48 protein-coding genes and 1 tRNA gene (1 of these 49 running past the window's edge) are annotated in these 57,671 nt (G+C 44.4%); 16 read left to right on the forward strand and 33 right to left on the reverse strand.

The genetic code is table 11. The annotated features are described in order from the left end of the window. Positions 1-393 precede the first annotated feature (393 nt). From G8O23_RS11505 to G8O23_RS11535, 7 genes are all read right to left on the reverse strand, one after another. Positions 394-636, reverse strand: a complete 243-nt coding sequence (locus G8O23_RS11505; protein WP_219932499.1) for a NifU family protein — start codon at positions 634-636, stop codon at positions 394-396. Between the two features lie 27 nt (positions 637-663). Further along, positions 664-1,770 carry an Mrp/NBP35 family ATP-binding protein gene (locus G8O23_RS11510; RefSeq protein ID WP_166364938.1) on the reverse strand — a complete coding sequence of 369 codons (1,107 nt, stop codon included), beginning with the start codon at positions 1,768-1,770 and terminating at the stop codon, positions 664-666. Between the two features lie 100 nt (positions 1,771-1,870). Then, a complete protein-coding gene (locus G8O23_RS11515) occupies positions 1,871-2,218 on the reverse strand; it encodes an MGMT family protein (protein WP_166364940.1) in 348 nt (115 codons plus the stop codon). Continuing rightward, positions 2,199-2,957 carry a tRNA (guanosine(46)-N7)-methyltransferase TrmB gene (gene trmB / locus G8O23_RS11520; protein WP_219932500.1) on the reverse strand — a complete coding sequence of 253 codons (759 nt, stop codon included), beginning with the start codon at positions 2,955-2,957 and terminating at the stop codon, positions 2,199-2,201. Before trmB ends, G8O23_RS11515 begins: the two co-directional genes overlap by 20 nt. Continuing rightward, complete coding sequence (locus G8O23_RS11525) at positions 2,938-3,414, reverse strand: gliding motility lipoprotein GldH (protein WP_166364942.1); 477 nt, start codon at positions 3,412-3,414, stop codon at positions 2,938-2,940. The genes trmB and G8O23_RS11525 overlap by 20 nt, the downstream gene beginning before the upstream one ends. Then, a complete protein-coding gene (locus G8O23_RS11530; RefSeq protein WP_166364944.1) occupies positions 3,407-4,558 on the reverse strand; it encodes a PSP1 domain-containing protein in 1,152 nt (383 codons plus the stop codon). Before G8O23_RS11530 ends, G8O23_RS11525 begins: the two co-directional genes overlap by 8 nt. A gap of 90 nt (positions 4,559-4,648) precedes the next feature. Beyond that, the gene (locus G8O23_RS11535; protein ID WP_166364946.1) at positions 4,649-5,797 is read right to left on the reverse strand and encodes a DNA polymerase III subunit; all 1,149 of its coding nucleotides are present in this window, start codon (positions 5,795-5,797) and stop codon (positions 4,649-4,651) included. Between the two features lie 174 nt (positions 5,798-5,971). Between G8O23_RS11535 and G8O23_RS11540 the strand changes: the two genes are divergently transcribed. Further along, entirely contained in the window at positions 5,972-7,162 is a 1,191-nt protein-coding gene (locus G8O23_RS11540; RefSeq protein WP_166364948.1) for a phosphoglycerate kinase, read from the forward strand. A 110-nt stretch (positions 7,163-7,272) separates the two neighbouring features. Beyond that, positions 7,273-8,256 carry a LuxE/PaaK family acyltransferase gene (locus G8O23_RS11545; protein WP_166364950.1) on the forward strand — a complete coding sequence of 328 codons (984 nt, stop codon included), beginning with the start codon at positions 7,273-7,275 and terminating at the stop codon, positions 8,254-8,256. Between the two features lie 98 nt (positions 8,257-8,354). Here the strand turns inward: G8O23_RS11545 and G8O23_RS11550 are convergent, their stop codons facing one another. Then, entirely contained in the window at positions 8,355-9,539 is a 1,185-nt protein-coding gene (locus G8O23_RS11550; RefSeq protein ID WP_166364952.1) for a C1 family peptidase, read from the reverse strand. A 351-nt stretch (positions 9,540-9,890) separates the two neighbouring features. Between G8O23_RS11550 and G8O23_RS11555 the strand changes: the two genes are divergently transcribed. After that, a complete protein-coding gene (locus tag G8O23_RS11555) occupies positions 9,891-11,264 on the forward strand; it encodes an OmpP1/FadL family transporter (RefSeq protein ID WP_166364954.1) in 1,374 nt (457 codons plus the stop codon). A 124-nt stretch (positions 11,265-11,388) separates the two neighbouring features. Here G8O23_RS11555 and G8O23_RS11560 read toward each other — a convergent pair whose 3' ends face one another. From G8O23_RS11560 to G8O23_RS11585, 6 genes are all read right to left on the reverse strand, one after another. After that, entirely contained in the window at positions 11,389-11,793 is a 405-nt protein-coding gene (locus G8O23_RS11560; RefSeq protein ID WP_166364956.1) for a DUF1987 domain-containing protein, read from the reverse strand. 208 nt (positions 11,794-12,001) lie between these two features. Continuing rightward, entirely contained in the window at positions 12,002-12,406 is a 405-nt protein-coding gene (locus G8O23_RS11565) for a DUF1987 domain-containing protein (RefSeq protein ID WP_166364958.1), read from the reverse strand. A 24-nt stretch (positions 12,407-12,430) separates the two neighbouring features. Then, complete coding sequence (locus tag G8O23_RS11570; RefSeq protein ID WP_166364960.1) at positions 12,431-12,934, reverse strand: SiaB family protein kinase; 504 nt, start codon at positions 12,932-12,934, stop codon at positions 12,431-12,433. 268 nt (positions 12,935-13,202) lie between these two features. Next, on the reverse strand, positions 13,203-15,353 hold the full coding sequence (locus G8O23_RS11575; protein ID WP_166364962.1) for a S46 family peptidase: 2,151 nt from the start codon (positions 15,351-15,353) through the stop codon (positions 13,203-13,205). A gap of 109 nt (positions 15,354-15,462) precedes the next feature. Beyond that, positions 15,463-16,065: a ribonuclease HII gene (locus G8O23_RS11580; protein ID WP_166364964.1), complete on the reverse strand. Its 603-nt coding sequence runs from the start codon at positions 16,063-16,065 to the stop codon at positions 15,463-15,465. Next, positions 16,058-17,203 carry a glycosyltransferase family 4 protein gene (locus G8O23_RS11585; RefSeq protein WP_166364966.1) on the reverse strand — a complete coding sequence of 382 codons (1,146 nt, stop codon included), beginning with the start codon at positions 17,201-17,203 and terminating at the stop codon, positions 16,058-16,060. The genes G8O23_RS11580 and G8O23_RS11585 overlap by 8 nt, the downstream gene beginning before the upstream one ends. Positions 17,204-17,332: 129 nt before the next feature. On the opposite strand from G8O23_RS11585, the gene G8O23_RS17635 reads away from it, so the two are divergent. The 7 genes from G8O23_RS17635 to lpxA all read left to right on the forward strand — a co-directional run bounded on the left by G8O23_RS17635 (position 17,333) and on the right by lpxA (position 24,560). After that, a complete protein-coding gene (locus G8O23_RS17635; RefSeq protein ID WP_166364968.1) occupies positions 17,333-18,775 on the forward strand; it encodes an MATE family efflux transporter in 1,443 nt (480 codons plus the stop codon). 134 nt (positions 18,776-18,909) lie between these two features. Further along, on the forward strand, positions 18,910-19,425 hold the full coding sequence (locus tag G8O23_RS11595) for a DUF1987 domain-containing protein (protein WP_166364970.1): 516 nt from the start codon (positions 18,910-18,912) through the stop codon (positions 19,423-19,425). Between the two features lie 33 nt (positions 19,426-19,458). Next, positions 19,459-19,839 carry a DUF1987 domain-containing protein gene (locus G8O23_RS11600; protein WP_166364972.1) on the forward strand — a complete coding sequence of 127 codons (381 nt, stop codon included), beginning with the start codon at positions 19,459-19,461 and terminating at the stop codon, positions 19,837-19,839. Between the two features lie 132 nt (positions 19,840-19,971). Next, positions 19,972-21,207 carry an HD domain-containing protein gene (locus tag G8O23_RS11605; RefSeq protein WP_166364974.1) on the forward strand — a complete coding sequence of 412 codons (1,236 nt, stop codon included), beginning with the start codon at positions 19,972-19,974 and terminating at the stop codon, positions 21,205-21,207. A gap of 58 nt (positions 21,208-21,265) precedes the next feature. Next, the gene (lpxD, locus tag G8O23_RS11610; RefSeq protein WP_166364976.1) at positions 21,266-22,309 is read left to right on the forward strand and encodes a UDP-3-O-(3-hydroxymyristoyl)glucosamine N-acyltransferase; all 1,044 of its coding nucleotides are present in this window, start codon (positions 21,266-21,268) and stop codon (positions 22,307-22,309) included. Positions 22,310-22,361: 52 nt separating this feature from the next. Then, positions 22,362-23,756 carry a bifunctional UDP-3-O-[3-hydroxymyristoyl] N-acetylglucosamine deacetylase/3-hydroxyacyl-ACP dehydratase gene (locus G8O23_RS11615; RefSeq protein WP_166364978.1) on the forward strand — a complete coding sequence of 465 codons (1,395 nt, stop codon included), beginning with the start codon at positions 22,362-22,364 and terminating at the stop codon, positions 23,754-23,756. Between the two features lie 3 nt (positions 23,757-23,759). Further along, a complete protein-coding gene (gene lpxA, locus G8O23_RS11620) occupies positions 23,760-24,560 on the forward strand; it encodes an acyl-ACP--UDP-N-acetylglucosamine O-acyltransferase (protein WP_166364980.1) in 801 nt (266 codons plus the stop codon). A gap of 54 nt (positions 24,561-24,614) precedes the next feature. On the opposite strand, the gene G8O23_RS11625 is transcribed toward lpxA, so the two are convergent. The 6 genes from G8O23_RS11625 to G8O23_RS11650 all read right to left on the reverse strand — a co-directional run bounded on the left by G8O23_RS11625 (position 24,615) and on the right by G8O23_RS11650 (position 30,705). Further along, entirely contained in the window at positions 24,615-25,631 is a 1,017-nt protein-coding gene (locus tag G8O23_RS11625) for a DUF4837 family protein (protein WP_166364982.1), read from the reverse strand. A gap of 68 nt (positions 25,632-25,699) precedes the next feature. Then, entirely contained in the window at positions 25,700-26,977 is a 1,278-nt protein-coding gene (locus tag G8O23_RS11630; protein ID WP_166364984.1) for a lytic transglycosylase domain-containing protein, read from the reverse strand. Between the two features lie 26 nt (positions 26,978-27,003). After that, on the reverse strand, positions 27,004-27,204 hold the full coding sequence (locus G8O23_RS11635; RefSeq protein WP_166364986.1) for a Sec-independent protein translocase subunit TatA/TatB: 201 nt from the start codon (positions 27,202-27,204) through the stop codon (positions 27,004-27,006). Positions 27,205-27,282: 78 nt separating this feature from the next. After that, positions 27,283-28,599 carry an RIP metalloprotease RseP gene (gene rseP, locus G8O23_RS11640; protein ID WP_166364988.1) on the reverse strand — a complete coding sequence of 439 codons (1,317 nt, stop codon included), beginning with the start codon at positions 28,597-28,599 and terminating at the stop codon, positions 27,283-27,285. Between the two features lie 62 nt (positions 28,600-28,661). Further along, positions 28,662-29,807, reverse strand: coding sequence for a 1-deoxy-D-xylulose-5-phosphate reductoisomerase (locus tag G8O23_RS11645; RefSeq protein ID WP_166364990.1), 1,146 nt, complete (start codon positions 29,805-29,807; stop codon positions 28,662-28,664). Between the two features lie 31 nt (positions 29,808-29,838). Next, entirely contained in the window at positions 29,839-30,705 is an 867-nt protein-coding gene (locus G8O23_RS11650) for a M23 family metallopeptidase (RefSeq protein WP_166364992.1), read from the reverse strand. A 308-nt stretch (positions 30,706-31,013) separates the two neighbouring features. On the opposite strand from G8O23_RS11650, the gene G8O23_RS11655 reads away from it, so the two are divergent. After that, positions 31,014-31,086 (forward strand) — tRNA-Met (locus G8O23_RS11655). Between the two features lie 203 nt (positions 31,087-31,289). On the opposite strand, the gene G8O23_RS11660 is transcribed toward G8O23_RS11655, so the two are convergent. The 8 genes from G8O23_RS11660 to ispG all read right to left on the reverse strand — a co-directional run bounded on the left by G8O23_RS11660 (position 31,290) and on the right by ispG (position 43,282). Continuing rightward, on the reverse strand, positions 31,290-31,484 hold the full coding sequence (locus G8O23_RS11660; RefSeq protein WP_166364994.1) for a hypothetical protein: 195 nt from the start codon (positions 31,482-31,484) through the stop codon (positions 31,290-31,292). Between the two features lie 109 nt (positions 31,485-31,593). After that, complete coding sequence (locus tag G8O23_RS11665) at positions 31,594-35,352, reverse strand: HsdR family type I site-specific deoxyribonuclease (protein WP_166364996.1); 3,759 nt, start codon at positions 35,350-35,352, stop codon at positions 31,594-31,596. 35 nt (positions 35,353-35,387) lie between these two features. Next, positions 35,388-36,269, reverse strand: coding sequence for a protein adenylyltransferase Fic (fic, locus tag G8O23_RS11670; protein WP_166364998.1), 882 nt, complete (start codon positions 36,267-36,269; stop codon positions 35,388-35,390). Next, positions 36,266-37,474 (reverse strand): restriction endonuclease subunit S, encoded by a 1,209-nt coding sequence (locus tag G8O23_RS11675; protein WP_166365000.1) that lies wholly within the window; start codon positions 37,472-37,474, stop codon positions 36,266-36,268. Before G8O23_RS11675 ends, fic begins: the two co-directional genes overlap by 4 nt. After that, positions 37,471-38,580, reverse strand: coding sequence for a nucleotidyl transferase AbiEii/AbiGii toxin family protein (locus G8O23_RS11680; protein ID WP_166365002.1), 1,110 nt, complete (start codon positions 38,578-38,580; stop codon positions 37,471-37,473). The genes G8O23_RS11675 and G8O23_RS11680 overlap by 4 nt, the downstream gene beginning before the upstream one ends. Beyond that, complete coding sequence (locus tag G8O23_RS11685; protein ID WP_166365004.1) at positions 38,573-39,340, reverse strand: DUF6577 family protein; 768 nt, start codon at positions 39,338-39,340, stop codon at positions 38,573-38,575. The genes G8O23_RS11680 and G8O23_RS11685 overlap by 8 nt, the downstream gene beginning before the upstream one ends. Before the next feature lie 97 nt (positions 39,341-39,437). Beyond that, on the reverse strand, positions 39,438-40,973 hold the full coding sequence (locus G8O23_RS11690) for a class I SAM-dependent DNA methyltransferase (RefSeq protein WP_166365006.1): 1,536 nt from the start codon (positions 40,971-40,973) through the stop codon (positions 39,438-39,440). A gap of 398 nt (positions 40,974-41,371) precedes the next feature. Then, positions 41,372-43,282, reverse strand: coding sequence for a (E)-4-hydroxy-3-methylbut-2-enyl-diphosphate synthase (ispG, locus tag G8O23_RS11695; RefSeq protein ID WP_166365008.1), 1,911 nt, complete (start codon positions 43,280-43,282; stop codon positions 41,372-41,374). A 158-nt stretch (positions 43,283-43,440) separates the two neighbouring features. On the opposite strand from ispG, the gene G8O23_RS11700 reads away from it, so the two are divergent. The 3 genes from G8O23_RS11700 (at position 43,441) to G8O23_RS11710 (ending at position 45,928) form a co-directional block, all read left to right on the forward strand. Further along, entirely contained in the window at positions 43,441-44,304 is an 864-nt protein-coding gene (locus G8O23_RS11700) for a universal stress protein (RefSeq protein ID WP_166365010.1), read from the forward strand. 268 nt (positions 44,305-44,572) lie between these two features. Next, the gene (locus tag G8O23_RS11705; protein WP_166365012.1) at positions 44,573-44,941 is read left to right on the forward strand and encodes a response regulator; all 369 of its coding nucleotides are present in this window, start codon (positions 44,573-44,575) and stop codon (positions 44,939-44,941) included. Between the two features lie 105 nt (positions 44,942-45,046). Beyond that, positions 45,047-45,928, forward strand: coding sequence for a mechanosensitive ion channel family protein (locus G8O23_RS11710; RefSeq protein ID WP_166365014.1), 882 nt, complete (start codon positions 45,047-45,049; stop codon positions 45,926-45,928). A gap of 25 nt (positions 45,929-45,953) precedes the next feature. Here the strand turns inward: G8O23_RS11710 and G8O23_RS11715 are convergent, their stop codons facing one another. From G8O23_RS11715 to G8O23_RS11735, 5 genes are all read right to left on the reverse strand, one after another. Then, positions 45,954-46,973, reverse strand: a complete 1,020-nt coding sequence (locus G8O23_RS11715) for a mechanosensitive ion channel family protein (RefSeq protein WP_219932501.1) — start codon at positions 46,971-46,973, stop codon at positions 45,954-45,956. A gap of 38 nt (positions 46,974-47,011) precedes the next feature. After that, on the reverse strand, positions 47,012-50,101 hold the full coding sequence (locus tag G8O23_RS11720; protein WP_166365016.1) for an ATP-binding protein: 3,090 nt from the start codon (positions 50,099-50,101) through the stop codon (positions 47,012-47,014). Positions 50,102-50,176: 75 nt separating this feature from the next. Beyond that, positions 50,177-52,099, reverse strand: a complete 1,923-nt coding sequence (locus G8O23_RS11725) for a DUF4914 family protein (RefSeq protein WP_166365018.1) — start codon at positions 52,097-52,099, stop codon at positions 50,177-50,179. Between the two features lie 42 nt (positions 52,100-52,141). After that, positions 52,142-53,287, reverse strand: a complete 1,146-nt coding sequence (lysA, locus tag G8O23_RS11730; protein WP_166365020.1) for a diaminopimelate decarboxylase — start codon at positions 53,285-53,287, stop codon at positions 52,142-52,144. After that, positions 53,268-54,620 carry an aspartate kinase gene (locus G8O23_RS11735; RefSeq protein WP_166365022.1) on the reverse strand — a complete coding sequence of 451 codons (1,353 nt, stop codon included), beginning with the start codon at positions 54,618-54,620 and terminating at the stop codon, positions 53,268-53,270. The genes lysA and G8O23_RS11735 overlap by 20 nt, the downstream gene beginning before the upstream one ends. Before the next feature lie 362 nt (positions 54,621-54,982). Between G8O23_RS11735 and G8O23_RS11740 the strand changes: the two genes are divergently transcribed. Together G8O23_RS11740 and G8O23_RS11745 are read left to right on the forward strand one after the other, a co-directional pair. After that, positions 54,983-56,794, forward strand: coding sequence for a hypothetical protein (locus G8O23_RS11740; protein ID WP_166365024.1), 1,812 nt, complete (start codon positions 54,983-54,985; stop codon positions 56,792-56,794). A gap of 137 nt (positions 56,795-56,931) precedes the next feature. Continuing rightward, positions 56,932-57,671: the 5' portion of a hypothetical protein gene (locus G8O23_RS11745; protein WP_166365026.1), read on the forward strand. The gene runs 286 nt beyond the window's last position; the window shows 740 of its 1,026 coding nt (coding positions 1-740); its start codon is at positions 56,932-56,934; its stop codon lies beyond the right edge, outside the window.

Consider the following 57,671-nt stretch of genomic DNA (forward strand, 5'->3'; position numbering starts at 1 on the left):
AAGGGGGTGAAGGCGGCGTAGCCGCCTTCACCCCCTCACCCCATACAGCGTAACAGCCTGTCATTTCGAGCGAAGCGAGAAATCTATTACATTATTTTCATTTTAAAAAAGACTTAGTCGGACACTAGTGAAATTTTTTAGTCTTTCTTTATCGATTTGTCATATTAACACCCATATAATCAATGCATAAACAGTGTCTTCTTCTAATGGCGGTCATTAGAAAAAGAATCGCTAATGACAACCGGAGCGAAGCGTAGCTCAGCGTTAGCTAAATTTGGGTTTAACCTATTGGGTATTGTTTTATGCTGTACTTTAAGCAATGTGAGGTGTGTTTTAACGAAAAAAGCTCTGCATAATACAGAGCTTTAAGGCAAAAGAAGTTTTTATGTAAAGTTACATATTTACCGCAACCACCTCCTTAATTTCGGGTACGTCGCGACGAATTGCCTGTTCAACACCATTTTTTAGCGTCATAAGGCTGTATGGGCAGCTACCGCAAGCGCCATGTAGTTCTACCTTAACGGTTAGGTCATCGGTAACTTCAACCAACGATATGTCACCTCCATCATTCTGTAGGAATGGACGTACAAGCTCAATTGCATCGCTAACCTTTTTGTTGATTTCCTCTTTACTCATTTTTGTTCGTGTTTAATTTAATCTACTTTATTTGTGTGTAATTTCAACTCTTTTTGTTGGGGGCATCTCGGCGTTTCGGCGAGTAACCTCTTCCATTACGCTTTGTGCCAACTTGCTAAAGGCATCGGAAAGTACGCCATCTTCAGTGGCTGCAGGAATACCATTGTCGCCACCCTCACGAATACTCTGTACAATGGGGATCTGTCCTAGGAGAGGCAAGCGCATTCTATCGGCAAGTTTTTTACAACCATCCTTACCAAAGATGTAGTAGCGGTTGTTGGGTAGCTCCTCGGGGGTAAACCACGCCATATTCTCAACTAGCCCTAGCACTGGAACATTTACCGATTTCCCGGTAAACATGCTAATTCCCTTTACTGCATCGGCAAGTGCCACATCCTGCGGGGTGCTAACAATAACAACCCCGGTGAGGGCAACTTCTTGAACCAGGGTAAGGTGTATGTCGCTGGTACCAGGCGGAGTGTCGATAAAAAGGTAGTCGAGTTCGCCCCAAGCTCCTTGATGTATTAGCTGACGCAAGGCGTTGGTTGCCATTGGGCCTCTCCACACCAGCGCATCGTTGGGGTTTACAAAGTAACCAACCGAAAGGTGCTTAACGCCATAGCTCTCTATGGGTCTAATTAGCTCCAAATCGCCCTCCTTAAAGCCCTCGGGCTTTGCGTCCTCCATGCCAAACATCTTGGGGATTGATGGGCCAAATATATCGGCATCAATAAGCCCAACAGAGGCACCTGTTTTGGCCATGGCAACGGCTAGGTTCACTGCAATGGTCGATTTCCCTACGCCCCCTTTTCCCGATGTAACGGCAATAATGTTTTTCACCCTGCTCACCGAGGCTTGCGCTTTATATGGCGATTCTTTGGGCTGTGCCGCAGGTGCTTTTATATCGATGCTAACGGAAGCATCGGTAAAGGCAGCTGAGAGCATTTTACTGCAAGCTTTTTTTACCGAAGAGGCAAATGGGTCATTGCTCTTGAGCAGGCTTAGGGTAAACGCGATGCTTTTTTCTGAGGATGATAAGTTGGTAACCATTCCTAGGCTAACGATATCCTGCCCAAGTTCTGGGTGCTTAATTTGTTTTAGTATATCTAATATGGATTGTTCTGAAACGCTCATGCTGTTTTTAATTAATTTAAATAAACCGCAAAGTTAGGCATTCTGTATTACCAAACAAAGAAATGGCTAAAAGGTTTCAGTATCAAGTAATAATCGCGGGTTACAGCGAAAGTGCTACCTGAGGATCCCAGAAAATCTTTTCAAAATCTTTAACCCGGTTGTCTTCAATCACAACACCTTCGCTTTCAAGCAGCTCCTGCATGGTGTTGCTGCCCGGGAAATGGATTTTACCCGTTAGCAAGCCTTGCCGGTTCACCACCCTGTGTGCAGGAACCCAGCTGGGCAGGGTTTTGGTTGAATTTAACGCCCAGCCAACCATACGCGACGATTGGGTCGAACCCAAGTATCGGGCAATTGCACCGTAGCTAGTTACCCTGCCATATGGAATAAGGCGTGTTACTTCGTAAACCTGCTCAAAAAAGTTTGGGCTACTCGAGTTCTGGTTCATGGAGCTGCGCTTGGGTGTTTAGCTCAAATCGGAGGTAGGTTATGGGTTTTCCTTGCTCAAGGAACATGCTTTCGTAAAATGTTCTAATTGAAAGGATAGAGTCCACTATATTCGAGTTGTATAGGTCGTTGGTGCAAAAATGCACCTTAAGGTTATTCTGCTCAACCAGCGCCTTAGTATATTCGTGCAGCCCTTGGCTATCGGTCTTTAGATGGATAATTGCGTTGGGCTTGGCGAACTGCTGGTAGTAGGTAAGGAACCTGCTCGACGATAGCCGCTTTCTGGCCTTGGCAGGGCGGGGTTGTGGGTCGGGGAAAGTTATCCAAATCTCGCTTACCTCATCCTTGTCGAAAAACGAAACGATATTCTCAATCCTAGTCCGCACAAACGCAACGTTTTCCATTTGCTTCTCGGTGGCATCTTTGGCACCTGTCCAAAGGCGAGCCCCCTTAATATCTACCCCAATAAAGTTTTTGTTGGGGTACATCTTGGCTAGGTTCACGGTGTATTCACCCTTGCCACAGCCCAACTCCAAAACAATGGGGTTGTCGTTTTTAAAGAAGCTAGTGTTCCACTTTCCCTTAATGGGGTGATCTTTTCTCCAAACATCATCAAACGAGGGTTGGAATAAGTTCTCGAACGTCTCGTTTTCGGCAAATTTTTTAAGCTTGTTCTTTCCCACGGTAAATAGCGAAATGTTATAAATGGAGGTTTTTGCTTTACAGCTTTGTTTTCTCAATACGGATACCTACTGATGCTATGCCCTTTAGCTGGTTAGTTCTCATTCCCTGTTGGATTGAAAACTCATAGGTTCCGGCTTCGGGAAAACGGATATACCGCTTGTAGGGTATTTGGTTGTCGCGAAGCGCGCCAAACCCTTTGCCAAGCCATCGTCCTCTTTGGTCGGCTAGCACGCACTCCATAGTATCGCGAAGCATTGCACCGTTTGGCGATGATGTTTGTATGAAGAGGTACAGATTGCTATTGGGGTAGCTTGTTGTGTTGCGTAGGTTGATGTATACGTTATGTACCGAAGTGGTATCGGTAATATTTACCCTAAAGGTGGCAATGCTGTCGGCGCTCCAGGTCTCCTTGGGGATATCTACATTACTGTTATATACCGACCTCTCGGAGCAAGAGGGAAAAACGAATATGGCCCAAATGCTAACAGCTGCAGCAAAAACGATTCTATTCATTGCCGGGTCTCCTTCGTATTTTATTTCGTCTTTTCTTGGCTGGCTTGCGTTTCTTCTTTTCGTCGAAACGGGTAAGGCTATCCTGCTCTATTACGCTTCCGTAACCAAACTGAATCTTTTCGTCAGCGGGTTCGATAAACTCAACAAGCTTTAGTGGCTTAACCCCTTTCGCGTTGAGTGTAATAATCTCTTTTACTCTCTCAACTGGTACTGAGGTCATGTTGAGGGCGGAGTGGGGGTCGCTGCTATACCACATTACTCTTTTAAAGATATCGGTTTTCTGGTGGTAGTATAGCGCATCTTTTGTTTCGAGAACTATGTTGGTTTTTGGAAAGTCCTTACGTGCGTCGATGTAGCTCTCCAGCTCATAGTTGAGGCAGCACTTCAGCTTGCCGCATTGCCCTGCTAGCTTTTGGGGGTTAAGCGATATTTCCTGAACGCGAGCCGAGTTGGTTGTAACCGATACAAAGTTGTTTATCCATGACGAGCAGCAAAGTTCTCTGCCGCAAGAGCCTATGCCCCCTATACGTCCCGCTTCCTGGCGAGCACCAATTTGGCGCATCTCGATACGAATTTGGAACTCTTCGGCTAGGATCTTGATAAGTTCCCTAAAATCGACCCGCTCGTCGGCAATGTAGTAAAAAACGGCCTTTGTCTTGTCGCCCTGATACTCCACATCGCCAATCTTCATGTTAAGGTTTAGGTCGTTAACAATCTGGCGGGTTCTAATCATTGTGTTGTATTCCAGCGAGATGGCCTCAAGCCACTTCTCAATATCGGCGGGTTTTGCCTTTCGGTAAACCTTCTTTAGCTCGGTATCGTTGGGTTTTACACCAGCCTTGGCCATTTGTTTGTTTACTAGCCAACCGGTAAGGGTTACTGTTCCAATATCATGGCCTGGCGATGCCTCCACTGCCACTACTTCACCCTTCCGGAGAGGTAAATTATTTGCATTTCGGTAGAATGCCTTACGGGTGTTCTTAAACTGAACCTCTATTACATCGGTATCTATTGGTGGTGTGGGTACATCGTTAAACCAATCGTATGTGCTAAGCTTGGCGCATCCACTGTTTTGGCAAACGGAGTTTTCACTTCCCTCGTTTTCTGTAAGTATTACGCCGCGTGAGCAAATGCTCTTTTCCATAATCTTTAGTTATTTAGCTTGCTGCAAAGGTAACTATTTTGATGGTTTTTTCCGATTTCAACCTATTTGCGAAGGGAAATCGGGATAATGCTACTTTTTGTTTATCAGCTTCACCAGCTTCATGGTCAAATCTGTGAACACAATTTGCGCGTTGCCATACCGCATAATATGCTCAATGGCTCTGTTTAGCTCATTGTAAATGGGCACCACGTTGCTGCCATTAATGTATGGCGAAAAGTTTGAACTAAACTTTTCCTCCTCACCAGCAATATAGGCAATATCGTTAAGTCCCAGGTTCATCATAAAACTTTCTCTAATCATTCTTAGCGAGTAGCTAATAAGCTCCTTCTGGCTCTCTCGGCTCAATCGGGCTACCTTATCAACCCAGTCAAGAAGGGCCAGTACGTTGTTGGAGTAGCATGATCTTAACAGTTCTTTCAGTAGTTCGAAGTGAGGATTCGCCTCATCGGAGTGGGCTAGGGAGAGCGCCACCCTGAAATTTCCGTTGGCTACTCGGCTTACATCCTGTGCTCTGTGAGCAGGAACTTGGCATTTATTCACCAGTGCAGTGGCTATATCTTCGCGGGCAATGGGTGGTACTTTTACTATCTGCGTACGTGAGCGGATGGTTCCAATTATATTTTCGGGGTTCTCTGATACCAACAGGAAAACAGTTTTGGCTGGCGGTTCTTCAATTAGCTTAAGGAGCTTGTTGGCTGCGTATTGGTTCATACGCTCAGGCAACCAAATAATCATGGTTTTGTATTCGGACTCAAAGCTCTTTAGGCTAATCTTTTTGATAACCTCCGACCCCTCGCCTGTGCTTATGATACCCACCTTGTTCTCTAGCCCAAGCAGTGAGTACCATTCCGACTCGCTAATGTAAGGCGATTGGAGGATGGTTTCGCGCCACAGCTGGATATTGGCATCGCTACCCCTTCCACCTGATGTTTCGTCATCGCTGTCATCAGATTTTTTCTTCTCGTTTACGGGAAACACAAAGTGGAGATCGGGGTGTATAAGCTTATGAAACTTATAGCATGATGGGCATACACCACACGAATCATCATCTCTCTTGTCGGTGCAAGCAATGTACTGTGCATATGCAATGGCTAAGGCTAGCTTGCCAGTTCCCTCTTGCCCCACAAGAAGTTGAGCATGCGGAACCCTATCGTCTTTTACACTCTTAATGAGTTTTTGTATAATTGCCTGTTGACCAACTATATCCTTAAATTGCATTGCTTCAAATTTTATTGTTGAGTAAGGTTTTCAAAGGTAGTAAAAAGTAAATAATTGAAAAGCTGGGAAAGTTCCTTTTACCCCAAACGATTGCGAAGAAATATCGGTTCATCAAACCCTTCACACGGCAGATTTTCATATCTTTGCTACTGAAAAAACCAATCTTTTAAAGCCATGATAAACTTTGATACTTACAGCTTTGCTGGTAAAAGGGCTATTGTTAGGGTCGATTTTAATGTGCCCCTCGATAAAGCATTTAATGTAACTGACGATAACCGAATAAGGGCCGCACTACCCACAATTAAAAAGATATTGAGCGATGGAGGTTCAGCTATCCTAATGTCGCACCTGGGAAGGCCCAAGGATGGCCCCGAGGAAAAATTCTCGCTTAAGCATATTTTACCCACGCTTAGCAAGCATCTTGGTGTTGAGGTTAAATTTGCCCCCGACTGCATAGGTGCCGAAGCCGTTCAACTATCAAGTGCGCTAAAGCCCGGGGAGGTGTTGCTGCTTGAAAACCTCAGGTTTTACAAAGAGGAGGAGAAGGGCGACGAGGGGTTTGCTCAAAAGCTGGCCAACCTAGCCGATGTTTATGTAAACGATGCTTTTGGTACAGCCCATAGAGCTCACGCATCTACCACAATAATTGCTAAATTCTTTCCACAGAATAAGATGTTCGGATACCTTATCCAAAGCGAACTCAACGGCTTGGAGAAAGTTTTACACAAGCCCCAGAAACCCTATACTGCCGTATTGGGCGGTGCAAAGGTTAGCACCAAGATCACCATTATAGAGAACCTTATGGACAAGGTGGACAACTTGATAATTGGTGGAGGAATGATGTTTACCTTTATCAAGGCGCAGGGTGGCAAAATTGGGTCATCGATGGTTGAGGATGATAAGCTTGATATGGCCTTGGACATTATGGCAAAAGCCAAGCAGAAAGGCGTAAACATACTTCTACCCGTAGACACTGTAATTGCCGATTCGTTTAGCAATGAGGCTAACTCCAAAGTGGTTAGGGTTGACGATATTCCCGAGGGATGGCTTGGGTTAGATATTGCTCAGGACTCTGTTGAGCAATTCTCCAAGGTTATTGAAAACTCCAAAACCATTCTGTGGAATGGCCCAATGGGGGTTTTTGAAATGCCAAAGTTTGCCGAGGGAACCAAACAGGTGGCTAAAGCAATGGCTAGAGCAACGGCTAATGGTGCTTTTAGTTTGGTAGGTGGCGGCGATTCGGTTGCAGCCATAAACTCTTTAGGCTTAGCCGATGAGGTTAGCTATGTGTCAACCGGTGGGGGAGCACTTTTAGAGTATCTGGAGAATGGCGACTTGCCAGGCATAAAGGCCGTGAGGGAGTAGTTCACACATATAGTATTTAACGGCTAGCCTCCCTAGCCGTTTTTTTTATCTCTAAGCATAGCAATAACGTGTTATATTCAATGGGTTCAAATAATCCATATCTTTGCAGCATGAGCAGTAGGTTAAGCGATATAATTTTCGATGTAACAAGTGCAAACTTTGAGCAGTTGGCTTTGGAGGTGTTTCGGTTTCAGGCCGAGCATAATGCTGTGTACAAAAAGTATCTCGATATACTTAGGGTAAAGCCATCCGAAGTGCAAAGTGTAAACCACATACCCTACTTGCCAATAGCATTCTTTAAATCGCACAATATATATATTGGTGATAGCATACCCCAAGCAATCTTTACAAGTAGCGGTACCACCGGAGCAGAAACCAGCAAGCATCCTGTTCGCAGCGTGAGCTTATACGAGCAGAGCTTTATGGCTGGATTTAAGCAATTCTACGGTAATCCAACAGATTATACCATACTTGCCCTGCTGCCATCGTATCTTGAGCGGGAAGGGTCGTCGCTTGTGTATATGGTTCAGCAATTGATTAAGGAGAGCCGAAATTCTCAAAGTGGTTTCTTTCTAAACGAGCATAATAAGCTGGTAGATATTATTCTGGAGCAGGAACGGCATCGGCGTCCCACCCTACTTATTGGTGTTACCTTTGCCTTGTTGGAGTTGGCTTCAAGTTATAAAATGTCGTTGAGCAGTACCATAATTATGGAAACTGGGGGGATGAAGGGAAGGGGCAAGGAGCTTACCCGTGGCGAAATGCACTTGCTGCTCAAGGATGCGTTTAGTGTTGGTCATATCCACTCGGAGTACGGAATGACGGAGCTACTCTCGCAGGCATACTCAAAAGGAGACGGACTATTTGAGACACCTCCCTGGATGCAAGTTTTGGTCCGCGATCCCTACGACCCTTTTACTCTTTTACCTAAAAACAGCAGCGGGGCTATTAATGTGATAGACTTGGCAAACCTTTACTCCTGCTCGTTTATTCAAACCGATGATTTGGGTAAACTACACGCAAATGGCACTTTTGAAGTGCTTGGCCGTATGGATGGTAGTCAGGTTAGGGGATGTAACATGCTGGTCCTATAAAAAACCACAGCCGGTGTATGAGCCGGCTGTGGAAACCTAAAAAAACCATGAAAAAGCATACTCGCTCTCCACAGCAATGCTGCGGAAGGGTCTTATGCTTAGCGCTTAATGCCCAAATTCCTGGCTGTTGCTTTGGGTAAAGCATCTTTGTGCACCATGATGGCAACAGTTTTCTTACGAACAAACTGCTCCGACATATGCAAGTATCCTTCGTATACATTGTTGGTTCCCCATGAGTTCTTGGTTATATAGTATGGGGTGCCATTCTGATCTTTTGAGATGCCTATGATGTGCATTAGGTGATCGTCGGTAGTTACGTAGTTATCGAAAGTCTCTTGGCGCAGCTCTTGGGTTACTTCAATTTCTGGAACAACAGACTTGAAGCTGTAAATCTCGTCCATAAGCTTATCGTTTGGCACCTCAGCCCACTTAGCCTGCTCGCTATCCTTCATCTCTTCAACCTTAACCAATGGCATAACCGCCAACCCTTTGCCGTGTACAAATCCTTTTTCGCTAACATCACCATCCCAACATACGCTGTATCCCTTGTCAATGGCGTGGTTCATCACCTCCATTAGTTCGTCGATAGGTAGGTTGTAGTACCCCTTGTGCGCCCAGTTGTCGGGAATCTCCAACACTATCTTTTCGAAATATGGATGGTGACTATACGAGGTTAACTCTATGTAGTTGTCCGGATCAATACCCATCTCCTTGGCAAATGTAGCTGGCGTGTATTCCTTCCCATTGAAGGAGAATGTAGCTGGGGTTTGCCCAAGGTAGGTGTCTAAAACACCTTCGATAGCGGGTTGCCATGCTGTTGATAGCCTTCTGTTGCGATTTTTTATTACAGCATCAATCATTCCTCTAAGTACACTCTCTAGCTCTGAATGAACGTGACGATCCTCGCCATAGTTAAGTCCGCTGTAAACGCTCTCGGGTACCATCCCCAGGCGAGCAATAACGTCCATAACGTTGTGCGCTTGGCCACCCTGGCCAAAGTTGTTGGTGCCATGGAATCGAATGTACCTGTCAATCCTGTCGGTATATGTATGTCTCACAAAGAACATTGGCGATAGGATTACCTCGGGCTTTCCCATCCGAATAAGTTCGGTTTCAAGGAATGATGTGGTTGCGTAGCTCCAGCATGTACCAGTGCGCTGCTGATCCTTTACTGGCGATGTTTCCAACTTTTTAACAGCTTCAAATTGGTAACCTGTTTCGTTTTGCCCTAAAGCATTTATTTGCAACAGGGTAAATAGCACAATCGGAATAATAAGTCTCATAATCATAAGAAATGTTTTGTACGAGTAGTACTCTATTGATATGAATTGGAGCCAATAGTTTAAAGTATGAAAGAATTATTATGCATTGAAACGGATTAATTGTTTCTGTTTGCTAGTTGAATGACCTTTGGTAAGTTGTATAGCTGTTTGGCAACCAGCGAACCCCTTTTTGTAGTCGATTTTCCATGTGTTTTCTGCTGTAACGATAGCAACAAGTAGTAAACCAGTAGAATAGTGTTACATTCATCAAATTGTTACCATCGAAAGCACAACGCTTTGAACAATTGTTTATATTGCGTATGTATTTATTTCACATCCTAAAACAAATTGTATTAACCAAAAATCATTAGCATGAAAAGAAAATTAGTAAGTGTAATGGTTGCACTTTGTATGCCAGCTTTTCTGTTTGCGGGCGGACTTGTTACAAACACCAATCAAAGCGCTAGTTTTATCCGTATGCCTGCACTTGACGCTGTAATTGGCATTGAGGGTGTTTACTACAACCCAGCAGGCTTGGCACAGCTGGAGAATGGCCTATATGTTTCTTTAAGTAATCAGTATATTAATCAGAAAAGAAGCGTGACAAGCACATTCCCAACTTTAAATAGTAGCGATTACGATGGTGTTGTAAAGGCTCCCTTATTCCCTAGTGCTTACGTTGCATACAAGGCCAATAAGTTTGTCTTCTCCTTTGCATTCAACCCAATTGGAGGAGGAGGAGGAGCAGAGTACGATAGTGGGTTGCCCTCATTTGAGTCGATGGTTTCGCAAATTCCTGGAATGGTAACATTGCTTGGTATTCCTACCACCGCCTACAGTTTGGACCTGTTTTTTAAAGGGAGTTCAACTTACTTTGGATATCAAGCGGGTATTAGCTATGCAATAAATGACGCCATTGGCGTTTTTGGTGGTGCTAGGTATGTTACAGCAAAGAATACTTACGAGGGTAATATTAGTGATATTATGATTAATCCTCAGCATCCTTTGGTTAATCCCACAGGTGGAATGATGCTAGCCAGTACATTCTTCACAGAAATTGGGCAACCTGTTTATGCTGCGATGACTGCCGATGCCGAGGTTGATGTTGTGCAGCAGGGCTCTGGGGTTACTCCAATTATTGGACTTAGCATTGTTGCTTCCGAGAAACTTAACTTCGGTGTGAAGTATGAATTTAAAACCAATATGGAACTTACAACCGAAACTAAGGTAGATGGAACAGGCTTGTTCCCCGACGGGGAGGTAATTTCTAATGATATGCCCGCTATGTTAACCCTTGGTGTAGGTTATAAACCCATCGACAAGCTTTCAGTTTCAGGAGGATTCCACTACTACTTCGACAAGTCTGCCAACTACGGCAAAAAGATTAATGGTGCTTTTGTTGAGAATACAGATGTTATTGACAATAACTACTGGGAGGCAGCCATTGGGTTGGAGTATCAGATAACCGACAATATTTTTGCCAGCACAGGATACTTGTATACCCAAACCGGGGTAAACGATAACTACCAAAGCGATATGGCCCATAGCCTAAACACCAACTCGTTTGGTGTAGGGGGAAAGTACTTAGTAAACGAGAATTTGGGCATTAACATTGGTTTTATGACCACTCTGTACACTAGCTACACCAAGGATTATGCTGCTGTTGCACCTACAACCCCAGCGTATAGCGAAACCTATAACCGTTCGAATATGGTTTTTGCTATTGGCATCGACTATAAGTTTTAATCTATTAGAGTATTGTTTATTAGGGCTGGGGGTAATCCCGGCCCTTTTTTATGGCATAATATGCAAATAGCAACAACCCTAACCGGGCGCGGTAGGGCTGGTGTGGCTGTATAGAATTTGGAGTTTAGTAGGCAATCTCAACGAATTGAAGCGGCGTGTGTGCCATTTCGGAGAGTTCCTCACCCGCTTCGCGAAGCTCATCATCGTCCTCATCGTAGTACCAGAACACGTTTACAGGAACTCCTGCTTTTTGTATTTCGCTAACCTGAAGTATAATGTCGAAAATAAATTTTGCGGAAGAACTGTTGAAGTAGATGTACTTGAAATTGAAAATGAAAGGCTCAGCATGCGATGCAGATTGGTTCTTCATATACCAATCCTTAAGCTCTTCAATCCACTTGATAAGGGGGTTGTAGAAGTCGCGAGCATTTTCGGGCCTAGAGTATCCACTAATCTCAAGCAGGCGTTCCTGCGCAGAGAAATGCACTTTTGGTGATACGCTAGAACCGTCAATTTTCAATGTTTCCATTAATGCAAGTATTTGCGTTCAAATATAGGCAAAAAGAGTAAAGAAAATCACATTTTGCTTGGGGCAGACTCCCTGCTTTTTGGTGAACGGTTCAAATTGCTTGACGAATGTGTGTTTCTTTTGGATGTGCGCAAGTTTCACCTTATGCAAAAAAAGAAAGCCTCCGATGTTGATCAGAGGCTCTCGGTTTGTGGTTTCAGGGTTAATTTTAGGGAACGTATGAAATAAAGTTGAAGCTATATCCAAGCATATCCGAAATCTCCTCGCCCGACTCAAATATTTCGTCATCACCTTCCTCGTAGTACCAATTAACCTCAACCTCATTGCCCTTCGACATGAACTTCATGAATTCGAGGAGGATGTCGAGGAGGAATTTTGATGAGGCGGAATTGAAGTAGGTCATCTTAAGGTTTAGGGTGAGGAGCATCTTTTTGTATTCGGTGTTCAGGCTTAATACCTGATCGTTGTATTCTTCCAGCCACTTGAGGATTGGTCGGTAAAACCCGATGACATTTTCGGGTCTAGAGAAGCCAGATATTTCAAAGATGCTGTTCTCCGGATCGAAATGAACCTTTGGCGTAAACTCTGTGGGTTCTATATGCAAGGGGTCCATAGTTTGCATTGGTGTTTTATGTATTTATCTAGTGATATGAACATTAAGGGTAAAGTATGAGTACTCGTTATTGATCTCTTCAAACTTGTAGATAATCTTGCTTTCGGAAACCTTCGCAATGTTTATGATTCCAAGGCCAGCACCTCCTTTGGGCGAAACATCGCCGCTAAGTATGGTGAGTTTATAAAGCTCCTTAAGGCCCTCCTTGTTGAGCGAATTAACCTTCTCGAGCTTTTCTTGTAGGGGAGGGACCTTGTGGCTAAGCAGGCTGTTGGACGCAAAAAGGGAGAACTCCTTATCGTCGAGATAAAGAGTGAAGCGGGGCTGATGATCCGTATTGCTGCTAATTATGTCCTGATGTTTATAGATGTTCTCAAGGCTTTCTACCATAGCTGAGTACACCTTTTTCTTTGTGGTGATAGACATACCCTGCTTGTCGACAAATGCCGACATTCTGTTGAGTAGAAAACCAATTTCTTCGTAGCTTAATGGACCAAAATGCGCTAAAATATTCTCTTTTTGTACCACCTCTAGTAATGTACGTTTAGTGTTGAGCCCAAAGAATATGGGATTTTTTGCTTAAGCAAAATTGTCTGTTTTTACTATCTGTATTACAAATGTATTACTTTTTTTATAAACAACAACTCTTGCTGAAAAAATCGTTAGGCTTACTTACATTAATCGTTGGCTAGGTTTGAAGCGTAATTCATTTCTGTCAATAAACAATTGCGAAGGTAAAGGATATAAAAAATGCGGTTTGGGGCAACCAAACCGCATTTTTGCATAATTCGTTTTGTTACTTTACAAGGGTCATTTCATCTACTAGATGCTTGGCGCCAGCATACTTATCGATAATGAAAAGTACGTAGCGGATATCAACACCAATGCAGCGCTGGTAGTCGGGCTCAAAAATGATGTCGCCGCTCATGGCTTCCCAGTTACCATCGAAGGCGCAGCCAATAAGGTGACCTTTGCCATTGATGATTGGGCTACCTGAGTTTCCACCGGTTATATCGTTGTTGGTAATGAATGCCACTGGCATTTCGCCATTGTCCATAGCGTATGGCCCGTAGTCCTCTGCCATGTATAGCTCTTTGAGTTTCTCGGGAACCACAAACTCCCAGTTATCTGGATCCTCTTTTTCCATTACACCCTTTAGGGTAGTGATGTAGTTGTAGTGAACCGCATCGCGTGGGTAGTAGTCCTGCACCTGACCGTAGGTAAGCCTCATAGTGAAGTTGGCGTCGGGGTAAATCGGTTGCCCTTCATTCATTTCCATAATTCCACCAACATACAGCCTGTGCCCCTTGGCAAATTTCTTGTTAATCTCACCTAGCTCACTCCAAATCTTGCTTGTTACCTCGCTTATGGATTTGGTTGCAGCAAAGGCAGGGTCGTTTTCGAATGTTTCTGCTGTTGGGTTCTCAAGAGCCTTCCAAAGTTTGGTTGAGTCGGCAAAGATTGAGTTGTCGAACATATGGTCGATAAACTTATCGAAGTTGCCTGCATATTCTTTCTCAATGGTTTCAAATACAGATGGGTGGAACTCGGGCTTCACCTGCTGGGCAAAAAGTTTGAACATAGCCTTGGCCACCTTCCTGTCGGTTGGTGCATTGTAATCTTTGTAGAAAGCTGTAGCCGACTGCCTAAAGCGGTCAATCCTGTTTTCAAGGCCTTTGTCCTCGTCGCCCTTGAGGTATTCGTAAAGGGCATTTGCCCTACCTGCTAACGAAACTAGCTCGGTGCCACGAAGGAGGGTTTCGCTAATGTACATGTTGGCATACATATAGTCGTGGCGCTCCTCAATAGCTGTTCTAATTAAATCGAGAGCTTCGCCGTACTCCTTGGAGCGCTTACGCTTCTCGTTTACCCACTGGGTAAATTCATCCTGCTTCTTTTGTTTGGTTTCCTTAACCTTTAGGCGTTTTAGCGCCTGGTTCTGACCAATGGAGAATTTCCAGTAGTTAGTGCTACCCGAGTACTTTGATGAGTATTTAATCCTAATCTCGTCGCTGGCGAGCATATCCTCAAGAATAATCTCCTGACGGATGCCCCTGATGAATGAGCGCTGGGCATTGGTAATTTTCTCGGCTTCATCAACCTCCCAGGAGGTCATGTAGCGGGTTGTGCCACCTGGGTATCCCATGATCATGGCGAAATCGCCTTTCTCAACACCTTCGAGCGAAACGGGTAGGTGATGTTTGGGCTGGTAGGGAACGTTGTCGGGAGAGTAATCGGCGGGTTTGTTATCCTTGTCGGCATATACACGGAAAAGAGCAAAGTCGCCAGTGTGGCGAGGCCACATCCAGTTGTCGGTGTCGGCTCCAAATTTTCCAATCGACGAGGGGGGTGCACCTACCATACGAACATCGGTAAAGCGCTCGTATACCAGTAGGTAGTACTTATTCCCACCGTAGTAGCTGCGTACCATAGCCCTGTAGTGGTTTCCATCGGTTGCTTTTTCTTCAATGGCTTTTGCTGCATCCTCGATAACCTTTGAGCGTTCCTCCTCGGTCATTTTCGACTTTACGGGCTTGGTTATTTCATCGGTAACATCTTCAATCCGAACAAGGAATGTTACGGATAGACCTGGTGTGGCTATCTCCTCATCCATCGACATGGCCCAAAAGCCATCCTTTAGGTAGTCGTGCTCCGTGCTGCTGTGCCTCTGAATTGCTCCGTAGCCACAGTGATGGTTAGTTAGGATTAGACCCTTATCGGAAATGATTTCGCCAGTACAGCCGCCACCAAAAATTACAATGGCGTCCTTTAGGCTGGTGCTGTTGATACTGTAAAGCTCTTCTGCACTTAGCTCAAGTCCCATCGATTGCATGGTGGCAATATTGTACTTTTGCAGGAGCGGTAGTAACCACATCCCTTCATCAGCTTTTGCAAGCGATGATGAAATAAGTAGAATGCTAAGCAGTAATACTTTGAATCTTTTCATCGGAATTAAATTATTAAGGTTTGGTTTATTTATTGATTTATTAGAATGTTCGATGTTGCATTGGGCAAACGGTTTAAAATAAATGGCAAGTATAGTAATATCTTTTCAATTAAAGATTAGGTATTGCCAGCTGGCTATTGGTGAGCCTAAATGTACGCCTGTGGTGAGGGCTAGCGCCATGCTCCTCAATGGCTCTTCGGTGTTCACGTGTTGGGTAGCCTTTGTTTTTTGCCCACAAGTACTCAGGGAACTCAACCGATAGGTTTTTCATATACTCATCGCGGTACGTTTTGGCCAGTATCGAAGCTGCTGCAATGCTCAGATACAGAGAGTCGCCCTTAACTATGCAGCTATGAGGTATTTCTTTGTAGGGTTTAAACCTATTTCCGTCAACAATAATGTAATCGGGGTTAATGGTTAGCCTGTCAATGGCAAGGTGCATTGCCTTGATGGATGCGTTAAGGATGTTTATTTTATCAATTTCCTGCGGAGTAACCATAGCCACCGAGTGCGCCACAGCTGACTGCTCAATCTCAACCCTTAACCATTCTCTTTGCTTGTGCGATAGCTGTTTCGAATCGTTGAGCAAAGGATGCGAGTAGTTTGCAGGCAGTATTACGGCCGCAGCAACAACCGGTCCGGCCAAGCAGCCACGACCAGCCTCATCGCAGCCAACCTCATGGGTAAATTCGCTAAAGCGTGATTTAAGCATTGCGCATAATTTTTTCTGATAGTACCTTTTGCATTGCTGTGTACAGGGCGTCGGCAGTTTTATCCCAGGAAAAGTTGTTCTTCCTTCGAGCCGATCTTTCGGCCAGCGCTTCGCGTAGCTTACTATCAATTGCCACAAGCTTCATGGCGTTGGCAATAGCGTTGGTGTCGAATGGATCAACCAGAAGCGCTGCATCACCTACCACTTCGGGAATAGATGTTTTGTTTGAAGCAATAATTGGCAGATGGCATCGCATGGCTTCCACCAGTGGAATGCCAAAACCCTCGAAGTAGGGCACGTAAACCAATGCTATAGCGCTACCAAGTACTAAGCGCAACTTTTCAACCTGGAGTCTCCCGGTAAATACAACCGAGCAGGAGTTGCCCATACTCTTTAGCGCCTCTTTAATATCATTGGTCATAAACATCGGTTCACCCACAATGACCAGCTTGTAGTCTTTTTGGCTCCTGGCCAAGAACTGGCCAAAGGCTGTAATAAGCCTTGCCACATTCTTGCGGGGGCTTAGTGCCCCAACAAATACAAAGTAGGGCGCCCCCGATGTGAGTTCATTGCGAAGGCTTTGTGCCTCAGTGTCACTTACCGGGGTGTATTGCTCGTTGGCACCATTGTGTGCAACGCTTATTTTTTCTGGAATAATCTTAAAACTTTGGGCAATATCGTTTTTAGAGTAGCTGCTTACGGTTACTATATGGTTTGCCTTATTCGCAAAGCGAGGGAAAAAATGGTTGTAATACCTACGTGTAAGGTAGGGAATTCCCTCGGGGTGGTGCTTGAAGTTGATATCGTGAATTACGCTAACGCTAGGCACATTGCTCCGTAGGGGAATATATCCATCGGGCGAAACGAAAAGGTCGATACGATGCTTTTTTAAAAATCGTGCTACCGAAACCTCAAACCACAAGTACCAAAGAAAGGGATGTCTGGCCTGAGGCCATAGAACTACTGGGGTAATATTTGCAGAAAATACAAAGTCGGGATGTGGGTCACGATCGAACAGAAAGTAAAACTGATGCTCTGGATGCTTAGCTGCTATTCTTCTGATGGTTTCGAAGGTAAACCAGCCAATGCCCTCGAGCTTATCTTTAATTAAAAGTCGGGTGTTTACAGCAATCTGCATATGGTTAAATTTTTAACGGAAGACAAAATAGCATATTTTTATCGAAACCATTAGCTAGTTTTGTAAATTATCTACAAATCGAAGTAAAGCTTTGTAGCAATTTTCATTAGCAAAAAGGACTAGGCTCAAGTGAAACGTAAGTTTGCCACCAACCTAATACTGCTTTTAAGCCTTAACCTGCTGGTTAAGCCAATTTGGATATTTGGAATAGACCGAACTGTGCAGAATATGGTAGGTGCAGGGGAGTATGGTCTCTTCTTTGCACTTTTCAATTTTTCAATACTACTTAACATCACCCTCGACTTTGGGCTAACCAACTTTAATAATAGGGAGATAAGTCAGAATCCACAGATGTTGCCTAGGTACCTGTCAAACATGGTGGGTATAAAGTTTTTTATGGCCATCTTGTTCATGGTAGTATGCTTTGGTGCAGCATTTATGCTGGGCTATTCCGACAGGCAGCTATGGCTGTTACTTTTCCTGGCCATTAATCAGTTCCTGTCGAGTTTCATTCTGTACCTGCGAAGCAACATCAGCGGATTACATCTTTTCCGAACCGATAGCTTGCTTTCCGTTACCGACCGGGTGCTTATGATTATTCTTTGCAGCGTATTGTTATGGACCCCTCTGCGGCAAAGCTTTTCCATTGAATGGTTTGTTTATGCCCAAAGCTTAGCCTATGGCTTAACGGCTCTTATTGCGCTTATGGTAGTGGCCGGCAAGGTCGATTCGTTTTCTCCACGGTTTAGTCTTACATTTCTTGCTAGTATAGCCAAGCAAAGCTATCCCTATGCCCTACTGGTACTGCTAATGTCGTTTCATTACAGGGTTGACTCAGTTATGCTGGAGCGGCTACTACCCGATGGGCAAATTCAGGCTGGTGTTTATGCTCAGGCATTTAGGTTGCTCGATGCCAGCGTTATGGTTCCGTTCTTGTTCTCTACCCTTTTGCTCCCCATCTTTTCGCGCATGCTTCGTTTGGGTGAGTCAGTCAATCAGCTGCTGAGGTTCTCATTAAGCCTACTGATGGTGTTTGCCATAGCCTTTGCAACGGCTTGCATTGTGCATCGACAGCCCATCATGGAGTTGTTATACGTTAGCAAAGCTATGGAATCAGCTTCAATATTTGCCATTCTTATGGCTTGTTTTGTATTCTCTTCAATGTCGTATGTATTAGGTACGCTTCTTACAGCCAATGGCAGCCTTGCACATTTAAACGTCATTGCACTTGTAGGGGGTGTTGTAAATATTGTGTTTAACTTCATCTTCATACCCAAGTACGGTGCGCTTGGGGCTGCAGTAGTTAGCCTAATAACGCATTTAATTATTGCCATATTACAAGGGTTGGTTACACTCCGAACCTTTACTTTAAAGATACCATGGGCTGCTGTGGGAAGGCTTTTTGCTTTTCTGGGCGTCTTCGCTTTGCTTGCGCTTATGTTAGCATGGTTGCCTTTACACTGGGCCTTAAGCGCAGCTTTAATCGCTGTTGCGGGCGTGGGCGTTGCATCTGTTTTCAACTTTTTTCGGGTTAAGGAATTGGTGGCAGCCGTATTAGATTTTGACCACTAGCAGTGGGGGCAAATTTTTTCGGCTTTTTTGTAGCCTGCTTTTTTTCATTAATTTTGATTATTTAAAACCAAAAGATTACTTTTAAGGCGAGTTAGGTTTATCCTAAAACCTTAGCATACATAAATTCAACAACTATGGGGATTCTTATTGATAAAACACCAGATTGCCCTTACGTAAACTTTTCCGAGAATGGTGTGCTTGAAATTGAAGGCCGCTCAATAACCGAGGATGTATTCTCCTTTTGGCAACCCCTTGTCGATTGGGTAGAACAGTACGTTAAAACGCCAGCAGAGTCAACTAAGGTTACCTTCTTCTTTGAGTATACCAATAGCAGTACCAATAAGTATATAAACGAGATGATGAAGCATCTAGATATTTGCGCACAGAATGGACATAACGTAAGTATCCATTGGCGCTACGAGGAGGATGACGAATCAATACTTATGCTGGGACAAGATTTGGATGCGCTGATATCCATCCCATTCCAGTTCGAAGAGGTGGAGATGGAAAGACAAAAAAGCCAAAGAGTTAGGGTTAAAAGCAAAAAAACGGGCAACGAGGCTATTATTACCTATAGATACTGGGATGCCATCGTTCGAAACGGTCATAGTGACGACTACATCATCCTTGATGAGGATGTGAAAGCCTAGTGATAATCTGAGCGTAGTTAATTCGTAGCTTATATGCAAACATTCGAACTCAAAGAAACCCTAACCTCACCGTATGTGATGTTAAATGCGGAAGAGGGTGAGATACGTATCGAGGGGCGTTCAATCCCCGAAAATGTTATCGACTTTTATCATCCTATCTTAAGCTGGGTTGACCGATATGCACAAGAGCCTAAGGATGAAACCAAGGTGTACTTTAAGCTCGAGTATTTTAACACGAGCTCATCAAAACGCCTATTCGATATCATGAAGAAGGTGGAGGCTATTGCTAGCCAGAATGATAAAAAGGTCAGCATATATTGGTACTACGAAGAGGATGACGAGGACATCTACTTTGCAGGTAACGATTACAAAGCGCTCATCAACAAGGTCGATTTCAACCTCGTTGAACTCTAGTTTGTTCTAAATAAGCTATTTTTGTAACCAGCGAAAGCTGGTTTTTCTTATTGTGAACAATTGCCCCAAATCTTTCGTACTTTGCTTAAGCATTTTGCTTTTCTCGGCTTATAACCTCCAAATTAATGGTAAATGCTTCCTACAAATAAAAAGAAAATTGTTAACGATCCTGTACACGGGTTTATTAACATATCCTACCCTTTGGCTTTTGATATAATTGAACACCCCTACTTTCAGCGGCTTAGGCATATTAAACAGCTGGGGCTTACCTACTTGGTGTACCCCGGTGCAAACCATTCCCGTTTTCAGCATGCCCTTGGGGCAATGCACCTAATGGAGCTAGCCATAGGGGTGCTAAGGGCCAAGGGGCATACCATAACCGACGAGGAGGCCGAGGCAGCATCGGCTGCCATTCTGCTGCATGATATTGGGCACGGCCCTTTTTCCCACTCGTTGGAGTACAGCCTTATTCAGGGTGTTAGCCATGAGGATATTGGGCGGGGCATTATGCGTAAGCTTAACCTGCAGATGGGCGGTAGGCTCGATATGGCCATTGAGATTTTCAAGGGAACCTACTCCAAAAACTTTTTGCATCAGCTTGTGTCCAGTCAGCTCGATGTCGATCGGCTCGATTACCTAAGACGCGATAGCTTCTTTTCTGGCGTTACCGAGGGGGCAATAGGCTCAGACAGGATTATCAAGATGCTAAACGTTGTGGACGATAATCTGGTGGTTGACGCCAAGGGTATTTACTCTATCGAGAAGTTTATTATTGCCCGTAGGCTTATGTACTGGCAGGTGTATCTGCATAAAACGGTTGTTTCGGCCGAGAAGCTACTAACCCAGCTTCTTTCGCGGGGGAGGCAGCTTGCTTTGGCTGGGGAGCAGCTGTGGTGTACTCCAGCACTCTCATTCTTTCTTAGTAATCAGATTTCACCTAGCTTACAAGCCGAAGTTGACCTTAGTTCCGAGGTCATTGATCATTATGTTAAGATTGACGATTCTGATATCATGGTGGCGGCCAAGCAATGGCAAAATCACCCCGATGCAACCCTGTCGACTTTGGCTACCATGGTTACCAATAGGCAGCTCTTTAAGGTTGAGCTCAGAAACAACGAGTTTACCCTCGATGAGGTAGCGGCTAAACAGTCCAGCTTTGAAAAGTTGAACCCCAAGATTGCAGAGTATAGTCACTTTTTTGTGTTCACGGGTTCGGTTAGTAACAATGCCTATCGAATGTCCGAAGAATCAATAAAAATACTATACAATAATGGTGCTCTGGTCGATATTGCTTCTGCTTCCGATATGATAAATACCAAGATATTGTCGAAGGAGATTACCAAATATTTTCTATGCTATCCAAAATAGTCATAAGCTACTTTCGTTATAAATTGTTAGTTTTGCCACAAAATTAAGTAAGCACACCATGGAATTTACTGCACAAGCCATTGCCGATATTTTAAACGGAACGATTGAAGGAGATCCTAACGTAAAGGTTAGCACAGTGGCAAAAATTGAGGAGGGAAGCCCCAACGCGTTATCATTCTTGTCAAACCCAAAGTACTCAAAGTATTTATACTCAACCCAGTCATCAGTTGTACTTATCAACAGCAATTTTGAACTAGAGCAACCAGTTAAGGCTACACTTATTCGAGTTGCCGATGCCTACGAGGCTTTTGCCAAGTTGCTAAGTATGGTTTCCGCCTCACAACGGCCCAAAGCCAAGGTGCATAAGCAGTCGGTAGTGGAGAAAAGCGCCAAGGTGGGCAAGAGCCCTTTTATCGGCGCATTTGCCTATGTTGGACAAAACGTGACCATTGGAAACAACGTGCAGATTTACCCTCAGGTATACATAGGCGATAATGTGGTAGTTGGCGACAATACCATTCTCTTTGCAGGAGCAAAGGTATATAGCGGTTGCGTAGTAGGAAACAATTGCATTATCCATGCCGGTGCTGTAATTGGTGCCGATGGATTTGGCTTTGCCCCACAGCCCGATGGCTCCTATCAAAAAATACCTCAAATTGGGAATGTGGTGATTGAAGACAATGTGGAGATTGGAGCAAACACTACCATCGACAGAGCCACCATGGGTTCAACCATTATACGTAAGGGTGTTAAGCTCGACAACCTTATTCAGGTAGCTCATAATGTTGAAATTGGAGAGAATACAGTGATTGCTGCTCAGGTGGGGATTGCCGGTTCAACTAAGATTGGGAAAAGCTGTATGTTTGGTGGGCAGGTAGGCGTTTCCGGGCATATATCTATAGCCGACGGGGTTAAACTGTCGGCTCAAACGGGCGTCCCTAACAGTTTAAAAGAACCCAACGAAACCTATATGGGCACCCCTGCTATGACCTCCCGAAAGTATAGCCGTTCGTTCGTGGTATTTAAGCAACTCCCCGACATGAAACGCGACCTCGATAGTATTAAACAATTGATTGATAAAGGTCACCTTAGTTTAAAATAATTTTGAGTACTTTTGAGGGTTTTTTCAATTTTACCCATAATCCAAGATCGCTATGCTTGAGAAACAAACTACACTAAACGACTTAATAGAATTTACAGGTAAAGGGCTACACACAGGTGTAGATATAAAACTGGAGGTGTGCCCTGCACCTGAAAACACAGGCTATGTGTTTGTAAGAACCGACCTTGAGGGTGAACCAACCATTGATGGTATTGCCGATAATGTGGTGGACACATCACGTGGAACTACCATTGAGCAGAATGGCATTCGCGTTACCACTGTGGAGCACGTTTTGGCATCACTATCGGGCCTTGGTATCGATAATGCCTTTATTAAGGTAGATGGACCCGAAATGCCCATTATGGATGGAAGTGCCAAGGTTTTTGTAGAGGAGATACAGAAGGTTGGCGTAAAAACTCAGGAGGCCGAGAGGGGGTTCTATGTAATAAAGGAGAAGTTGGTATATTCTGATCCTGAGCGTGGAATTGAGATTGCTGCATACCCCGATGAGTCATTTAGCATCGATGTCCTTATCGACTATAACTCAAAGGTTCTGGGTAATCAGTACGCACAGCTTATTAACCTCGACAATTTTGCCCAAGAGGTAGCACCCTGTCGAACATTCGTGTTCTTCCATGAGCTCGAGGTGCTTCTGAAAAATAACCTCATCAAAGGCGGCGACCTGCAGAATGCCATTGTTATTATGGAGAATGAGGTGCCCCAGGAGGAACTCGATAGAATCGCAGATCTTTTTAACAAGCCACGTGTTCACGTTAAGCCCGAAGGGATACTCAACAATGTTGACCTGAGATTCCATAACGAGCCTGCACGACATAAACTCCTCGATATTGTTGGCGATTTAGCGCTTGTTGGCCGTAGAATTAAAGGTAAGATCATTGCAAAGCGCCCTGGCCACCATGCCAATACCGAGCTTGCCAAGATTATTCGAAAGATGGCTCGCAAGGAGGCTATGAAGCCCAACATCCCCAAGATTGATTTAAACCAAACGCCAATATACGACATAAACCAAATCAGAAACATCCTGCCACACAGGCCACCATTCCTTCTTGTTGACAAGATTCTGCAGATGGACGATAACTCAGTGGTGGGCATCAAGAACGTGACCATGAACGAAGATTTCTTCGTGGGTCACTTCCCCGAGGAGCCTGTAATGCCCGGGGTACTCCAGATTGAGGCAATGGCCCAGGTGGGAGGTATCTTCGTGTTGAACACAGTGCCCGACCCCGAGAACTACATAACCTACTTCCTTAAAATTGATAGGGTGAAGTTTAAGCGCAAGGTTGTGCCCGGCGATACCATTGTGTTTAGGTTGGAACTGCTGGAGCCCATCCGCAGGGGAATTGCAAATATGTTTGGCCAAGCGTTTGTGGGTGAAAATTTGGTTATGGAAGGTGAACTTTTGGCTCAAATAGTAAAACAGAAATAGCGTATGATTTCATCGCAGGCATATATTCATCCCGATGCAAAAATTGGAAAGGATGTTAAGATAGAACCTTTTGCCTACATTGCACAAGATGTGGTAATTGGTGATGGTACTTGGATTGGGCCAAATGCAACCATAATGGATGGCGCTCGGATTGGGTCAAATTGCAAGATTTTTCCTGGAGCTGTTGTTGCAGCCATACCGCAAGACTTGAAGTTTAAGGGCGAGGTTACTACAGCTGAAATAGGCGACAACACGGTGCTAAGGGAATGTGTTACCGTTAACCGGGGCACAGCGTCTCGGGGAACAACCAGGGTAGGCACGAATTGCCTGCTAATGGCCTATGTGCACGTTGCACACGATAGCATTGTTGGGAATTACGTAATCCTTGGCAATGCCGTTCAGCTAGCCGGTGAGGTTGAGATTGAAGACTTTGCCATCCTTTCGGGGGGATGTCTTGTGCATCAGTTCGAAAGAATAGGCTCACATGTTATGATTCAGGGAGGCTCAAAAGTTAATAAGGACGTACCTCCTTTTGCTATGGCCGGGCGCGACCCGCTTTCGTTTGTAGGATTAAATGTTGTTGGCCTTAGGCGTCGGCAGTTTAACCCCGAGAAGGTAGCCGAGATCCAGCAGATATACAGGATTATTTATGGCATAGGCCTAAATGTATCACAAGCTGTTGCCGAGATTGAGGGCACTATGCCATCAACGCCTGAGCGTGACCTGATCTTAGACTTTATTAAATCGTCGAGCAGAGGCATAATCCGCAGCGGCCTTTCAAAATCGATAGAGGATAACGAGTAGAAATAATTTAAGAAGCACAAAAAAGGAGGCCAATTAGCCTCCTTTTTTTATGTTTTACTCTTTCTCCTCAACGGGTGCAGGGTTTATGGTTTGTAGTATGGCCTCAACTTGCCGTACATAGTTCCGTTTGTTTAGCCTGGGAGCGTAAACGTATCCATCAACAGTTATTACCTTATTTCGGTCTTCATCAACGGTTGTAAGGCTAATGAATGGGCCGCCCATAGGGTGCTGATGAACATCCCATAGGCCACGGAGCTGCCCGAAGTACCTTCCCTTAAACATTAACGAGTTGAAAGCAGGCGGTATAAGTGTTTCGGTAACCATATAGCTGCCGGGGGTTGGCCCAGGAACAAATCGCTTAAGGAAATCATTTCGTTTCTCAACTAGATAATCAGCTGTGAAGGTGTTGTCGTCGGTATACGGATACTCATAAATAAATATACCCTGGCTTGTGTGGGGCGTTTCGTACGAAATCCACACAAAATCAGTGGTGTCAAGGTTTAGGGTGTAGCCCGTAGGAAAGTACATCGACATATCAAATTTCCTTTCCACCAATCGCCTTAATCCTTCGGCCTCAAATTTCTTGGCATTTTGCACAACCCTATCGCGTTCGGCTTGCTCCAGCAGCTGTATCAGACGATCCTTTTCCTGTGCAAGCATACGCTCAATGGCAGGATAGGTAGGCCCTACAATGTTAATAACCGTTTGTGGGGCAGCCCACACGTCGCGCTGGGTTACTATTTGTGCCTCTTTAAACTCATCGCCAACCTTTGTGATGATGATGTTGCGGTGGGTTTTGAAGATGTCGGTAAAGTTAGCTGTTGGCACCATGGCCAAGCTAAAAAGAGGTTCCGATTGGGGTAGTAGAGGGTATTCCTCCTCAAGTATTTCTTTGTACAGGTTACCCATTGACTCGTTAATTACCGAACCACTTACCACAATCACCACCTCACCGGCAGCTCCTGTAATATTGGGCAATAGGGTTCGGCGTCCATCAGTACCCTTGTCGCATCCTACTATTATTGTGAGCAGAGATAATGCAAAAAGTGAATGTATTAATGCCTTTTTCATAACGGGTGATTTTTTAATAATGATTTATAGTTTGCTTGGTGCTAAGATATAACAATTTTTGGTAATGGCTAAAAGCCTACGGTTGGTAGCTGTATCAGGTCATAGGTTTGCTTATCGACCCAAAGGGTAATCTGTTGCCCAATGGCAAGGTCGGGGCTCATATTGGAATTCCAAATGTTAATGTCATCAATGGTGCAATTATACCTAACAGCAATTTTATGCAGATAGTCGCCAGGCTGAACAATGTGAATAGTTCTTACCCTATTCTCAGTACTACCGGCCTTGGCCAGAATGTCGTGAAAGGTCATATGGCTGGGAGTAGAGCCAAGAATGTCCTGTTCATGCTCCAGGTAGTTTTGCACCTCCGATATGGGTAACCGAATTGAGTTTCCTTTGTCGTTCTCGGGTACAACACCTCGCCTGTACTTAGGGTTTAAAAACCGAAGGTAATCAACAGGTATGTTGGTGTGCTGTGCAATGGCCTGAAGGGTAACCGTTTTTGTTACAACCACTGTATCCGTTTCCATATACTGGGCTGTAGGCATAGCGCTCACAATGTTGTGCTCATGGGCGTGTTGCATGATGTAGGCAGCGGCAACAAAAGCAGGCACATAGTTTTGAGCGGCTTCGGGCAGGTGGTTAAGTAGCTTCCAAAAGTTAGTTTCGCCACCAGAGCGGAAAATGGCGTTACGAACAACCCCTGGTCCAGCGTTGTAGGCGGCCATTACCAAATGCCAGTCGTTGAAAATTCGATACAGATACTTGAGGTAAAGACAGGCTGCTTCGGTCGATTTTTCTGGATCCATTCGCTCATCGATGTAGCTGTTTACCTCAAGGTCGAACATCCTACCGGTGTTAATTTTAAACTGCCAAAGCCCAACGGCACCGCTGGTTGAAACAGCCAATGGGTTTAGTGCAGATTCCACCACGGCAAGGTATTTTAGCTCAAGCGGAAGTTGGTACTTATCGAGCAGCTCATCGAATAGGGGGAAGTAAAGTTGTGCTAACCCCAGCATTTGCGAAACCTGCTCCCTGCGCTCAATGGAGTAAATGTCGATATATCGTTTTACATGCTCGTTGTAATCGAACTCGATGGGAGAGAGGTTGTCGATGGCAGCTATCCTCACCTCGTACACCAGATCGGGAAAGGTGGGGTAGGTACCATCGGTATTGTGTCCAGTACTAGTAAATGGTGCAGTGAGATTCTTTAGGCTATCGAGATTTTGAATTATTCCACACCCAATGCCACGGCTTCGGATAGCACCACCTGTAGGGGTTGGGTTACTCCAAACCCCAAGGGGTAATGCTACAGCAATAATTGCGATTAGCAGTTGGTGGCTTCGCATCCCAGCTCTCTTTCCCTAATTAAAATCTATTTATGCTCCTGATCCTTGTCCAGGGTGTCTTCTTGATCTTCGCCCTCGCGGATCCCCTTTTTGAATTCGCCAACTCCCTTACCCAGGCCTCGCATGAGCTCGGGAATCTTTTTCCCACCAAAGAATAGAAGAACTATGGCAATAATCAGTACGATTTGCCAAACCCCGGGAACACCGGCTATTACAAAGTTTGTCATGGCTTTAGTGTTAGTTGTGTCTTTCAACCGTTTTTCATCTGCCACAAATTTAGCAGCAACTATTGAAATGCAATAGGTTTATCTAAAAAGTTTAATCACGTCGTTGGCGTTGGCAAATACAAATAGAGCCAGGATAAATACCATTCCCATAATCTGCGCATACTCCATAAACTTATCGCTGGGCTTACGGCCCGATACCATCTCGTAAACAAGGAATAGCATATGGCCCCCGTCAAGTGCAGGGATGGGGAGCATATTCATAATCGCTAGTACAATTGATATAAATGCGGTAAGGTTCCAGAAGAAATGCCAGTTCCATGTTTTGGGGAAGATGCTACCGATGGTAATAAAACCACCTACCGATTCGTAGGCCTTGGTTTTGGGCGAGAAAACCAGTTTGAGCTGCTTGATGTAGCTGCTAAAGGTATCAACTCCGCTCTTTATGCCTGCAGGGATAGCGCCAATTAGTGAGTATTCAATTCTTTCCAGCTCGTAGTAGCTGTAGGGGCTCATGGGGGCAATGCCCACCATTCCGGTTTCGGGTACTGCAACATCAAGTTCTATGGGTGAACCGTTGCGCTCCATGGTTATGAGTAGTGTTTCGTTAGGGCTGCTCATTACGGCGTTGCGGAACTCATCGAAGTATAGAGCCCTTTGGCCGTTTATGGCAAGGAGCTTGTCGCCTACGCGAATATCGGAACTTTCAGCTGCCGATCCCTCAGCAACGTATTCAATTACCAGTGGGGTTCGTGGCTGAAAAAGCATTTGCGTTTTCAGTAGCTGGGGTATAAAAGCCGGATCAATCGATACGTCCACTATTTCACCCTTGCGTTCAACGGCTACCACTTTTGCTCCATCGATAATAATTGCCAAGGGAATTTGGCTAAACGATTCAACCTCTTTTCCGTCCACACTTAATATCTTGTCCCCATTTATAAAGCCAATTTCTTCTGCTAGTGGATCGCAGTAAACGCCATGGGTTACATTTTTGGTGGGTAAAAATTCTTCGCCCCAGGTGTATAGAACTGCGGTGTATATAACAATGGCTAACAAAAAGTTAACGAGAACCCCACCCGAAATGATTAAGAAACGTTGCCAAGCGGGTTTCGATCGGTACTCCCAAGGTTTTGGCGGAGTGCTCATCTGGTCGGTATCCATCGACTCGTCAATCATCCCCGATATTTTTACATATCCACCCAAGGGTAGCCAACCTATACCGTACTCTGTATCGCCCTTTTTAAGTTTAAAAAGCGAAAACCAGGGGTTGAAAAACAGGTAGAACTTTTCAACTCTAGTGTTGAATAGGCGTGCAAAGAAGTAGTGCCCCAATTCATGCAAAAATACCAGAATTGATAGGCTTAGAATAAACTGAACTATTTGATTAAAAATTCCCATTTTCTTTTTTTCTTAATGAACAGTGATTATGTGTATATGTTTTACGTTTGCTGATATATGCTTTACAAAAGTGAGTAGGCGAACTCACGTGTCGATTTGTCGGTTAGTAGATAATCGTCGTAGGTTGGGTGTGCAATAAAGGGTTGTTTCCCTAGGCAGGCCTCCACCATGTCGGCCATTTTTAGGAAGCTAATCTTTTCGTTGAGAAATGCCTCAACTGCAATTTCGTTCGATGCGTTTAGTATGCAGGGCATATTTCCACCTTTAACCATTGCCTCGCGGGCAAAGTCTAATGCAGGAAACCTATCGGTATCGGGTTCTTCAAACGTTAGGTTAGGGTAGCTTAGAAATGAGAACCGAGGGAAGTCCGATTTTAGGCGTTTGGGAAAGGCCAGTGCATACTGTATTGGCAACTTCATATCGGGAAGCCCCATTTGTGCCTTTATCGATCCGTCCTCGAATTGCACCATGGAGTGGATTATCGACTGGGGATGAACCACCACATCTATTTGCTCAGGCCTAAGATTGAACAGCCACTTGGCTTCAATCACCTCAAAGCCCTTGTTCATTAGCGTGGCCGAGTCGATGGTTATTTTGTTGCCCATGCACCAATTTGGATGATTTAGAGCGTCGGCACGGGTAACCTGTGCCAGCTGCTTGGGCGATAGGTTTCGAAATGGTCCTCCCGAAGCGGTGAGTATAATCTTCTCAATGGGATTATTCTCGCCCACCAGGCACTGGAAGATGGCAGAGTGTTCAGAGTCAACAGGTATTATGGGAACGTTATACTCCTTGGCCATTCCCATTATGAGTTCCCCAGCCACCACAAGGGTTTCCTTGTTGGCAAGGGCGATGGGCTTTTGGGCCTTCACGGCACGAATGGTGGGTAGTAGCCCTGAGTACCCCACCATGGCGGTGAGCACCATATCAACGGTTTCCATTTCTACCACCTGTGCTATGGCATCGTGTCCGGCAAAAACTTTAATATCCTCATTCTCCAGAGCAACCATAACCTCGGTGTAAAGGTCTTTGTTACCTATAACCACCACGTTGGGTTTGTACTTTAGGGCTTGGCTTATTAGTAGCTGTGAATTGTTATGGGCGGTAAGAACCTCCACCTGAAAAAGGTGTTGGTGGGCGCTTATCACATCTAATGCCTGCGTGCCTATCGATCCTGTTGAGCCCAAAATGGCTATACGCCTTTTCATTATGGTTGGGAGTGTTTACAGTTGAAAATCATCAGAAAACAATGTATTGCTCAGGATTTATTGGGGCTCCATTGTGCCAAAGCTCAAAGTGCAAGTGTGGGCCTGTGGTTAGCTCGCCCGAGTTGCCAATAATAGCAATGGCCTCGCCAGCTTTAACCTGTGCCCCCGATTGCTTCAACAGCTTGCTGTTGTGCTTGTATACCGAAAGCAAATTGTTTTCATGCTGAATTTGTATAACATAACCCGTTTCCAAAGTCCAGCTCGAGAGGGTGACCGTACCATCGGCAATGGCCACAATTACTTCGTTGGGTGGGGCTACCACATCAACACCCAGGTGTCCGAGCCTTGCATTGAACGAGTTGGTGATAACACCTTTAACGGGAGGGAAAAAGTGCAGACGTGTTAGGTTGCCCCTATCGTTTTTCGTGTCCATTACAGAGAGGTTGTACAGTTCTTCCGTTTCAATTTGCATACGTAAGAGTGAGTCCTCCATCGATCGAGAAAAGCTTATCTCGCTATACCTAATTGATGTGTCGGGGATGCTCTCCAAATTGTCGGGGCTATCACCCCTAAGTATTGTATGTAAATTGCCCAGGTAGATTTTCCACTGCTGAAGTTCTCGCTCTAAGCTATCGGTTTTTAGCGCATTCTCCACAATATGCCTGCGTGTGGTGCCATCGGGGTAGCCAGGGATAAACTCGCGGATTGGAGTAAAAGCAATTAGCACAGTAACCAACGCTACAAGCAGGATGGCCGTCCCTCCAACTATAGCAATTACGTTCAGCCTCGATAAGCGCATAACTAGCACTTCCTCAAAAGTCTGGTCGTTGTATATGCTAAGCCGATATTTGTTTTTCAGCCTGTGGATGTACTTCTTCTTCGATGTGTCCTTAGCCATAACCTTTTGTTCGAATTGGTGCAAATATAGCTTTTTTTACTGTAAGCCTTTGATGCCAAATTGCAATCTGCTGTAAATAGAGCCCCACATCCTATTAAATTTTGTTAATTACTCCTTAAACTTTGGCGCGGGAAAGTACCCTTGGTAACAACAACGATTTGCATACCGAAGTTTTTGGGAGTTTCTACTGGAAATTATTTATGTTGATAAAACAAAAAGTTTTTCGATATAGTTTGTGGGGTTGTAATTTTTTTCTACCTTTGCACCGCAATAACGGCGAAAGTTCTTTTAAACTTAACATATTATATTGCGGGGTGGAGCAGTTGGTAGCTCGTTGGGCTCATAACCCAAAGGCCGCAGGTTCGAGTCCTGCCCCCGCTACTAAAAACCCTTGTAAGTGCTTAACTTGCAAGGGTTTTCTTTTTATTGGGGGACGTTTGAGGGACGGTTTTTGTGAAAACTAGTGAAAAGATTCTTGAGGGTTTTTATATGTGCCATCAAGTTTGTTGAGTAAGTCCTGACTTTTTAGGGGCTTTGAATATATTGACCCCAGATGACTTTTGTTCATCATAAACGGCTACCTGTTAAAACCTTGGCAAGGTATAGGGTAGTAGTTTGATAAGCAGTTCTAGCCTATCCTTTGCTTCAACTTGCTCTAGCAACGAGTCTACCTTGTTAAGTTCTTCTGTTACAAATTCTTTTAGTAACTGCCTTAAGTCTGTAGTTACTTTGTTTGAAGTTCCCTTTTGTCTTCCTCCTGTTTTTACTCCTATGGCCATATTCTGAAATTTGTTGTCTATAAGTGTCTATTTTAGATAAATGATAATTCAAAAATATGGTATTAGATTATATTTAATGGCCTTAATAATGCTATTTAGCACCTAAAACTTATTCCCCCTCAGCAGCCAAACCATAATCCTTTTTGCTATCAGCAAAAGGGTACTGCTTGGCATCGGTTTCCGATAGCCTATCGGCCATCATTTTGGCCTGTTCAAGTACCGTTTCGGTGGCTTTGGCCTGTAGGTCGGGTGGGTAGCCATGCTTCCTGAGTAATCTTTTAACCTCTCTTCTCATCTTGGCCTGAACGTTCTCCCTTACTGTCCAGTCGATGCTGGTGTTTTTCCTTACGGTTTCAACTAGCTCCTGTGCAATGTGCCTTAGCACCTCATCACCTAAAACCTTAACGGCACTGTCGTTAACCTCAAGGGCAGAGTAAAAGGCATACTCCCTAAAATCTAACCCCAGTTCCTCGCCCCGGCGGTCGGCTGCCTTTATCTCCTTGGCCAGCTCAATCATTACCTCAATCACCTCCATTGAGGTGAGTAGGTTGTTTTGATATCGTCTAACGGCATCGTCGAGCATTTCTGAGAACTTTCTCGACTCAACAAGGTTCACCCTCATCCTTACCTTTACCTCGTCCCTTAAGAGCCTTTTAAGCAACTCTAAGGCAAGGTTCTTATGCTTCATTCCCTTGACCTCGGCCAAGAACTCATCGGAGAGGATGGATATATCGGGTTTCTTTAGCCCTGCTGCATCAAAGATATCTACCACCTCATCGGTAACAATGGCATCGGAGAGGATTTGCCTAATGGCGGTGTCAATCTCATCGTCGGAGAGTTGCTTTTTGCTTTGGGTAACCTTAACAATCCTTGTTTTGATGGCTTGGAATAGCGCCACCTCATCCCTAATCTCCTCGGTGTAGGGGTGTGGTACCGATATGGCAAATGCCTTGGTTAGGGCTACCACAGCGTTGGTATAGCGTTCCTTGCCATTGTCGAGGGAGAGGATATAGTTTGCTGCATCGATGGGGAAAGCCAGTTTCTCCTTGGGCGTTAGCCCAAAGAATCGTTTGTAATCAAACCCTTTGACAAGGGTTGTATCAGTGGGTTGCTCGCTGAACAACTGTGCTACCACCTCATACTTGCCCATCATCACCTCGGCAGCCTCTTGCTGGTCGAAGGTGGGTTTACCCTGACCGCCACTCTCGGTGTAAACCGATAGGGCTTTTTTAAGGTCGGAGGCAATGCCAATGTAATCGACTACCAAACCGCCCTCCTTATCCTTAAACACACGGTTAACCCTTGCAATGGCCTGCATAAGGTTATGGTCTCTCATGGGTTTATCAATATAGAGGGTGTGCAGGCAGGGAGCATCAAAACCAGTGAGCCACATATCGCGGACTAAAACTAGTTTTATGGGATCGTTGGGGTCTTTTACTCGGTTGCCAATATCCTTCCGTTTCTCTTTGCTTCGGATATGCTTTTGCCAATGGAGTGGGTCGGACGATGAGCCTGTCATAACCACCTTTACCATGCCCTTGTCGTCATCATCAGAATGCCATTCAGGACGAAGTTTGACTATGGCAGCATACAGCTCAACACATATCCTTCGGCTCATACACACAAACATTGCCTTGCCGTTGAGGGTTGAGGTTCGTTGCTCAAGGTGGGTAACCAAATCCTTGGCAACTTCCTGTATTCTATGCTCACTGCCCACAATGGCCTCTAACCTTGCCCACTTAGCCTTTAGCTTCTGGCGGTTGGTTAGCTCCTCGCTCTCGGTTAGCTCCTCAAACTCAGTATCTATCCTTGGCTTTTCCTCTTCCTTTAGGTCGATTTTTGCCAAGCGGTTCTCATAGTAAACCCTAACGGTTGCCCCATCGTCAACGGCCTGCTGAATATCATACACATCGATATAATCGCCAAAAACGGCTTGGGAGTTTTTATCGGTTTTCTCAATGGGTGTGCCTGTAAAACCAATAAACGAGGCGTTGGGCAGGGCATCCCTCATGTGTCGGGCAAAGCCATCCATAAAATCGTACTGGCTTCGGTGGGCTTCATCGGCAATAACCACAATGTTTTTCCTATCCGATAGCTTTTCATACTGACCCTTTATGCTCTTGGTTTTGCCATTGCCAAGGTCTATCTTCTCAATGGTCTCGGGCAAAAACTTCTGTATGGTGGTAAAAACAATTCCGCCTGATGATACCTTTAGCCGTTTCTTTAAATCCTCCCTGTCGGTTGCCTGTACTGGGGTTTGGCGGAGCAAATCCTGACTAAGTGAGAAGGTATCGAAAAGCTGCTCATCCAAATCGTTCCTATCGGTTAGCACCACAAGGGTTGGGTTATTGAGCGATAGCACAATTTTGCCAGCATAGAAAACCATGGTTAGGCTCTTGCCACTGCCCTGAGTGTGCCAGATAACGCCTATACGGCCGTTACCCCCAACCCCGTCCCTTCCCCCAAGGGGGGAAGGGGGTAGGGTTGTTGATGAGAACTCACCCCCTGCGCCAGTGGTATAAGGAAGTGCTGATGTGACTGAATTTTCATTTTTTGTATCTAGTGTGCTAGTTGGGTTTGGTGGGATTGGATTTGAAAAGATGATATTTTCTAACTCAATAAGAACATTTTCAATATCATTCAAAATTCTCTCGTTTCTAAAACGAATGATTTTGTTTCCAATGCTACTTAAATATTTGTCTCTTTTTATATCTTTTTTAATTCGTTCTTCTGTATCGTGGACAGAGCCGTCTAACTCAATAATAAGTTTATGTTCATTGCAATAAAAATCTACAATATAATGACCTATTTGATGTTGTCTTCTAAACTTTAAACCTAGAAATTTTTTGTTTCTTACAATTTGCCAAAAAACCTCTTCAGCAGGAGTTTGTTTTTTTCTAAGTTCCCTTGCTTCTTTTAGTAACCCGTTGAATTTAAATCCACCCTTGTAGTTTACGCTCCCTTCCCTTTGGGAAGGACTGGGGTAGGGTTGAACAGCACTTATTGTGCGTTCAACCGCCTTGTTCACGGCAAAGTACTGATGGTATCGGGGTATAATCTTTTTAATCTCCTCCTTATCGCTATGGAAAACGGTGAAGTGCCTTACAAGGTCGAGTAGCACACGCCTGTTGAGCAAACCCTTGGCCAGCACCTCCATCTGTGGGATGTTCTCATCGGCCACCACACGGCCATCGATGGATTTCCAAGGGAGGAAGAACTGACGAGGCGATGTGAGGGAGCCATACACGGCATCCCAGCCATCGGAGGCAATAAGCAGGGCGTTGTAGTGGAATAGCGATGGAATGGCCTGCTTGTAGGTTTGCAGCTGGTTAAAAGCGGCTTTGATATTTGCCCCCTCATCGGCTGCATTCTTTAGCTCAATAACCACCAAGGGCAGCCCATTAATAAACAGGATGATATCGGGGCGTTTGTTGGTGCCTGCCCGCCCAATGGCGTGGTTGTTCTCGATAACTGTAAACTGGTTCACCACCAGAAACTCGTTGCTCTCGGGGTTGTTATAGTCGATTAGCCAAATTTTATCGCCAATAATTCTATCGCCACAGCGGTACTCCACCTCAACGCCCTCGGTTAGGAAGCGGTGGAATGTGTAGTTGTTGTGGTACAGGCTGGGGCTATCGCTCCTAAGCACTTTTCTGAGTGCCTCTTCCTGTGCCTCGGTTGGCACGTTGGGGTTAATGGTGGCAATGGCATTCTGTAGGCGTTGCCTAAGCACCACCTCGCTGAACTCACGCTCCTGCTGGCTACCATCGGGCGATATGGATGTACCGTGTATGTAGGTGTAGCCAAGTTCTATTAGCTCTTGGATTACCACCTGCTCAATGCTATCTTCGGTTATAACATTTACCATCACTTTGGTTTTTTGGGGTTTAATTGACGCTTACCTTAATCATTCTCTTCGTAGTAATATGAGTAGTCAATCCCTTTCATAAAGATTTGGTGGTCGTTTATTTTGGTGGTGAGCGCTTTTTGCAGAAGTGTTTTTAGAACAATACTATTGGTTGGACTTAGCATCATGGCATTCAGGTAGTCCTGCTTGCCTATTTTACTCCAATCGACACATTTTTTGAGGCGTTTCTTTAGTATTAAATCTAACCATATTCTGGTGCTTCGGCCATTCCCTTCCAAAAATGGGTGTGCAATGTTCATCTCAACATACTTGTTAACTATTTCGTTGAATGTGGTTTCGGGCATTGCCTCAATTTGTTTTAGGGTGTTACCCAAAAAGTGAGATACGGCAAACTGAAAACCACCCTTTGAAATATTTTTTTGCCTGATTTGCCCCGCAAAATCATACAGGCCGCCAAACAGATATGCGTGTATCTGCTGCAAACCCTTGGTGGTGCCAACCTCAATGCTATCGATAAACGAGCTATCAAACAGGGCATAGGCTTTGGCCTTGCTTTTCCCGTCGATGCTCTCGTCGCTAAAGGTAAACCATTCCATAAATTGGTTTGCCTTTTTGCTTGGGAACTCTTTACCCAACGCTATAATGCCGTTGTAATCGAGCATATCGGTTAAACGCCTTTTGCCATCGGGTGCAAGGAGCTTCAACTGGGTAGTGGCACTAACCACTTGACTGTTCTCCTTCTTTAGCTTCGCTTTAAGGTATTTCCAATAGTTGCGGGTTTTGGTATAGTTATTTTGATTGGTAAGTATGGCAACAATATCGAGCACCGAGAACCACCACTTGGCGTTTTCCCCATCCCAGAGGGCCCGCACCTCGCGGTCGTTAAAAAAGCGTATGGATATTTTTGCCTCGCTCATACGGAAACGGTATTAATGCCCTTTACTTCTAGCTCTCCTGATATTAACTTGGGGAGGAGGGTGTTTCTTAATGTTGATATTGATTGATTTTCTTTAATAATTGCATCTTTATTATCAAAGATTGGGTTTATTGCTTCATCAAATTTCCTTACAATATTGTCAGATGGTATAATTATGTTTAAATCATTCAATACTTTAGTCGTCATGCTAGGTACTGCTGAACCCACATTCATTGATGCTAAATCAAACGATTTTAAAGTATAAAAGAGATACTTTGAATAATAGTCTGTTTTGATAATTGTATAAAACATTGTGTCAACAGACCAAAAGGGCTCATTAATAAAAAACATATTGCTTAAAGTTCCTTTTCTGGGAATTAGTATTGATTGCTTATCATAAAGAGCCTTATTTGCATATCTCATTATTCCACCAGAACCATATACAGGAATATCTCCATCTTCAAGATGTTTGTGGTCTTTGCCATATTTAACCTCTATAACTTCGTTTAATTTCTCAACCCTCCACCCCTTCGGCATCATCCCCAGCTCGCGTTCAACTAACTCACCGCCTGAATCTTTATAACCCCTCTGTCCTTCAGACATCTCCCCTGAGAGGGGAGAGAAGTTACCGTGGTCGTCAACGGGGAAGTTGAACTCCACAAACCACTGCTTAAACAGGGCTTGGGCAAGGGCTTCGAGGTTTCGGTTAATGGCGTTGTTAAGCTCAATCTTCTCATCGAGGGAGGAGAGGATGGAGGCGATGGCGGTTTGGGTGGGGAGGTCGGGAATATTCCATAAAGTTTCAGAAAGATGCTTCCAATCTGCCCTTGGCATTCTTGTGCCAGTACTTCCTGAGTTTGCTAATTGTGTGAACTCATCGGTAGCAAATAGATAAAATAAGTATTTTGAGTTTACACCATTCTTGGCTTTAACAACATATATATCAGTAGAACAAACACCCTCAAAATTTGGAGAGTACACTTTTTTAAAATACGGCCTAAGCTTGCCATAAAGAACATCATTAGGATAAAACTTAAATTTTTGACTTGTAACGTCTGAAGATTGCCCAATTCCATTTAAGGACAAAGATTCTGGCTCAATGTGTTCTAACCCAATATAAGGAAAAACCATATCACTATTTGGCATAAAGCCTTCTTTCCTTAGCTCTGCAATCTCCCCCAATTTATATTCTTTCCAGTGGCTCATAGTGGGTTGGTTTTAAGTAGTTGCACTGTTTGATACCAGTAGTAGAATGCCGACTTATCGGGCTGCTTCTTTAGCTTGTTTAGGAAGTTCCAGCTTGACTCCTCGATGATTAATGGAGAAATATCCTGTCCTTTGAAATGGTCAATGGGAGCGATGTCGTTTTGCAACAACTTGGCTGCTAAATATGCCACCTTTGAGGCTGCTACGATTGCTTCATCTATCCTAAAGCTGCCCATCATCAGGAAACCCGTGCCAAAGGCTTTAATACCTTCCTGTAGCAATCGGAAGTTCGTTTTTTCGGGCTCGTTCCTGTTCATATCCCTCTTAACAAGGGTAATGCAGGTTTTAATGGTGTCGTACAGAACCATATTGGGGGTAAGCCCCATTGCTTCACCCTTACTACTTCTGAATTGTATTTCCTGCTGGGTGTGTGCCATAAAGCTTCTATGCACCATTTCAATATCTGAAATTTTATCGAAAAGCCTTCCCAAGTCGAATAACTGCTTACAAATCTCCATGGAAAAGGATATTTCCCTTTTATAATATGGAATGCCAATTGTGTTTGGGGCAAAGGCTGTTAGCTTATCACCTGTTATTGCATCAATGGTAGGCGTTTTTACTACAAGTTCGGTGTCGGTTTCTATCCACTTTGCCTTAATTCTGCTTTCGATAGTCTTTGGGTAAATGGGACTATCAATGAGCACATCGAGCAGTATAGTAGGAGGATTTTTTGTTGTAAAAACCGAGTTGAATGTGAAAATGTAGTGTGCCTTGGGAACCCCCGGCTTATAGCTTCTATCCTCATCAAGGGTAACTGAGGTAAACCTCGAATTTTCAACTATTCTGTTTAGAATCTCCTCCAGTTCTTTTCGGTTAGTATTGCAGATAATATCCACATCGATGGAAAAGCGATGCTCGCCATCGAGCAGTAGAATCAAACTGGTACCACCTTTAAACACAAACTTAAGCCCACTAGCCTGTAGCATTTCGAGCAGATGCAGGGCATAAATCATTTTTTCAAGGATATTTACCTGAATATTCTTATGCTCCTTCTGCTGCTTGAAAGAGTTTAACCATTGGGTAGTATAGCATTTCTCGCTAATCATCGAGTAAGTTTTTTACCATATACGACATATTCTTCTCAATAAAAATCTTAATATCCTCTTCACAATCACGCCTTTTAGCGTAGCTAAATAGTTTGGTGAAGTTGATGGTGTAATTTTTTAAGGTATTCTCATAGATTCTAGTTAGCTCTGCCCCCTGATAGAAGTAAAAAAGTTTATTGTCAGCAAAAAGATCAACCAGAATTTTTTCGAGAAGAGGAACGGGCACTTTTGCCTTTTTGCTGATAATCTTTCCAACTGGAGAACGTGTAACTAATTTTTTAATCACAACAGGAAAATTGCTTTCAGCAATATAGAAGTCAACATCTTTCTTGTCGGGGTTAATGTAGGTATCAAAATTAAAAGAGTCCTTTACATGGTAGTAGGTCGATTCAACAAAATCCTTTTCAACCTCAACAATAACAATATGCTTGTTAGATTGGTGCTGCGAGAACTCGTTAACCCAATCGGTTTCCCAGATACAATACTTTACATCCGAGAATTTTTCCTGAATGCTTTTTGCAAGTCTTAGAGATTCTGTCGAAAGTTGGGGCTTGAAAAAAGGTTTGTATGAGATGGTGTAAACACCCCTTTTTAATACTTTAATAATGTTTTTACTCTTTAGGTTGTAAATTCTCCAGCCCAAAGTACCTTCTTTTATATCAGGTTCAAATCCTCGATAGAAATCAAGGAGTTCTTCCCGGCTAAAGGACTCTTTGCCATTAAATTCATCTATAAGTTTTTTCTCAATTGCTCTTGGCATGCTTTACAAATTTTTGCCAAATATAGAAAATATTGGCAAATATTAGAAATCAAAAAAACGCCAGCAAATAAAAATATTGGCAATAATTTGATTTATTTTAAATCTTAATGCCTACTCTCAGCAGATTTTCTTTGATCTTGATTTGCAACTCATTGGATTGCTCAAACTGCTCCTTTAGCTCTGCTGCTATAGCGTTTACCTTCTCCTCAAAGGGAATCCCATCGTCCTCCACCTCCTCGGTGCCCACATATCGCCCAGGCGTTAGTACAAAGTTATTGGCCTCAACCTCGGCAATGGTGGCTGCCTTGCAGAAGCCTGCTACATCCTCATACTTGCCATCCTTGTTTCGCCAAGAGTGGTAGGCGTTGGTTATTTTGGCAATATCATCATCGGTAAAGGCCTTGTTCTTTCTGCTGGTCATTGTACCAATTTTTCTGGCATCAATAAACAGAATCTCGTTGCTTCTGTCCCTAAATTTGCCTGCCCGACTACTAGGCGGGTGGTTCTTCCTGTTCCTTGCCAAGAACCAAAGGCAGGCTGGAATTTGGGTGTTGAAGAATAGCTGTGTGGGTAGGGCTACCATACAGTCAACCACACCCTCCTGTATCATTGCCTTTCTAATCTCTCCCTCGTTGCCCGAGTTGGTGGTCATGGAGCCATTGGCCAGCACAATGCCAGCAGTGCCACTTGGGTTAAGTTTGTTTATGAATAGCTGTAACCATCCATAGTTGGCATTACCCACAGGAGGTATTCCATACCTCCATAGATGGCTATCCTGTAAACTTTCTCCGCCCCAATCGGAGATATTGAAAGGAGGATTAGCCAGTATGTAATCGACCTTTAAATCCTTGTGCTTATCGGCATGAAAGGTATCGCCCAGCTCAATCTTGGCATCAATACCACGGATGGCAAGGTTCATCTTGCACAGCTTATAGGTGGTTGGGTTGCTCTCCTGACCATACACCGCTATATCGCCAATTCTTCCACCGTGAGCATCGAGAAATTTCTCACTCTGCACAAACATACCACCTGAGCCACAGCAACCATCATATATTCTACCAGAATAGGGTTCTAGCATCTCCACCAAGAGTTTTACAATGCTTTGAGGGGTATAGAACTGTCCACCACGCTTGCCCTCGGCATCGGCAAACATACCAAGGAAGTATTCATAAACACGGCCAAGCAAATCCTTGCTGCTATGCCCCTGCTGGTTAAAGCCAACATTCCCGATCATGTCAACCAGCTCACCCAATCGCTTCTTGTCGAGGGCGGGGCGGGCATAGTCCTTTGGTAGCACGCCCTTAAGATTTGGGTTCTCCTTCTCAATGGCCTCCATAGCATCGTCAATATCCTTACCTATGCTGGGTAGTTTGGCTCTCTCATGCTGTAGGTACTGCCAACGTGCTGTTGGTGGCACAAAGAACACATTCTCGGCAAGGTACTCGTCCTTATCCTCGGGGTCGGATAGGGGATCGCCCTTTAGCTTGTTGTATAATTCATCAAAGGCATCGGAGATATACTTTAGGAAGATAAGCCCAAGCACAACATGCTTGTACTCGGCAGCATCCATATTGTTTCTTAACTTATCGGCTGTAGCCCATAGGGTTTTTTCAAGGTCTTTAGTATTGAGCATTACAGTTGAAGTGAAATGTTAAAAAGGAAATGTGTCACTTCAAAATTAATGAAAAATGGGAAACGGTCACGATATCTTCTGTGGTAATTGTCGTGTTATTGAACAGAGACTGATGAAGAAGGAGGCGCTGCCCCCTTCTTTAATACAATAGTTAAGATCAATTGAAGTATCTTGTTGATTGTTTAATTTTTCTGTCCAGTTCCTCTATAAACTCATCACTAGAGTTAATGAACTCTTTTTTAACAGATTCACGGATTGCCTTCCGATGATAGTTTGCTTGCTTTTTTTGTAATTAATTTTGCTCGTTCCAGTTAGCAATCAAATGTATTTGCAAGGTTTTTTCTTTTATTGTGGGCGCTTGTAGAATGGTTTTATGTATATTCTACAGGTTGTAAAACTTACCCATCAACCCAGTCGCCATTCAATTTTATTAGCTCAATTAGCTCATCTACGGCTTTGTCCTCTGGGATATTCTTTTTCACAACCTCCTGCTTTCGGTAAAGCGTAACCTTTCCAGGGCCTGAGCCCACATAGCCGTAATCGGCATCGGCCATCTCGCCAGGGCCATTCACTATGCAACCCATTACCCCAATCTTTAATCCCTTAAGATGCCCAAGGCGTTGCTTTACCTTAAGCAGGGTTTGGTTTAGGTTAAATAACGTTCGCCCGCAGCCGGGGCATGATATAAACTCCGTTTTGGTGATACGAACCCTAGAGGCTTGCAGAATGCCAAAGGCGGTGGATCGTATGGATGATTGGGTGACCTGACTGACGTCGGCAGGCAGATTGATTGTGAGCATAAGGCCATCGGCTAGGCCATCGATAAACAGCGGGCCAGCAATGGCCGAGGTTTGTATTTGGAGGTTGGCCGAGGTGGTGTCTCTAAGCTTTAGCGAAGCAACTATTGGTATGGTTAGCCCTGCTGTTATAATGCTAAATATGGCATTTCTTAGGGCGTAAAAATCGTTGTAATCTCTGGCAGCTATAATAAGCGCAGTATCAGACAAACCTTTTAGCCTCTCAACCAATTCGGGGGTTATATCAATAGCATCAATTTCTATAAAACTTAACTCAGTTGCGGGTTTTGAAGGTGTGGCTTGAGCTAGGTTAACAAGATGATATCTACAAAGCCTGCTTGTTCCAACAAGGGGTAGTTGATGCGAATTCTCCAATCCATCGGGTGCAGCATCTCCAACGTAAATGTAGTCGGCAGCATTCTCATCAGATTTCCACTCGCCATTCTCATTGTCGTACAACCAACCCCACTGCGCTAGTATATCGTAATTTAAGCTTTGGATATTAGCCATGACAATTGGCGGGTTGTCGCCTCCAACGTTACCAACAGCCTTGCTATTAATCTTTTTAAATTCAAATGGATTTACGGGGATATCATCAACGTGTGGTATGCTCACATTTTGCCAATGGGCAAAAATATTCACCAGGTTTTGAGCCACGGGTATCTCATTGGCCGGTTCTTCGGTGAGTGATACGCGAATAGTATCGCCAATGCCATCAATTAGCAATGCGCCAATGCCAACAGCCGACTTTATACGACCATCTTCGCCCTCGCCAGCCTCGGTTACGCCTAGGTGTATGGGGTAGTTCAGGTTCTCGTCCATCATCATGGAGTATAGGTGGCGTGTTGCCTGCACCATTACCCGCGTGTTGCTCGATTTCATGCTCACCACCACCTTGTGGTGATTATGCTTGCTGCAGATACGCACAAACTCCATGGCGGAGTGCGCCATACCAATGGGCGTATCGCCATACCTACTCATAATGCGTTGCGATAGCGAGCCGTGGTTCACGCCAATGCGTATGGTAACATCGTTCTGCTTGCAAATAGCCAGAAGTTCGAGAAATCTTGATTCGGCTCGCTGCAGCTCCTTTCCGTACTCAGCATCTGTAAAAGTAAAAGTGGAGGTTCTCGATTTATCCGAGAAGTTTCCGGGGTTTATCCTTATTTTATCAGCGTGTTGTGCTGCTTCCATAGCAGCAGCCGGATTGAAGTGTATGTCGGCAATAAGCGGAGTGTTGTAACCGCGCTGGCGGAGTCCCTGCTTCACAAGTCCTAAACTTTGCGCCTCCTTAACACCCTGGGTAGTTAGTCTTACATATTCAGCACCTGCCTTTATAGTCAAAATGCACTGCTCAACCGTTGCCTCAATTTGATTGGTGTTGGTGGTGGTCATGGTTTGCACCCTAATGGGATTGGAGCCCCCCAGTGCAATTCCACCAATATTCACCTCGAGAGTTGGTTTGCGTTTGTAGGTGCTTGTGTTGTATATGTCTGCTTGGAGGTTATTCATGGCAAAAAGTTTTCACAAAGTAAATCCTTTGCATCATTTTAAACAACAACACTGTAGTTTGTTTTGCATAACATCAAAAAAAAGATGGAGTTAAAACCTGTAAAGTATGAGTTTATTGCTAAGTTTGCTAAGTCCCTAATCTTTAATATCATTAAACCATGAAGAATATAATTGTTCCCATCGATTTTTCGGAAGAATCGCTGAATGGCCTTAGGCTTGCCATTCATTTTGCCAACAGGTTTAGCAGTAGAGTGCAAATGGTGTATGTGCAAAAGTACCCATCGGAGATGGGGCGAATAGGCTATGAGGAGGAGAAGAAAAATGCGTTGCAGAAGTTCGAGTTACTTAAGCAGGAGTACGCACCTAAGCTTCATAAACCCGAACTACTGGAGTATATCGTGAAAAAAGGTAAGATTTTTCGTGAGGTGGTGAACCAAGCGCAGGCCTTCGATAACTCTGTAATTGTTTGCTCAACCCATGGAGCATCGGGGTTCGAGGAACTGTTTATTGGTAGCAACGCCTTGAAAATTGTTTCTGCATCAGATCTCCCTGTTATCACCATTCGCCACGGTTCTGTAGCCCGCGAGGTTAAAACCATAGTGCTCCCCATCGACTCGTCCAACGAAACTCGGCAAAAGCTACCCCTTACGGCTCAGGTTGCGGCAGCATTTGATGCCGAGGTGCACGTGCTAGGGCTAACTACCACCGAAAGCGATGATATTGAGAACAAGGTGGCTGCTTACTGCAAACAGGTTTGTGAGTATCTAAAGGATCATGGTGTTAGGTACAAGCTCGAACGGCAAAAGGGTCGCGATGTAACATCAACAGCAATTAGCTATGCCCTTGATGTGGAGGCCGACCTTATTTCGATTATGACTGAGCAGAACGACAGCCTTGCCGATATAGTGCTTGGAACTGCAGCACAGCACATGCTCAACAAATCGCCAATTCCGGTGCTAAGCGTTACACCCAAAGAGATCTTTATTCTTGGTAGCTTCAGAACCAGTGGTGCTCCATACTAGGTGTTAGGTTTTCTTGTTGACTTGTTGTAGGCATTACTTCAACTTTAGTAAACCTACAAACTAATGGCGTAGCCACTAGCATTGTTGTACAACAGAACAAAACGTTAAACTTAGTTAGGATTATCTAAATTTTGCAAAACTTTTTTTGTAAATTGCTGTATAAGCACCAAAATGTTCCAAATAAGCTGCATATGGCATTGCAACAATTTGTTTCCCCAAGATGCATGCAAGACATGAGGTTTAGGACAATTAAAACACGCTAAAGGGTATGTCAGAAAAGGTTTCATTGCTTTACGTTGACGATGAGTCAATCAACCTAAAGCTCTTTGAACTTAATTTTAAATCGAAGTTTAGAGTTGTAACTGCGCTTTCGGGCGTTGAGGGTCTTGAAATTCTTAATAGCGACCCTAGCATCTCGGTGGTTATTAGCGATATGCGTATGCCCAAGATGGATGGCCTAGAGTTTATTGCCAAGGCCAAGCAAACCTTTCCGCACATTGTGTATTATATATTAACAGGCTTTGATATTACCGATGAGATTAACGAGGCTCTTAGTACGAACCTGATAGATAAGTACTTCAGAAAGCCTTTCAACTTCAGAGAAATTGAGGGTGCTATTGCTTCTGCCCTGGATTAGGTTTACTACCCAAAGAATATTTCCATTGCCCCCTCAGTATAAATTGCCGAGGGGGTTTTTGGTAAAAAGAAAATAATTACCTTAGTGTAAATAATTCTGAATAGTATGGAATCCTTCTCCGACTTTTACCGAATGGTTGTTGACTTCCTGTCAAAGCCTGTGTTCTCTTCCTCCGACTCAAGGATTTCAGTAGGTATGTTGCTATACCTTGTGCTGGGGTCGTGGCTCATCATTTTTCTCTCTAAGCTTTTAAGCCGGCTGGTGGTTGAACGTTTGCTAAGAAGGTATGGAACCGAAAAGGGGGTTTCCCATGCCATTGGCACCATTTTTAGGTACATATTTGTTTTTATTGGCCTAATAGTGGTTATTCAGTCTACAGGGATTGACCTTAGTGCTCTAACTGTTCTGGCTGGCGCCTTGGGTGTGGGTATTGGTTTTGGCCTGCAGAACGTAACCAACAATTTTATTAGTGGAATAATAATTCTTTTTGAGCGACCCATTAAGGTAGGCGATAGGGTGGAGCTGCCCGAGCTCGATAACCTTACAGGCGATGTGGTTAATATCTCGGCAAGGAGTACAACCATTAATACCAACGACAATATTACCATTGTGGTTCCCAACTCAAAGTTTGTGTCCGATACAGTGATAAACTGGAGTTACAATGATGCCAATGTGAGGTTCAATATCCCCGTAGGGGTGTCATACAAAGAGGATCCCGAGGTGATTAGGCGAATTCTTGTTGATGTGGCCAAAGCACACCCCGGAGTGCTCATAAATCCCCCGCCCGATGTGCTTTTCGATGAGTATGGTGATAGCAGCCTAAACTTTTTGCTTCGAATTTATACTAACGAGTACAGCCGAACGCCAAGGGTGCTTAAAAGCGATTTGTACTACGCAATATTTAAAAAGTTTAAGGAGAAGGGCATTGAAATTCCCTTTCCGCAGCGCGATGTGTACATTAAGGAGAATGTTACTACCCCCAAATAGCCTTACCTAAACATCATTTTTTCGCTTACATATCGTCGATTAGTCCCTCCTTTTGTAGCTCTCTGAGCACAAGTTCGGTCATCTCGCTTTTAAATGGGAATTCATGGCGCACATCGTTTACGTAAGCCTTTAGCCGCATCTTGAGTATAGGTTGATTGTTAGTTTTCTCACTAAAGAAAAGCACGGTAATGGGCTTGTTTAGGTAGATGTATTTTGATACCTGAGCAACCTCAAGGGCTATTTCGCGGGCGCGTTTGGTATCGATGGTGTGGGGTAGGTACACCTCGGCTACTACCTGACAGTTATTCTCGCTCGAGTTGGCGTTGGAAATGGACTGGTTCATCATCTCGGAGTTGGGGATGGTAACCACGCTGTCGTCAGGGGTTACAATTCGTGTAGATCGGAGCCCCACCTCAAGCACCTCGCCGTAGTACTTCCCCGACTCAATCTTATCACCAATCTGAAAGGGCTTGTCGAAAAGTATCATCAGCCCACCAAAGATATTCTTGAGCAAGTCCTGCGAAGCAAAGCCAATGGCCACACCCACCGATGCAAAGAATGCGAATACCGTTTCTCGTGGAGGCTGAAATATTCCGCTAATAATTATGTATGTTACAAATGCCCAACCCGCAATTTTCACCATGGGTAGTATACGTCGAATTGATGGCTGATACTTGGGTTGCCTATCGCTAATTAGTGAGAGTATTCCAGAGATTGCCTTGAGTATGAAGTAACCAATAAAAATGAAAACGATGGACCAGAAAATCTTACCAAACGATATCATTCCCTTTACGTCGGGAGGGTGAGTAATCTCTTCTCTGAGCGATGGTGTGGTTTTTGCTTTCTCCGTGGGCGTGTCGATTTGGGGCTCTTTGGCTAACCCTTTGGTTGTTACAACTACAACAGTTGAATCGGTACCCTCTGGATTAGTTGGCTGTGCTTGTTGCCATATGTAGGCATTGGAGCCTGAAGCTGTGGTAAGCCCCAAAAGGCATAGCATCAGAATTATCGTTTTCCTTCTTATGTCGGTTGCTATTCTATTCATGGTTTGTATAGTGTTTTTCAGTGGGTTCAGGATGTTGGCTAGTGAATCAAATTCTTATCCTTTAGCAGCTGCACCGTTTGGCGGTATAGCAGGGGGTGAACAGAGAAGAAGCGGCCATTCTCAACCACTATTCCCCGATCGCTTAGCCTCATCAGCATAAGTTTGGCTTGCCTTGCATTAATATTGAGCACGTTGGCAAGTTCCTGCGCCTCGAGCTTCTCATGCAGTATAAGGCCATGCAACCCAAATACAACATCCTGCTGCAGGTTCTGAATAAAGCTAAAGTCAACCCCATCGAGCGAGTTGATATGGCAGGTGTTCTCTTCAATCTTATCTATACTCCTAATCCAGAGCTGCAGCGCAAAGGCAATGTTCGAGCGGGTAAACCCATTAAGCATATCAAAAAACTTGTCCTTTAGGTAAGCCTGCTGTTGCTCGGGGTTCATTTTCACAAACGAGCGAGTGGACAGATCGATACCTGAAGGCTTAAAGTTGAGGTAGTAGCCGCTGGTTTTGTGGCGCAGCATAATTATGCTCTCTATCTCCTCAGCGTTTAGGTTATCCATACGAATAACCAGAGGGAAATATCCGTAGAGCCCAATGGATTTATTAAGGTATTGCGAGGGGTATAACCCGCTGGTGCATACCCAAAATATACTTTTGCTGGTGCTGCTCATAAGCTCAAATAAATGCTTAAGGCTTTTAAATCCCCCAGGCTGGCGGATGTAAAGTAGGTGGAGCTTGTCGAGGTAAACAATAAAGGGCTCTTGTTGTGTGGCAAACCCAGTAAACTCCTGAGCGCTGGCAAATCCAGTGCCCCTTATGCTTAACCCAAGCTGATTTAGCAGTTGCTCTTGGCTAACGATTCGTTCGCTAAGGGTTACGGTTTTTATCAAGGGCTTAGGGTTAAGCTGGTTCTCGAAGAACATTTCGCAAAACGAGCTTATACCGCTACCCATTTCGCCCACAATGAGCACGGGCATAAAGCTGCCCGCCTGCCACTTCTCGTAGGCTTGCCCTAAGGCTTTTGTCTCAGGGGTTCGCTCAAAGTAAAAGGTTTCGTCCTTTAGCGGCTCGTTTACAAATAGCCTACGGTACACAAAAGGCAAGCTTTGGAATGCTTGCTCGCTCTTCACAAGAAACTCGCTTACCTCAATGGAGATATCCTTGGCTGTATGCTGAATGCCCAGCTTGCCCTTTAGGTACCCAATGCTTTTGTTTACCTTCTGATTTGTTAATCGGTATGTACTTACGGCTTTACTTATAGACCTCAGAACGATAAGCCTTACTGCTTTGGCCACCCGTTGGCCCCTACGTATGGCTCTTGCTTTTGCTATTCGGTATTTAATTTTCTCAACCGTTGAGTTATCGGTTAGTTCGAAAAGGGAGTTGGAGAACTCTTCGACTGCTGCGCCAAAATCTTTTTGCAGCTCATCGATAAACTGCTTGAATCCATTCCTTAGATCCTCATACTTGTTCGCTGCACGCTCCATCCCCGAGAGGGCATTGTCGAGGCTTGCCTGTAGGCCTTCTGCCCCTTGCTCATCGAGGATTACAAGTGAGGTTTCGAGGTTGAAAAGAACAATCCGACCAAGGTCATCAAGCTGTAGCCTAATCTGCTCCAGCTCGTCAATGCTGTGGGTTTTAATGTTTTTAGCCGCTCTTTTTAGCTCCTCCGTCATCTCAAACTCAATCAGCTCGTTGGCCGAGATGGAGCTAAGGGCTTTGCTTGGGTAGGCCTGCGAGGGGTCAAAGCCTTCAACTAGGATTCGTTGCTGAGTCATTTCACCAAGATCGGAAAGCAGCTTACTCTCAGCCTCGTCGATAATAAGGGGAAAATCCTGCTTGAAAAGGGTATTTGTTATCGCGCTGATTATACCATTTATTAATACTTTGCCTGCATTGTACTTTAGTAGCTGAACGCTTTTTTTGAACTCATCCAAATCCTTTAGCTCAATGCTTTCTTTAACCTTTGCAATAAATTCAGGTATCTTTGCTAGCGGTTCCCCAACCACTTCAGCCTTTCCTTGCAGCCTATACTTGAAATGCAAACCAGCCTTTTGCGCATTGGTGGTGAGCACATAGATTTCTTGGTTAAATTTCCAGTCGTCGGCCAGTATGTACAGGGTGTTAAGCCGGTTGTTCAGCTGGTTGGTGTAACGCTTCTTGATTCTGGATAGGTCGCGTTTACGCCTTGCCTCGCGATGCTTAAACGATTTAAACTCTAGGGTGCCACCAATCTTAACCTGTTGAATAAGCTGCTCATCAATTGAATTCAGTCCTTCAGTCAGCAGTTTTACCAGCCTGGTTCTGTGCGAAGTTACCTTACGCTTAATGCTCCTTAGCTTCTTTTGGTGTATATCTTTCCAACCCTGGGTAAACTCCTCTCTGTTTATTTCGTTAAGCGCAAACTTGTTGATATGTTCGTACAGCTCATCATCTACCATCCACATTTCGTTGGCCAGCAGAGCACTTTGCTTGTATGCCTCATCGGCAATGTCGATAAATTGATGAAGGAAAAGGTTGCCGAAGTACCAGCTGCTTAGCTTGCGTATGGGGATTTTCTGCTTCCACGGAGGGGTTTCCTTGGCAGATTTCTTAAAGATTTTTCTAACAAGATTTCCTGATTTGGTGGGCGTGGAGTATAACCAGAACCCTACTCGTTTTAGTAGCTTGATCAGCTTCTCACGAGACCCATCGGTGGCAATGGGGTAAAATCTTTCTTCGGGCTGATTCGCAACCCAGTGCCTGGGCAGTTTTTTAATAAATCTGAAGAACTCATCATCAAATGTACCGAGGCATTGCTTTGGGTTTAATGAGATTCTGTCGCCTATCCACCCATCGAGCGCGGTTAGCATATCGTTGCGAAACCGAATATGCTCCAATAGTATTCTAATGCTGTCCTCTTCGTCCTCAAAGCCTTCAAGCTCTTCAATATGTTTTTGGCTTAGGTTGATGTAGCTAGCAAGCCACTGCTCAAGGTTGGTTAGGGGTTTTTCAACTATTGGGGTAAGGCTTTCCGATATCAGCCCTTTTATGCTGTGCAGATGATTGCCAATGCGCTTATCGATATTCATAATGCCTAGGTTGAATGTAAAGTATGGGCTTGCTCTGCAGAGCAAACCCATACCAAATTTAGCATAAATAGCATTTAGACAACCCCTCCTTGAGGTTTTTTTCTGCGCAATAAGTCCTGCAAGAGCTTATACCTCGCCAATTTGGGGGAAATTGTATTCGTAGTTCAAGGGAATAATGTCGTTGTATGCTTCCATTGTACCATTCGCAAGGCAGGTTTCAATAATTATGCGACCCACCGGATGAAGCTCAGGGGTTAGGTACTGGGGCAACTCCTTTTTAAAGAAGTCGAATAGGATCTTTGCTCCAGCATCGTAGCCCTCTGTTCCCACATCTACCTGATGGTGAACCTGAAGAAATCGCTTGGGAACGCTTGCCCCCTCAATGGTGAGGTACTTTAGCTCGTAGCCTAGCAACGAGCAGCGAGCCTCTTGGTACTGGTCGGTGCGCAGCTTGGCGCTTCCCCTGCGGGTAAGGTACTCGCGCATGAGCAGCTGGGGCTTAAAGCCAACTTTCCAGGCGCCAATGTGCTGGTTCGGTACCAGGGTGTATCGGGTGCGGGGGTTATCCATAATCTGCTCAAGCAGAAGGTTGGCGTGTCTTACCCTTAGGCCCGAAGCGAATGGCCAGTAGGAACCCACACCTTCCGACTCCATACCCTCGCCACCCACAATGCTGGGGTTGCCATGTCCACGGGGCGAAACCAATCGCCATAACCACGCCAATGCTGGCGGTAAAATATGGAATAAGCCCAGAATACCATAGGTAGGATTTTCCTTTGTACAAGGGGGTGTTCGAACCCCAAAGCTTCGCACATCAACCGAGATGGGTGTACCAATAACATTGGGCATACTCTCGCGGGGCAATACCACCCTAGGGTTTGGGCATCGCTTACCCGGCGCATCCTCAATGTGATTCCATGCAAGCGCTGTGCTGTCGGGCATGGTGTCGATATTTAGGAATAGTAGAGGTCTGCTGGGGTTTATGGTTATTTTTTCGAGAAGCGGATCGTCGCCATACTCCTGTATGCTATCAACCCTAATAAACCAAGAGTTCTCGGCATCGGAAACCCAAAGCTTGCCATTATCCTTTTGTATCGATGGATGGCAGAAGGCCATGTCGTCGGTAACGGGGTTGAACGAGCAGAACATGGGTAGGTTAATAAATCGCGATTCGCCAGTTATAATATTCTGGCCTATCTTGATATCCCCTTTGGGTTCACGCACAATGGTTTGTAGCATCTCACTTTTTCCTCCACCGCTGGCTCCTTCATGCATGAATGTGGTGATATTGTCGTAGGGACTTATTACCTGAACTGTTGAGCAGTGGGCTGTTACCCAACCCTCGCGCTCGCCCTTGGTGAGTAACGCTCCGTAAAGACCCTTTTTGGCACTGGGGCCAGGGTAAAGGTTGTACGAGTATATTTCATGAAGCGTTTGGGTGCGGTTGTGCACAACCACCTGCTTCCCGTCGAAGTGGGTATGGCGGAAGGGCGGTGCAACGTATATAACCGATTCAACCTTAAAATCGCTTGTAAGGTCATCAATGGGTACAATTTGCTGAAGCATGGCCAACCCCAGCGCAAAGAAACCTGCATTGGCAGGGGCAATCGCAATACCACCCACACCAATCCCATCGCGACCAGCAAAGTAGAAGAATACGGCCAACTCCTGATTCTTAAGCCACTCGAAGGTTTCGGCTTTTAATGTGTTGAACTCATACTTGTACTTATCCCTAAATCGGGCTTTATCGCTGGGCAGATCATCGGCTATTACCATGGTGCCCGGATCGCGGCGGCGCATATAGGGCTCAACGTAGTTGGCCGAAATACCGTTGGTTACACGATGCACTATGGCTTCGGTAATCTCTCCCTTCCCGGCTACATCGTACTTCACTTCGTAGGTGTTTTGCCCCTCGCCACCCAGCGCGGCCATAGCTAGTTCATCTGTCGTATTAAACACTGTGTAGCCCTTACAGCTGTTGAGTAGATCCTTCACGTTATCGGGAACAATAACGCCTTTGGCTTGTAATGATTCGAAAAGTTTGCTCATATGATTATGTTTAGTTTTTCCAAATACTTTGACTTTTTACACCTACTCTTCAACCACCATTTCTAGCTTTGCTTCGCTCCCTGTGGTGAAAAAGCTTGGTGTAACGTTTCGGAGGTTGTAACGCGAGCTCATCGACTCGCCATATGCTCCAGCTGAGCGAATAGCCAACAGATCGCCGCGCATAAGTTTTGGGAGTTCAATCTCGGTGCCAAACACATCGCTACTTTCGCAAATTGGCCCCACTACATCATAGGTGTCACGCTGATCAACCAGAGGACTAACACAGTAAATACTGTGTTTAGCCTGGTATAGGGCAGGTCGAATTAGGTTGTTCATGCCTGCGTCAACAACTGCAAAGGAGCGATCTTCGCCTCGTTTGATATAAAGTACTCTGGTGAGTAGCTCGCCACATTGTCCAACCAGCGATCGTCCCGGTTCAAAGTGAACACTAACCTCATTCCCAACGTTGAGGTTGGTGGCAAAGGTACCAAAATATTCGGAGAAGTTTGGTATGGGGTTCTCCAACGGGTTCTCGTAATCGATGCCCAATCCCCCGCCTAGGTTGATGTATGTTAGCATTAGGTTGCTAAACCGTTGGTATACCCCATTAGCAAATTGGGCCAGCTGGGTAAATTTTGTGAAATCGAGAATTTGTGAGCCAATATGGAAATGAAAGCCAATAAGTTTCACCCCGTTAAGGGTAGGTAGAACCCTAATGGCCTCCTCCAGCTCCTCATTGCTAAAGCCAAATTTATTTTGGCTAGTTCCTGTGGTGATGTACTTGTGCGTACCAGCATCGAGGTTAGGGTTTAGCCTAAGGGCAACGGGCGTTACTTTTCGCTTGGTAGCCGATAGTTCATCTATTACCAGCAGCTCCTCGAATGATTCTACATGAATACATTGAATTCCCTTAACAATGGCTAGCTCTATCTCTGCATTGGTTTTGCCTACCCCAGCAAATACAATTCTGCCTGCAGCAAATCCTGCATCGAGAGCTGCTTGCACCTCGTTGCCGCTCACGCAGTCGGCACCTATACCACTTTGGGCAATTGTTTCGAGAATTCTAGGGTTTGAGTTGGCCTTTACGGCGTAATGGAGGTTGTATCCGTATGGCGAAGATTCGGCTATCGCCACATCCAGTGTTTGCCTTAGCAGGCCTAGGTTGTATCTATATGCTGGTGTTTCCATTATTTACTGTGCTTACTGTTTGTGGGTTATTAACTACTTGCTGTAATGCCCGTAGGGCATCAATTTTTCTCTCGCTTTGAACCAAAAGGGTTATGTTGTGCGAGCTTCCTCCGTACGATATTAGGCTGATGGGAATATTTCGTAACGAATTGAATACCCTTGAGGCCATTCCTGGGTTTTGTGCAAGAAAATCGCCTACCACGCAGATAATGGTTTGGCCCTGCTCAACCTCTACAGTGGAAAACGATGTAAGTGCCTTAAGGATATGCTCCAGATGGCTTGTATCGTCAATGGTTAGGGTTAAAGCAACTTCCGATGTGGTGATAAGGTCGACCGGGGTTTTATACTCATTAAAGATGTCGAAGACCTTCTTCAGAAAACCGTGTGCCATCAGCATTCTAAGCGATTTAATTCGAATGGCGGTAATGCCATCCTTGGCGGCAACTGCTTTAATACCACCTTCACGTTGTTGCGATGTAATGGTGGTGCCTACATCGTTGGGGTTAAGGGTGTTCTTGAGCACCACTGGGATATTCTTTTCCTGGCATGGGTGAATGGTTGATGGATGAAGAATTTTAGCTCCAAAGTAGGCCAGCTCTGCCGCTTCGTCGAACGAAAGTTCACGGATGGGCAGCGTTCCCTCAACGTATCGAGGATCGTTGTTGTGGAATCCATCAATATCGGTCCATATTTGCACTTCGCTAGCATTTATGGTATGGCCAATTATTGCTGCGGTATAGTCGCTACCCCCACGTTTTAGATTGTCGACCTCTCCACGGGAGTTTCGGCATATAAAACCTTGGGTTATTATAACATTGATTCCTGTGCATGAGTCGAGCAGTCGGTTTAAATTCTCGGCAATATAATAATGGTCTGGTTCGCCATCCTTATCAATCCGCATAAAGCTAAGTGCAGGTAGTAGTGCGGAGTCTACGCGTTGCTCGTTGAGGTACAGATGGAATAGGTTGGTGGACAGGATTTCGCCTACGGCCAGTATCTCTTTTTTTGCAGTTGAGTCTGCATTCTCAACTTTGTTGTACAATTCGTTAAAAATCTTTTTAATCAACTCTTTACCCTTCATTTTGTATTTTGATGATGCAAAAAGGTTGTCGCAAGTGGTCATGTGCATCTGTTCAACCTCTTTCAGCTTATCCTTAGCCAGCTTGGTATTACCCTTTGCCGCCAGGTTTGTTGATTCCACTAGAATATTGGTTACCCCGGCCATAGCCGATAGAACCACTACAATGGGTTCTGTGGTGGGGATAATGCGCCTCAGGTTCTGAATGCGCTCTGCGGATCCCACCGATGTGCCGCCAAACTTTAAAACTTTCATCTTTGTAATTGAAGGGTTTGATTAAACAAAAAAAGGCCTGCAGAATTCTGCAGGCCTTGTATCTATCTAGATTTAGAGTTTTCGCTATTCACCCATTTCACCTAGCCTGCGTAAGAACATACGTTTCTTCATCAACATAGCCATAGCCATGTCGTTACGTTTATCCTTAAGCATAGAGGTGAAAATGGTCAGTGTCATAACTTGCTGTTTACGGGTGCAATATTAGTCATAATTTTTTTACTGCAAATTTTTTGGATTGATTTTTTTTATTCTTGCAGCGTTTAAAAAGGTAAATGCGTAATAGGTATGTAAATGCTTTTGTTTCGTTTTTCTTTATGGTAGCCCAACAATAGATTAAATGTATGAAAAGATTAGCCTATACAGCCATTGCGTTTTTTATGCTTGCGAGTAGCCATGCGCAATATTATAGCGACAGACCCCTCGAAATGACTTTTGAACAGTCCGATTTCTTTTTTTCTCCATTGCACATAAATCCATATGGTACCCATAATTTTGCAATGGCCTCGCAGCTTTCACTAGATCACCCGCTGCTCAATATTCAGCGAAACCCTTCCACGGTTTCCGAGGACAGATCCGATTCGTTACCATCAAATTATTTATATATCGATTTTAGAAATTCCTTAAGTACTACAAATAGAGGTTATTCAGGGATTTACCCTATGGTTTACGACTATATCCCCAGGTATGGCTATTACTACACCTCTAAACGAAACGAAGTATCACCCTTGCTGAGCTTGGCATATTTAACACAACTCCCTGTTTTAAATAACTCCATTTCGATAGGAGCAACCTATCAGATAATAACTCAGGGCGAGCGGTACTATGCTATTCCTTACGATATTTACCGAAGCAATGCAGGGAAAACTTTTGACGGATATACCTATATGGGAACCGAGGGCTATACAATCGAAGATCGTTTTTCAGGTTCCGATGAAATGTACCATGAGGGGCATTCGTTAAATCTTTTCCTTAGTTGGAAGCCCACTGATGCCTTATCGATTGGCGCTAAGGCTGGTCGTTTTATTTTCGATCGTGAGGGAAGTTTTGGGAGTAGCAATCTTTGGAATCAGAGGCCAGATTACCAATCGTATTGGAAAAATTTCGAGAACCGAAGTCAGGAGTATGATCATTGGGATTTCTCTCTTGGATTAAACTATTTGGCAGGTAAAAATAAAATCGGTTTCTACGCTGGTTATTTAACTGGAACGGCAACTCAACTATTGGACAGGGACGATGAATCGATCTCGAATAGTGGACAGGAGGGTAGCACCAGCTGGAGCGATTACAGTAGTTGGTACGTGTCAGATCAGAGTTGGGAGCATATGGGACAAAATATTTACGGTGGATTTCAGTGGGAGCGGGAGGTTCGATCCGATTTAACTTTTCGCTTGTTATACAACCTGTCATTGTCTGAACAGGATATTTCACTAGCCTCAAGCATTGAGAGTGAATCGGAGAACGATTACTACTACGAGTACTCCAGCAGGGTAAGCGAAAGTAATGGGTATTCCAATATGCACGATTATAGAACGGGCTCGGGTATGCGAACCAAGTTGACCCATTCTGCTGGCGCAGGGTTTGAGTGGCAGCTGGGCGAAGGTAAAAAGGTTCGATTTGGAGCCATAGCCGGAATTCGCAAGCAGCAAACCGACACCAGCGAGGATGTTGATGCCTATGCAGAGTCGTACTATTACTCAAGGTACGATTACGAATCAACAATAAATACGTGGGAAAGGTACACCAGAACTGTCGAGGACAAAACTATTCTTTGGGAGTTCGATTCTCGATTGAGATCTTTTCAAATACCCATATTCTACGAACGGAGTTATAGCGACCGTTTCACAATGATTTTTGGATATAATCGTACGATGAATTTTTGGCTGGTCGAAAGTAGTACATTGATTCTTTACGATTATCGCGAGAGGGAATTTGATGGAGACATAACAATAGATCAAAACGTAGGCGAGAGAATTACTGAACCCCGCGATAGGGTTAGTCGTGTGTCCAATGCCTTTATGGGTGGGCTAAAGTTTAATCCAACCCAGCGATTTGGGGTCGAACTAATCGTTTCACCTGTTTTCGAGAAGAGTGCATTATCAAGTGAGCACCACTTTGGAATACAGGTTTGGCTGGGCGTGAATATGAATTTGTAATGCGCAAAATTCATAATCTATTAACCAGATAGTATTATTGTAATTTCTTACTAACATTTGCATTAGCATTGCAGCGTTTCCAATATGATGTGCGTATTACATTATAAAAGCTAATACCTAACTTTATTTTTAGAATTATGAATACCTCAAAAAAAATCATTCTCGGCATTGTTATCCTATTGCCATTCCTTTTAATATCCTGTTTGCCCGAGCCCGAGCCCTACTTTCAAGGTGAATTGCCATCAACACCTGTAAATCTGGCTCCATTTAATACCGAGTACGACGACTATAACTCAACGGCACCAACCCTTGGAAGCCTTATCCCATTCTGCTTCTCAACCAACAGGAAAACCAGTGGGGGGAATTTTGATATTATTTACCAGCCCATGACGGTGTCGTTCTCAAAAATATCGGGAGAACTTGCCATTATTAATGGTTATTCGCACTGGGGTGTTTACCAGCCTACCCTTGATGTTATAAATGATGCAGTTGATAAGGCTAATACCGTTGGCAACGAGTTCGGGCCATACCTGGTTTTTAATCCCAATAGAAAAACTAACAGCGACGAATTCCTCCTACTTTACGCAACCGATATCACGGGTAAGTTTCAGATTGGCTACACACACAATGTTGATTTAAACACCTTTACCGAAGGAGCACCACTTAGTGCATTCGCCTCGGATTATAACGATTTGTACCCATCTTTCAACAGCGATCTATCCAATGGCGATATATTAGGTATCTACTTTTGTTCCGACCGTGAGGATGATGTTTTTAACATCTACTTTACCCCAATTGATATTTCCGATGACAATCTTATTGAATCATTAGAAAACCTAAATGATATTGAAGTGGCTAAGGTTGAGGCCCTGTCGAG

The sequence above is a fragment of the Perlabentimonas gracilis genome (assembly GCF_011174675.1).
Taxonomy (GTDB): Bacteria; Bacteroidota; Bacteroidia; order Bacteroidales; family Tenuifilaceae; genus Perlabentimonas; species Perlabentimonas gracilis.

Coding starts and splice junctions, on each gene's coding strand:
- G8O23_RS11505 (WP_219932499.1), bottom strand. CDS start 636: ATGAGTAAAGAGGAAATCAACAAAAAGGTTAGCGATGCAATTGAGCTT.
- G8O23_RS11510 (WP_166364938.1), bottom strand. CDS start 1,770: ATGAGCGTTTCAGAACAATCCATATTAGATATACTAAAACAAATTAAG.
- G8O23_RS11515 (WP_166364940.1), bottom strand. CDS start 2,218: ATGAACCAGAACTCGAGTAGCCCAAACTTTTTTGAGCAGGTTTACGAA.
- G8O23_RS11525 (WP_166364942.1), bottom strand. CDS start 3,414: ATGAATAGAATCGTTTTTGCTGCAGCTGTTAGCATTTGGGCCATATTC.
- G8O23_RS11530 (WP_166364944.1), bottom strand. CDS start 4,558: ATGGAAAAGAGCATTTGCTCACGCGGCGTAATACTTACAGAAAACGAG.
- G8O23_RS11535 (WP_166364946.1), bottom strand. CDS start 5,797: ATGCAATTTAAGGATATAGTTGGTCAACAGGCAATTATACAAAAACTC.
- G8O23_RS11540 (WP_166364948.1), top strand. CDS start 5,972: ATGATAAACTTTGATACTTACAGCTTTGCTGGTAAAAGGGCTATTGTT.
- G8O23_RS11545 (WP_166364950.1), top strand. CDS start 7,273: ATGAGCAGTAGGTTAAGCGATATAATTTTCGATGTAACAAGTGCAAAC.
- G8O23_RS11550 (WP_166364952.1), bottom strand. CDS start 9,539: ATGAGACTTATTATTCCGATTGTGCTATTTACCCTGTTGCAAATAAAT.
- G8O23_RS11555 (WP_166364954.1), top strand. CDS start 9,891: ATGAAAAGAAAATTAGTAAGTGTAATGGTTGCACTTTGTATGCCAGCT.
- G8O23_RS11560 (WP_166364956.1), bottom strand. CDS start 11,793: ATGGAAACATTGAAAATTGACGGTTCTAGCGTATCACCAAAAGTGCAT.
- G8O23_RS11565 (WP_166364958.1), bottom strand. CDS start 12,406: ATGGACCCCTTGCATATAGAACCCACAGAGTTTACGCCAAAGGTTCAT.
- G8O23_RS11575 (WP_166364962.1), bottom strand. CDS start 15,353: ATGAAAAGATTCAAAGTATTACTGCTTAGCATTCTACTTATTTCATCA.
- G8O23_RS11580 (WP_166364964.1), bottom strand. CDS start 16,065: ATGCTTAAATCACGCTTTAGCGAATTTACCCATGAGGTTGGCTGCGAT.
- G8O23_RS11585 (WP_166364966.1), bottom strand. CDS start 17,203: ATGCAGATTGCTGTAAACACCCGACTTTTAATTAAAGATAAGCTCGAG.
- G8O23_RS11595 (WP_166364970.1), top strand. CDS start 18,910: ATGGGGATTCTTATTGATAAAACACCAGATTGCCCTTACGTAAACTTT.
- G8O23_RS11600 (WP_166364972.1), top strand. CDS start 19,459: ATGCAAACATTCGAACTCAAAGAAACCCTAACCTCACCGTATGTGATG.
- G8O23_RS11605 (WP_166364974.1), top strand. CDS start 19,972: ATGCTTCCTACAAATAAAAAGAAAATTGTTAACGATCCTGTACACGGG.
- lpxD (WP_166364976.1), top strand. CDS start 21,266: ATGGAATTTACTGCACAAGCCATTGCCGATATTTTAAACGGAACGATT.
- G8O23_RS11615 (WP_166364978.1), top strand. CDS start 22,362: ATGCTTGAGAAACAAACTACACTAAACGACTTAATAGAATTTACAGGT.
- lpxA (WP_166364980.1), top strand. CDS start 23,760: ATGATTTCATCGCAGGCATATATTCATCCCGATGCAAAAATTGGAAAG.
- G8O23_RS11625 (WP_166364982.1), bottom strand. CDS start 25,631: ATGAAAAAGGCATTAATACATTCACTTTTTGCATTATCTCTGCTCACA.
- G8O23_RS11630 (WP_166364984.1), bottom strand. CDS start 26,977: ATGCGAAGCCACCAACTGCTAATCGCAATTATTGCTGTAGCATTACCC.
- G8O23_RS11635 (WP_166364986.1), bottom strand. CDS start 27,204: ATGACAAACTTTGTAATAGCCGGTGTTCCCGGGGTTTGGCAAATCGTA.
- rseP (WP_166364988.1), bottom strand. CDS start 28,599: ATGGGAATTTTTAATCAAATAGTTCAGTTTATTCTAAGCCTATCAATT.
- G8O23_RS11645 (WP_166364990.1), bottom strand. CDS start 29,807: ATGAAAAGGCGTATAGCCATTTTGGGCTCAACAGGATCGATAGGCACG.
- G8O23_RS11650 (WP_166364992.1), bottom strand. CDS start 30,705: ATGGCTAAGGACACATCGAAGAAGAAGTACATCCACAGGCTGAAAAAC.
- G8O23_RS11660 (WP_166364994.1), bottom strand. CDS start 31,484: ATGGCCATAGGAGTAAAAACAGGAGGAAGACAAAAGGGAACTTCAAAC.
- G8O23_RS11665 (WP_166364996.1), bottom strand. CDS start 35,352: ATGGTAAATGTTATAACCGAAGATAGCATTGAGCAGGTGGTAATCCAA.
- fic (WP_166364998.1), bottom strand. CDS start 36,269: ATGAGCGAGGCAAAAATATCCATACGCTTTTTTAACGACCGCGAGGTG.
- G8O23_RS11675 (WP_166365000.1), bottom strand. CDS start 37,474: ATGAGCCACTGGAAAGAATATAAATTGGGGGAGATTGCAGAGCTAAGG.
- G8O23_RS11680 (WP_166365002.1), bottom strand. CDS start 38,580: ATGATTAGCGAGAAATGCTATACTACCCAATGGTTAAACTCTTTCAAG.
- G8O23_RS11685 (WP_166365004.1), bottom strand. CDS start 39,340: ATGCCAAGAGCAATTGAGAAAAAACTTATAGATGAATTTAATGGCAAA.
- G8O23_RS11690 (WP_166365006.1), bottom strand. CDS start 40,973: ATGCTCAATACTAAAGACCTTGAAAAAACCCTATGGGCTACAGCCGAT.
- ispG (WP_166365008.1), bottom strand. CDS start 43,282: ATGAATAACCTCCAAGCAGACATATACAACACAAGCACCTACAAACGC.
- G8O23_RS11700 (WP_166365010.1), top strand. CDS start 43,441: ATGAAGAATATAATTGTTCCCATCGATTTTTCGGAAGAATCGCTGAAT.
- G8O23_RS11705 (WP_166365012.1), top strand. CDS start 44,573: ATGTCAGAAAAGGTTTCATTGCTTTACGTTGACGATGAGTCAATCAAC.
- G8O23_RS11710 (WP_166365014.1), top strand. CDS start 45,047: ATGGAATCCTTCTCCGACTTTTACCGAATGGTTGTTGACTTCCTGTCA.
- G8O23_RS11715 (WP_219932501.1), bottom strand. CDS start 46,973: ATGAATAGAATAGCAACCGACATAAGAAGGAAAACGATAATTCTGATG.
- G8O23_RS11720 (WP_166365016.1), bottom strand. CDS start 50,101: ATGGGTTTGCTCTGCAGAGCAAGCCCATACTTTACATTCAACCTAGGC.
- G8O23_RS11725 (WP_166365018.1), bottom strand. CDS start 52,099: ATGAGCAAACTTTTCGAATCATTACAAGCCAAAGGCGTTATTGTTCCC.
- lysA (WP_166365020.1), bottom strand. CDS start 53,287: ATGGAAACACCAGCATATAGATACAACCTAGGCCTGCTAAGGCAAACA.
- G8O23_RS11735 (WP_166365022.1), bottom strand. CDS start 54,620: ATGAAAGTTTTAAAGTTTGGCGGCACATCGGTGGGATCCGCAGAGCGC.
- G8O23_RS11740 (WP_166365024.1), top strand. CDS start 54,983: ATGAAAAGATTAGCCTATACAGCCATTGCGTTTTTTATGCTTGCGAGT.